This is a genomic window from Algoriphagus sp., assembly GCF_039969895.1.
In the GTDB taxonomy this organism is placed as follows: domain Bacteria; phylum Bacteroidota; class Bacteroidia; order Cytophagales; family Cyclobacteriaceae; genus Algoriphagus.
Map to the genome: position 1 here is coordinate 346,030 of NZ_JBDVMZ010000021.1, position 57,671 is coordinate 403,700.

General features: G+C 42.3%; 48 protein-coding genes (2 of these 48 only partly in view). 21 read left to right on the forward strand and 27 right to left on the reverse strand.

From position 1 onward, the window contains the following. From ychF to ABJH64_RS16190, 4 genes are all read right to left on the reverse strand, one after another. Positions 1 to 350: the 5' end (the start) of a redox-regulated ATPase YchF gene (gene ychF / locus ABJH64_RS16175; protein WP_348277248.1), read on the reverse strand. The gene continues 748 nt to the left of window position 1, outside the view; 350 of the gene's 1,098 nt are visible here — the first part of the coding sequence; its start codon is at positions 348 to 350; the stop codon falls past the left edge of the window. A 7-nt stretch (positions 351 to 357) separates the two neighbouring features. After that, positions 358 to 1,443: an AI-2E family transporter gene (locus tag ABJH64_RS16180; protein WP_348277247.1), complete on the reverse strand. Its 1,086-nt coding sequence runs from the start codon at positions 1,441 to 1,443 to the stop codon at positions 358 to 360. 90 nt (positions 1,444 to 1,533) lie between these two features. Further along, complete coding sequence (locus ABJH64_RS16185; RefSeq protein WP_348277246.1) at positions 1,534 to 1,863, reverse strand: DUF3276 family protein; 330 nt, start codon at positions 1,861 to 1,863, stop codon at positions 1,534 to 1,536. A 162-nt stretch (positions 1,864 to 2,025) separates the two neighbouring features. Beyond that, entirely contained in the window at positions 2,026 to 2,373 is a 348-nt protein-coding gene (locus ABJH64_RS16190; RefSeq protein ID WP_348277245.1) for a 4Fe-4S binding protein, read from the reverse strand. A 139-nt stretch (positions 2,374 to 2,512) separates the two neighbouring features. Here ABJH64_RS16190 and ABJH64_RS16195 point away from each other — a divergent pair, with 139 nt between their 5' ends. Then, entirely contained in the window at positions 2,513 to 3,520 is a 1,008-nt protein-coding gene (locus ABJH64_RS16195; protein WP_348277244.1) for an acyl-CoA reductase, read from the forward strand. Here the strand turns inward: ABJH64_RS16195 and ABJH64_RS16200 are convergent. Further along, positions 3,512 to 5,296: a histidine kinase N-terminal 7TM domain-containing protein gene (locus tag ABJH64_RS16200; protein WP_348277243.1), complete on the reverse strand. Its 1,785-nt coding sequence runs from the start codon at positions 5,294 to 5,296 to the stop codon at positions 3,512 to 3,514. The two genes, ABJH64_RS16195 and ABJH64_RS16200, sit on opposite strands and share 9 nt — an antisense overlap. A 328-nt stretch (positions 5,297 to 5,624) precedes the next feature. Here ABJH64_RS16200 and ABJH64_RS16205 point away from each other — a divergent pair, with 328 nt between their 5' ends. The 3 genes from ABJH64_RS16205 (at position 5,625) to ABJH64_RS16215 (ending at position 11,546) form a co-directional block, all read left to right on the forward strand. Continuing rightward, positions 5,625 to 7,886 (forward strand): aconitate hydratase, encoded by a 2,262-nt coding sequence (locus tag ABJH64_RS16205; protein ID WP_348277242.1) that lies wholly within the window; start codon positions 5,625 to 5,627, stop codon positions 7,884 to 7,886. 63 nt (positions 7,887 to 7,949) lie between these two features. Continuing rightward, entirely contained in the window at positions 7,950 to 9,164 is a 1,215-nt protein-coding gene (locus ABJH64_RS16210; RefSeq protein ID WP_348299534.1) for a porin, read from the forward strand. Between the two features lie 141 nt (positions 9,165 to 9,305). Beyond that, positions 9,306 to 11,546, forward strand: a complete 2,241-nt coding sequence (locus ABJH64_RS16215) for an ATP-binding protein (protein WP_348277240.1) — start codon at positions 9,306 to 9,308, stop codon at positions 11,544 to 11,546. On the opposite strand, the gene ABJH64_RS16220 is transcribed toward ABJH64_RS16215, so the two are convergent. The 8 genes from ABJH64_RS16220 to ABJH64_RS16255 all read right to left on the reverse strand — a co-directional run bounded on the left by ABJH64_RS16220 (position 11,534) and on the right by ABJH64_RS16255 (position 24,135). Beyond that, on the reverse strand, positions 11,534 to 12,469 hold the full coding sequence (locus ABJH64_RS16220) for a tetratricopeptide repeat protein (RefSeq protein WP_348277239.1): 936 nt from the start codon (positions 12,467 to 12,469) through the stop codon (positions 11,534 to 11,536). The genes ABJH64_RS16215 and ABJH64_RS16220 overlap by 13 nt on opposite strands. Then, positions 12,453 to 13,571, reverse strand: a complete 1,119-nt coding sequence (locus tag ABJH64_RS16225; protein ID WP_348277238.1) for an AI-2E family transporter — start codon at positions 13,569 to 13,571, stop codon at positions 12,453 to 12,455. The genes ABJH64_RS16220 and ABJH64_RS16225 overlap by 17 nt, the downstream gene beginning before the upstream one ends. A 59-nt stretch (positions 13,572 to 13,630) precedes the next feature. After that, positions 13,631 to 15,667 carry a M3 family metallopeptidase gene (locus ABJH64_RS16230; protein ID WP_348299120.1) on the reverse strand — a complete coding sequence of 679 codons (2,037 nt, stop codon included), beginning with the start codon at positions 15,665 to 15,667 and terminating at the stop codon, positions 13,631 to 13,633. Positions 15,668 to 15,689: 22 nt separating this feature from the next. Then, positions 15,690 to 17,066: a tetratricopeptide repeat-containing protein gene (locus tag ABJH64_RS16235; RefSeq protein WP_348277237.1), complete on the reverse strand. Its 1,377-nt coding sequence runs from the start codon at positions 17,064 to 17,066 to the stop codon at positions 15,690 to 15,692. A gap of 114 nt (positions 17,067 to 17,180) precedes the next feature. After that, a complete protein-coding gene (locus tag ABJH64_RS16240) occupies positions 17,181 to 19,610 on the reverse strand; it encodes a zinc-dependent metalloprotease (RefSeq protein ID WP_348277236.1) in 2,430 nt (809 codons plus the stop codon). A 66-nt stretch (positions 19,611 to 19,676) separates the two neighbouring features. Further along, positions 19,677 to 21,773, reverse strand: a complete 2,097-nt coding sequence (locus ABJH64_RS16245; RefSeq protein ID WP_348277235.1) for a helix-hairpin-helix domain-containing protein — start codon at positions 21,771 to 21,773, stop codon at positions 19,677 to 19,679. Beyond that, complete coding sequence (locus tag ABJH64_RS16250; protein WP_348277234.1) at positions 21,770 to 22,591, reverse strand: hypothetical protein; 822 nt, start codon at positions 22,589 to 22,591, stop codon at positions 21,770 to 21,772. The genes ABJH64_RS16245 and ABJH64_RS16250 overlap by 4 nt, the downstream gene beginning before the upstream one ends. 83 nt (positions 22,592 to 22,674) lie before the next feature. Next, a complete protein-coding gene (locus ABJH64_RS16255; RefSeq protein ID WP_348277233.1) occupies positions 22,675 to 24,135 on the reverse strand; it encodes a POTRA domain-containing protein in 1,461 nt (486 codons plus the stop codon). Positions 24,136 to 24,198: 63 nt separating this feature from the next. Here ABJH64_RS16255 and yidD point away from each other — a divergent pair, with 63 nt between their 5' ends. Continuing rightward, positions 24,199 to 24,423: a membrane protein insertion efficiency factor YidD gene (yidD, locus tag ABJH64_RS16260; protein WP_348277232.1), complete on the forward strand. Its 225-nt coding sequence runs from the start codon at positions 24,199 to 24,201 to the stop codon at positions 24,421 to 24,423. Here yidD and ABJH64_RS16265 read toward each other — a convergent pair. From ABJH64_RS16265 to ABJH64_RS16285, 5 genes are read right to left on the reverse strand one after another with little or no spacing between them, the layout of a single operon-like run. Beyond that, positions 24,420 to 25,523: a prolipoprotein diacylglyceryl transferase gene (locus ABJH64_RS16265; RefSeq protein WP_348277231.1), complete on the reverse strand. Its 1,104-nt coding sequence runs from the start codon at positions 25,521 to 25,523 to the stop codon at positions 24,420 to 24,422. The genes yidD and ABJH64_RS16265 overlap by 4 nt on opposite strands. 10 nt (positions 25,524 to 25,533) lie before the next feature. After that, entirely contained in the window at positions 25,534 to 27,372 is a 1,839-nt protein-coding gene (gene nadE / locus ABJH64_RS16270; protein WP_348277230.1) for an NAD(+) synthase, read from the reverse strand. A 32-nt stretch (positions 27,373 to 27,404) separates the two neighbouring features. Beyond that, a complete protein-coding gene (gene rnc, locus ABJH64_RS16275) occupies positions 27,405 to 28,145 on the reverse strand; it encodes a ribonuclease III (RefSeq protein WP_348277229.1) in 741 nt (246 codons plus the stop codon). An 8-nt stretch (positions 28,146 to 28,153) separates the two neighbouring features. Continuing rightward, positions 28,154 to 29,404: a beta-ketoacyl-ACP synthase II gene (gene fabF, locus ABJH64_RS16280; RefSeq protein ID WP_348277228.1), complete on the reverse strand. Its 1,251-nt coding sequence runs from the start codon at positions 29,402 to 29,404 to the stop codon at positions 28,154 to 28,156. Between the two features lie 19 nt (positions 29,405 to 29,423). After that, positions 29,424 to 29,660: an acyl carrier protein gene (locus tag ABJH64_RS16285; RefSeq protein ID WP_057940051.1), complete on the reverse strand. Its 237-nt coding sequence runs from the start codon at positions 29,658 to 29,660 to the stop codon at positions 29,424 to 29,426. 152 nt (positions 29,661 to 29,812) lie between these two features. On the opposite strand from ABJH64_RS16285, the gene ABJH64_RS16290 reads away from it, so the two are divergent. Together ABJH64_RS16290 and pyk are read left to right on the forward strand one after the other, a co-directional pair. Beyond that, positions 29,813 to 30,241, forward strand: coding sequence for an IPExxxVDY family protein (locus tag ABJH64_RS16290; RefSeq protein ID WP_348277227.1), 429 nt, complete (start codon positions 29,813 to 29,815; stop codon positions 30,239 to 30,241). Between the two features lie 7 nt (positions 30,242 to 30,248). Continuing rightward, a complete protein-coding gene (gene pyk / locus ABJH64_RS16295) occupies positions 30,249 to 31,673 on the forward strand; it encodes a pyruvate kinase (protein ID WP_348277226.1) in 1,425 nt (474 codons plus the stop codon). A gap of 195 nt (positions 31,674 to 31,868) precedes the next feature. On the opposite strand, the gene ABJH64_RS16300 is transcribed toward pyk, so the two are convergent. From ABJH64_RS16300 to ABJH64_RS16320, 5 genes are read right to left on the reverse strand one after another with little or no spacing between them, the layout of a single operon-like run. Further along, positions 31,869 to 33,449, reverse strand: a complete 1,581-nt coding sequence (locus ABJH64_RS16300) for an NFACT RNA binding domain-containing protein (RefSeq protein ID WP_348277225.1) — start codon at positions 33,447 to 33,449, stop codon at positions 31,869 to 31,871. Continuing rightward, a complete protein-coding gene (locus tag ABJH64_RS16305; RefSeq protein ID WP_348277224.1) occupies positions 33,449 to 34,213 on the reverse strand; it encodes an MBL fold metallo-hydrolase in 765 nt (254 codons plus the stop codon). Before ABJH64_RS16305 ends, ABJH64_RS16300 begins: the two co-directional genes overlap by 1 nt. Beyond that, positions 34,210 to 34,488 carry a hypothetical protein gene (locus tag ABJH64_RS16310; protein ID WP_348277223.1) on the reverse strand — a complete coding sequence of 93 codons (279 nt, stop codon included), beginning with the start codon at positions 34,486 to 34,488 and terminating at the stop codon, positions 34,210 to 34,212. Before ABJH64_RS16310 ends, ABJH64_RS16305 begins: the two co-directional genes overlap by 4 nt. Before the next feature lies 1 nt (position 34,489). Next, positions 34,490 to 34,867 (reverse strand): response regulator, encoded by a 378-nt coding sequence (locus tag ABJH64_RS16315; RefSeq protein WP_348277222.1) that lies wholly within the window; start codon positions 34,865 to 34,867, stop codon positions 34,490 to 34,492. Next, positions 34,864 to 35,610, reverse strand: coding sequence for a response regulator (locus ABJH64_RS16320; RefSeq protein WP_348277221.1), 747 nt, complete (start codon positions 35,608 to 35,610; stop codon positions 34,864 to 34,866). Before ABJH64_RS16320 ends, ABJH64_RS16315 begins: the two co-directional genes overlap by 4 nt. Before the next feature lie 41 nt (positions 35,611 to 35,651). On the opposite strand from ABJH64_RS16320, the gene miaA reads away from it, so the two are divergent. Beyond that, a complete protein-coding gene (gene miaA / locus ABJH64_RS16325) occupies positions 35,652 to 36,560 on the forward strand; it encodes a tRNA (adenosine(37)-N6)-dimethylallyltransferase MiaA (protein WP_348277220.1) in 909 nt (302 codons plus the stop codon). Here miaA and ABJH64_RS16330 read toward each other — a convergent pair. Continuing rightward, the gene (locus ABJH64_RS16330) at positions 36,548 to 36,883 is read right to left on the reverse strand and encodes a hypothetical protein (protein WP_348277219.1); all 336 of its coding nucleotides are present in this window, start codon (positions 36,881 to 36,883) and stop codon (positions 36,548 to 36,550) included. The genes miaA and ABJH64_RS16330 overlap by 13 nt on opposite strands. A 1-nt stretch (position 36,884) precedes the next feature. After that, positions 36,885 to 37,859: a 6-phosphofructokinase gene (gene pfkA, locus ABJH64_RS16335; RefSeq protein ID WP_348277218.1), complete on the reverse strand. Its 975-nt coding sequence runs from the start codon at positions 37,857 to 37,859 to the stop codon at positions 36,885 to 36,887. 405 nt (positions 37,860 to 38,264) lie between these two features. On the opposite strand from pfkA, the gene ABJH64_RS16340 reads away from it, so the two are divergent. The 5 genes from ABJH64_RS16340 to ABJH64_RS16360 all read left to right on the forward strand — a co-directional run bounded on the left by ABJH64_RS16340 (position 38,265) and on the right by ABJH64_RS16360 (position 45,490). After that, complete coding sequence (locus ABJH64_RS16340) at positions 38,265 to 39,155, forward strand: aldo/keto reductase (RefSeq protein ID WP_348277217.1); 891 nt, start codon at positions 38,265 to 38,267, stop codon at positions 39,153 to 39,155. A gap of 91 nt (positions 39,156 to 39,246) precedes the next feature. Continuing rightward, positions 39,247 to 41,433, forward strand: coding sequence for an acylase (locus ABJH64_RS16345; RefSeq protein ID WP_348299122.1), 2,187 nt, complete (start codon positions 39,247 to 39,249; stop codon positions 41,431 to 41,433). Positions 41,434 to 41,612: 179 nt separating this feature from the next. Then, complete coding sequence (locus ABJH64_RS16350; protein ID WP_348275534.1) at positions 41,613 to 43,592, forward strand: M1 family metallopeptidase; 1,980 nt, start codon at positions 41,613 to 41,615, stop codon at positions 43,590 to 43,592. Positions 43,593 to 44,025: 433 nt separating this feature from the next. Next, positions 44,026 to 44,880 carry a bifunctional helix-turn-helix domain-containing protein/methylated-DNA--[protein]-cysteine S-methyltransferase gene (locus tag ABJH64_RS16355; protein WP_348275535.1) on the forward strand — a complete coding sequence of 285 codons (855 nt, stop codon included), beginning with the start codon at positions 44,026 to 44,028 and terminating at the stop codon, positions 44,878 to 44,880. 1 nt (position 44,881) lies between these two features. After that, on the forward strand, positions 44,882 to 45,490 hold the full coding sequence (locus tag ABJH64_RS16360; protein ID WP_348275536.1) for an alpha-ketoglutarate-dependent dioxygenase AlkB: 609 nt from the start codon (positions 44,882 to 44,884) through the stop codon (positions 45,488 to 45,490). Between the two features lie 22 nt (positions 45,491 to 45,512). On the opposite strand, the gene ABJH64_RS16365 is transcribed toward ABJH64_RS16360, so the two are convergent. After that, positions 45,513 to 46,226 (reverse strand): hypothetical protein, encoded by a 714-nt coding sequence (locus tag ABJH64_RS16365; protein WP_348275537.1) that lies wholly within the window; start codon positions 46,224 to 46,226, stop codon positions 45,513 to 45,515. 245 nt (positions 46,227 to 46,471) lie between these two features. Here ABJH64_RS16365 and ABJH64_RS16370 point away from each other — a divergent pair, with 245 nt between their 5' ends. The 8 genes from ABJH64_RS16370 (at position 46,472) to ABJH64_RS16405 (ending at position 57,126) form a co-directional block, all read left to right on the forward strand. Further along, complete coding sequence (locus ABJH64_RS16370; RefSeq protein WP_348275538.1) at positions 46,472 to 48,115, forward strand: TldD/PmbA family protein; 1,644 nt, start codon at positions 46,472 to 46,474, stop codon at positions 48,113 to 48,115. Positions 48,116 to 48,131: 16 nt separating this feature from the next. Beyond that, a complete protein-coding gene (locus ABJH64_RS16375) occupies positions 48,132 to 49,448 on the forward strand; it encodes a TldD/PmbA family protein (protein ID WP_348275539.1) in 1,317 nt (438 codons plus the stop codon). A gap of 232 nt (positions 49,449 to 49,680) precedes the next feature. After that, positions 49,681 to 50,298 carry a DUF4159 domain-containing protein gene (locus ABJH64_RS16380; protein ID WP_348275540.1) on the forward strand — a complete coding sequence of 206 codons (618 nt, stop codon included), beginning with the start codon at positions 49,681 to 49,683 and terminating at the stop codon, positions 50,296 to 50,298. Between the two features lie 2 nt (positions 50,299 to 50,300). Then, the gene (locus tag ABJH64_RS16385; protein WP_348275541.1) at positions 50,301 to 51,299 is read left to right on the forward strand and encodes a MoxR family ATPase; all 999 of its coding nucleotides are present in this window, start codon (positions 50,301 to 50,303) and stop codon (positions 51,297 to 51,299) included. Continuing rightward, on the forward strand, positions 51,286 to 52,155 hold the full coding sequence (locus tag ABJH64_RS16390; RefSeq protein WP_348275542.1) for a DUF58 domain-containing protein: 870 nt from the start codon (positions 51,286 to 51,288) through the stop codon (positions 52,153 to 52,155). The genes ABJH64_RS16385 and ABJH64_RS16390 overlap by 14 nt, the downstream gene beginning before the upstream one ends. After that, entirely contained in the window at positions 52,155 to 53,327 is a 1,173-nt protein-coding gene (locus ABJH64_RS16395) for a BatA domain-containing protein (RefSeq protein ID WP_348275543.1), read from the forward strand. Before ABJH64_RS16390 ends, ABJH64_RS16395 begins: the two co-directional genes overlap by 1 nt. Next, positions 53,324 to 55,507: a Yip1 family protein gene (locus ABJH64_RS16400; RefSeq protein WP_348275544.1), complete on the forward strand. Its 2,184-nt coding sequence runs from the start codon at positions 53,324 to 53,326 to the stop codon at positions 55,505 to 55,507. The genes ABJH64_RS16395 and ABJH64_RS16400 overlap by 4 nt, the downstream gene beginning before the upstream one ends. Next, positions 55,504 to 57,126, forward strand: coding sequence for a hypothetical protein (locus tag ABJH64_RS16405; RefSeq protein WP_348275545.1), 1,623 nt, complete (start codon positions 55,504 to 55,506; stop codon positions 57,124 to 57,126). The genes ABJH64_RS16400 and ABJH64_RS16405 overlap by 4 nt, the downstream gene beginning before the upstream one ends. A 378-nt stretch (positions 57,127 to 57,504) precedes the next feature. Here the strand turns inward: ABJH64_RS16405 and ABJH64_RS16410 are convergent, their stop codons facing one another. Beyond that, positions 57,505 to 57,671, reverse strand: partial view of a sulfite exporter TauE/SafE family protein gene (locus ABJH64_RS16410; RefSeq protein ID WP_348274001.1) — the 3' end only. Its footprint extends 592 nt past the window's final position; 167 of the gene's 759 nt are visible here — the last part of the coding sequence; the start codon falls outside the window, past its right edge; its stop codon occupies positions 57,505 to 57,507.

Here is a 57,671-nt window from a genome sequence, read left to right on the forward strand (position 1 = left end):
CCAGCTACGTGAACGATATTTTCATCATCAAAACATCTGATTACGTGTATAACCGCATCTACTTCACGAATGTTTGCAAGAAATTTGTTTCCGAGACCTTCGCCTTTGCTAGCGCCTTTTACCAAGCCTGCAATATCAACGAATTCAATCACTGTTGGCAAAACCCGTTGAGGATTGACAAGTTCTTCTAAGATTTGCAGTCTTTTGTCTGGAACGGTGACTACACCTACGTTAGGCTCGATAGTACAAAAAGGAAAATTAGCTGCTTCAGCTTTCGCACTCGATAGGGCGTTAAACAGAGTGGATTTACCTACGTTAGGAAGTCCTACAATGCCACATTGTAATGCCATTAATTCTTTATTTTATTTGAAATATTCTATATGATTTATAGCCTTTGTAGAATTCCAGAATGAAAACTCTAAATATGGTATAAACTGGTATAGCAAAGATCATCCCTACGACTCCGGCGATTTTTGCCCCGGCAAAGATAACAACAAATATTTCAAGGGGATGTGCTTTTACAGATTTAGAAAAGATCATAGGCTGAAGAAATATGTTGTCCGTAATCTGAACTATACCAAAAACTGAAAGAATTTTAAAAATGAGGTAGTTTAATTCAGCATTTGTATCAAAAGTCCCGGAGGAAATTCCGACGATAATTCCAAACGTAGCTCCTAGCAAAGGACCGGCATAGGGAATAAGATTTGCCACAGCAGCAAAAAGTGCTATAGTCAAAGCGTATTCTACTCCCATCAGCGTCAATCCAAAACTCGCAAGGGAAAAAATCGCTAGCATCTGTAGCAATAAACCTGAAAGGTAATTTGATAATAACTTTTCTACTTTGGTGAAGGTAGCGACAGATAATTCGAAGTAGGGATTGGGAATGAGATTCAGCAAATTTCTCCGTAAAAGACCATTTTCTAACAGTAAAAAAAAGCTGATAAATCCTATGGCCATAGTTCCTATAAATAGACTACTCGTAATGTTGATGACTCCACCTATGAACGATGTGAAATCAAACCCTTTGATCATTTCGATCATGGTGAATTTGAATCTTCCAAATAGGTAACCAGGTTCGCTTTCTAATAACTCATGGCGAAATAGGAAGCCTTCTATTCTAGTGACAGGAATTTGAATTTGCTCATAGATTCCATTCAGGTCTAATTCACTTAGAATGATTATTTGGTTGTTGATCAATGGAAAGAAGAGGAAACTGAGCAAAACCAACAGCAGCACAATTGCCGAGTAGGACAGGAGTATAGCCGCCCATCTTGGGATATGCTGTCCTAGTAGATGAAAGTCATTGAGCTGGTTAGTAAGTGGGCGTAGCAGCGCAGCTAAAATGAGCGAAATGACCAAATACAAGGTGATATTGGAAAAATACCAGCCAAATAGCAGAAAAGCTAAGGTGAATAAAATAAGATATACGAAGAATCGCTGCATATTCTAAAATGAGAAAAGGAGACATGTCTGTCTCCTCTAATATACTATTTCTCTATTTTGAAACTAGAAATCCCGCCACCTGTAAGCTGATTATTCCCACTTCAATTCGTCGTTGTATTCTGATTCGGACTCTTCTTTTTCGTATTGCTCAAAGTCAACATCAGGAAGTAGTTCGTTTTTCACATAATCAACAGACTCATTCAATGCTTCCACAAACTTGAAAAAGTCTTCCTTGTAAAGGAATATTTTATGCTTCTCGTAAGTGAAATTATCACCGTTAGTCTTGCGTTTACTTTCTGTTATGGTCAGATAGTAGTCATTGGAACGGGTTGATTTTACATCGAAAAAATAAGTTCTCTTACCTGCTTTTACCTTTTTAGAGAAAATCTCATCTCTATCATAGCCTCTTTGATCTTCCACAATTCGTATTGTTATTAGTATAGGGTTGGTTTAAAATACGACCGAATATAAAACATTTCGTTTCTAGAATTCAAATCCAAACCCGAATATTTTGATCTAAAGGCATCAAGATCACAATTTAAGCGTATGAGGAGTTTTGAGAACCTTAGCTCTAAAGTCAGATTACTCCCCGTGCATCAAAGCTTTCTTAGCAAGAAGTTCTTCTTCCGTTTCTCTATGGTCTGGGTCATCCACACAGCAATCCACAGGGCAAACTGCCGCACACTGAGGCTCTTCGTGAAAGCCATTGCACTCCGTGCATTTATCCGTCACTATATAATAGAACTCATCCGATACAGGTTCCTGCTTATCATTAGCATCTACGACCGTACCGTCCTCCAAAGTAACTTCTTTCAAACTAGTACCGCCACCCCAAGTCCACTCTACGCCACCTTCATAAATGGCAGTGTTTGGGCATTCTGGTTCGCATGCACCGCAATTGATACATTCGTCGGTAATCATTATAGCCATAACTTCAATTATTTTAAGCTCAAAAGTACTAACCTTAAAACTGAGAGGCAATAAAAAAGTTGTCATACTAACTAATTTAATTCAATTCTAAGTTTCCTTCTTTTCAAAAGAGCTAAATTTGCCTCCTCAATTCTAAATTATGAAGCCAGCTGAACGTATATCCGCATTTGTCAACTTTGGTAGAACCCTTTCCGAGCTTACTCTCGAAGAACTTGAGGACATAAGCTGGAGAGCAGAGAATAACAATAATTGGTTTACCAAGGAATCAGTGGAGCAGGCGCTAAAGGGTCTTGCAATGATGCTTGATTCTGACAAATTGGAAGCTTGGTTGTCCAGCTATGAATTGAAGGTAGTGGAAAAACCTCTGTCAGTGGGTATAATGATGGCAGGAAATATTCCAGCGGTTGGTTTCCACGATTTGATGTGTGTACTATTGTCTGGACATGTGGCGGTGATTAAAGTAAGTTCTTCCGATGAAATATTGCTAAAGTGGATTATAAAAAAACTGGTAGAACTAGAGCCTCGTTTCGAAAAGCAGATTCGAATAGAAGAGATGCTGAAAGGCATGGATGCGTATATCGCCACGGGAAGCGATAATTCTTCTAGGTATTTCAATTATTATTTTGGAAAATACCCTCATGTGATTCGTCAAAATAGAACTTCAGTTGCAGTTCTTTCGGGCAATGAGACTACCGAAGATTATATTTCTTTAGGGCGGGATATATTCCAATACTATGGGCTGGGCTGTAGAAATGTTTCCAAAATCTATATTAAATCACGAGCTCAACTTCAGGATCTACTTGGAGCTTTGGAGGTATATTCTCCGATTGCATCACATCATAAATACCATAATAATTACGATTACAATAAATCTATTTACCTGGTAAACCTCGAGGATCACTTAGATAATGGGTTCTTATTGGTAAAAGAAAGCGATGAATTGGTCTCACCTATTTCGGTGCTTTTTTACCAGCTGTACGAGAGTGAGTCAGAATTGACTGCTGAACTCCAGAGGTTGAAGGATAAAATTCAATGTGTAGTTGGATCGGGGAAAAAACAAGTTCCTTTTGGGTCTGCCCAGAATCCAGAGCCATGGGAGTATGCTGATGAGGTAGATACTTTGGCTTTTCTGTTGAAGTTAACTTAAAGAGGATTCCTTCGTCTTGACTGATATAGGTAGTCTAATGCAGAATTTGGTGCCTTTTCCTTCTTCGGAACTCACTTCCAAATGTCCCTTGTTTTTTTGAATGTAATCATTTACCAAGATTAGGCCAAGGCCTGTTCCAGATTCTTTGTTTTGCCCTGTGGTGGTGAAAGATATGCCATTTTGAATTTTGAGGAGATTCTCTGGAGAAATACCTTTACCATTATCCTCAATACAAATTTTTACATAATCCTGCTCATCTACCGTGGTAAGGGAGATGATGCTCCCATTCGAAGAGAATTTGATGGCATTGTTGATAAGGTTTCGTATGACCAATTCAATCATGTTTTTGTCTCCATTTACTAGAGATTTAGCTTGATCATCTATGGTGATATCTAGTTGCTTTTCTGCAGCTACGCGTTCCAAAATCCCCTTTTGCTGGATTAGTACTTTATGAATATCAAATTCCTGAGTATTAACAGTTTCTCCACCTTTAAGCTGAGAGCTGGACCAAGCGAGAAGGTTATCTAATAACATCGCTACCTGCTCCATATTTCTAGAGACTTCTGGCAGCATTTCCATAAATTCCTCTTGAGATACCAGACCGGTGTTGGTAAGATGAATCAGCTCTTTGATCCCATAGACTGGGCCTTTCAGATCATGGGAAATAATGCTGAAATATTTGTCTTTGAGGTTGTTTAGGCTTTGAAGTTCTTCCGCCTGGAACTTTAGCTTCTTGTTTATTTCGATTTGTTCAGTGGTGTCCTCAAATAGAAAAATCGTTCCTATCGTTCGTTGTTCTTCCTTTAAATCTATTTTTTCTACCTGAATATTTTTCTTTTTACCTATTGTTTCCAGTTCATATCCAATGTTTTTTTCACCACTGCTAAGCATCAATTTCTGTATCTCACTATGATTTGAAAACAGATCTGGTCCAAACGCTCCTGTAATCATCTGGGTGGAATCATCTAGGAATGACTTCATTTCAGAATTATAATCGACTATTTCAGATTTTGCATTTAGAACTAATACGCCCCGGGTAAGTGCTTCAATTATTTTGTTTTGAGCGATGGGCTTAATATTAAATAGATTGTGCCGGGCGATAGAAAGTCCCACTATTCCAAAAGAAAGCAAAAATGAGAAGGGCGTTAGATCAATGGTATCAAATGGTCTGTAAATACCAGATTGATAGAGCATATTGAAAACAATCGGAATAGATCCCGCTAAGATTATTTGCTTTGTTTGAGTTTTATAAAGTGGGTTAGAATGCCGAAATCTTCGCCATAGAATGATCAAGCCCAACATAAAGGAAGCATAGGAATAGGCTACCTGCACATAATACCATGGGGCTTTCACTAACACAAGGTTTGTGAAATTATCCTCTTGTACGATAGAAATACTTTCGTAAAAAAAATGCTGATATGGACTTGTCAGCACCAATATCAAGGTTACGACAGGTATAGTGAAAAGTGCAACTAATATGAGGTTGAATTTCTTGGATTTATAGCTCGTATAATGAATCGCAAAAAGCACCCAAAAAGAGGAAATAAATGAGATCCCAATGTATTGAAGATCTAGGAAAAGAATCTTGAGTGGGAGCGTGTGGGAGATCAGTTCAAGTCCATAGAAAAATCCCCATATCGTCGCGCACCACATCGTTAATACTACAGATTTCGTTAGCTCTCTAATGGTTGTACCTATATAAATCGATAGCATCCCGACTAATAAAGCCGAAACTAGGAGTGTAAACGAAAACAAGTAGGTGGGGAATTCCATCATTCTATGAACTCAACTCACAAGTCAATGACCATCTAAAAGTTGAGAGTTAAAACTACTAGGAATCCGCTACCTAAAAAAGTAAAAAAGTAGAAATAGTTACAATTTTTTCAGGTTATCAGAACTTTAAATTCAACCTTCTTTTTTGTGTATTCAAAAGTTTTAGTTTTGACCTTAACGGCCCTCTACAAATTTGCGAGAAGCGTAAATTGGTTTTAAATAAGGAGAAAGGGCTGTTTACTGGGGCTAAATGGTTACCTATTATTGGGCTAACTTCCTATATTTGCAGTCGTTAAAATCGAAACTTTTACCAAACAAAAATCCCTATACAATGGCTTTTGATATTGAAATGATCAAGAAAGTGTATGCCCAATACCCGGAGCGTATCGAAGCGGCTCGTAAGGCTGTGGGAAGACCACTTACTTTGACTGAAAAGATTCTTTATTCGCACTTATCTGAAGGCGCTGCTACTCAGGCATACAGCAGAGGTGTTTCCTACGTTGATTTTCAACCAGATCGTGTTGCGATGCAAGATGCCACTGCTCAGATGGCTTTGCTACAGTTTATGCAAGCTGGCAAAAGTCAAGTAGCTGTACCTTCTACGGTGCACTGCGATCACTTGATCCAAGCTGAAGTAGGTGCTGTTCAGGATTTGACTAAAGCAAAAGATAAAAACAAAGAAGTCTATGATTTCTTAGCTTCTGTTTCTAATAAATATGGACTTGGCTTTTGGAAGCCAGGAGCAGGTATTATTCACCAAGTAGTTTTGGAAAACTATGCGTTTCCAGGCGGAATGATGATCGGTACAGATTCGCATACCCCTAATGCTGGCGGACTAGGAATGGTAGCTATCGGCGTAGGTGGAGCAGATGCATGTGATGTGATGGCTGGACTTCCTTGGGAACTGAAGTTTCCTAAATTAATCGGAGTGAAGCTTACCGGCAAGCTTTCCGGCTGGACTTCCGCCAAAGATGTAATCTTGAAGGTGGCTGGAATTCTAACAGTGAAAGGTGGTACAGGTGCTATCGTGGAGTATTTTGGCGATGGAGCTAGATCTCTTTCCGCTACCGGAAAAGGTACGATCTGTAACATGGGAGCTGAGATAGGAGCTACGACGTCGATTTTTGGATATGATGAAAAATCCGCGGCATACCTTGCCTCTACTGAAAGGGCAGATATTGCTGAGCTAGCCAATGAGATCGCTGAGCACTTGACTGGTGACGATGAGGTGTATGCTAATCCAGCTACTTACTTTGACGAAGTGATTGAAATCAATCTTTCTGAATTAGAGCCGCACGTGAACGGACCATTTACGCCAGATTTGGCATGGCCTATTTCCAAATTCGCTGCTGCTGTCAAAGAGAACAATTGGCCTGCAAAATTGGAAGTGGGATTAATTGGATCTTGTACTAACTCTTCTTACGAAGATATTTCCAGAGCAGCCTCCCTTGCACAACAAGCAGTAGATAAAAAGCTGGTAGCAAAATCAGAATATACAATCACTCCAGGTTCTGAGCAAGTTAGATTCACGGTGGAAAGAGACGGTTTCTTGGATACCTTCGGTCAAATGGGTGGGGTGGTTCTTGCCAATGCCTGTGGGCCATGTATCGGTCAGTGGGCACGTCATGGTGCAGAGAAGCAGGAGAAAAACTCTATCATCACCTCTTTCAACAGAAACTTTGCAAAGCGAGCAGATGGAAATCCAAACACTCACTCATTCGTAGCATCCCCTGAAATCGTGACAGCAATGGCCATTGCAGGTGATCTGACATTCAATCCGCTGACAGATAGTCTTGTGAACGAAGATGGAGTCTCTGTGAAGTTAGACGAGCCAAGTGGATTGGAGCTTCCTACTAAAGGTTTTGCGGTAGAAGATGCCGGATATCAGCAGCCAGCTGAAGATGGATCTAATGTGAGTGTTATCGTAAGCCCAAATTCAGATCGCCTTCAATTACTCGATTCATTTAAGCCTTGGGAAGGGACTGATTTGAAAGGTCTCAAACTCCTGATCAAAGCCAAAGGAAAGTGTACTACGGATCATATTTCTATGGCGGGACCATGGTTGAGATACAGAGGTCACTTGGACAATATATCCAACAACATGCTAATCGGTGCTGTGAATGCATACACGGACGCTACTAACTCAGTCAAAAACCAGTTGACAGGTGAGTATGGAGAAGTTCCAGCTACACAGCGTGACTATAAAGCTAATGGAATAGGTTCTATCGTAGTAGGTGACGAAAATTACGGAGAAGGTTCATCCAGAGAGCATGCAGCTATGGAGCCTCGATTCCTAGGAGTAAGAGCGATTTTGGTGAAGTCTTTCGCTAGGATCCACGAGACTAACCTGAAGAAGCAAGGAATGCTTGGATTGACTTTTGCAAATCCAGCTGATTATGATCTGGTGCAGGAGGATGATTCTATTGACATCGTTGGGCTGACATCATTTGCTCCAGGCAAACAGTTGCAAGTGGTTCTGAATCACGCAGATGGATCTGTTGATACTATTCAGGTGAATCATACCTACAATGAAGGTCAAATAGAATGGTTTAAAGCTGGATCAGCACTTAACTTGATCAAAGCGAAAGCCTAATAATACTAAACCTATTACAAGCCGTAGCGAATTTCGCTACGGCTTTTTTCTTTGCCAATAGTTATGAAAAAGCAGTTTCAATACCCTATTTTCTTAAGTCTATTTTTTGCACTCGGGATCCTAAGTATGCAAAGTTCTTTTGCCCAGAATGAGTCAGATGAGCGTGCACTTATCAATGTGAAAAATGGAATAAGTATCTCCAAGGATTCCTTATTTCTTCTGAATCTGAGGTTTAGGATGCAGAACCGTTTCGGTTTGAATTCTGCCAGCGGAGAAGATTTAGATATTGATCGTGTCGATTTTAGAATTCGAAGGCTTAGGCTACGCTTGGACGGTTATGTATTGAGCCCTAAAATTCAGTATTACATTCAATTGGGATTCTCAAAAGCTGACTTGGATCTAGAGTCGGGAGGATTTGCTCAGCCTATTCGAGATGCTATTGTGTATTATTATTTCAAGCCTAATTTTTACATGGGTTTTGGACAGTCGAAGCTTCCCGGCAATAGAGAGCGAGTAGTGAGTTCAGGAAATCTTCAGTTTGCAGACCGGTCTATCGCAAACGGTTTCTTCACTTTGGATCGTGATTTTGGGTTTTTTAGCTATTATACCTACCAGACTAGCGGGCTTTCCCAATTTCAAATCAAAGCTGCTATAAATACAGGTGAAGGTAGAAATCCTTCAGTGGGTGATAAGGGTTTGAGTTATACTGGCAGAATAGAATATTTGCCTTTCGGTAAATTCAAAAACAATGGGGATTATTCAGAGGGTGATTTGGAGTTCGAAGATCGGCCCAAGCTTTCTCTGGGTGTGACTTACAACTGGAACGAGAATGCTCACCGCACTAGAGGTCAACTTGGCTCCCTTCTGTATGAGGGCAGAGATTTGAATGTTTTCATAGCTGATGCCATGTTCAAGTATGCTGGATGGGGAGCTATGGCGGAGTTTTTTAAGCGAGGTTCGAAAGACCCCATTACGATGAATGAAGCAGGGGATGTAAAAGCAGTTGTGGTGGGGATAGGTACTAATATGCACCTGAGTAAAATGATATCCAGAAAGGATGAACTTGCGTTCCGATATGCCTCAGTTCGGCCAGACGAGATAATTAACCAATATCAAAATAGACTAGAAGAAACTGCTGTTGGCTATACACGGTACCTCAATGGGCATAGAATAAAATTACAAGGAAATCTGGGCTATGTCTGGAATGATGGACAAATTGAAATTCAGAACCTAGACAACTATTGGTTTGCGACCTTTCAAGTAGAATTTGGAATTTAATTTTCAGAAAGAAAAGTGTATTTATAACTCAAAAAATTTGTCACGAAATACAAATTGCTGTATGTTTACGTCATACATGACAGCTTTGCGGATTTATGAATTCTTCAAGACCGGAAGCCGCGCAAAGCTAGTAGTATTTCAATGCAAGAGAGAGGCATCAACAGCACATTTAAGAAGCTTATAAATGAATCATCAGAGATGGTGTTTCTGGCAGATGATACCTATCCACATCCTATTTTTTACACCAATAATGTTTTTGAAGAACAGATTGGATCCAGCCTGAAGGAGAAAAGCCTAGTTGGCCTAGGATTGGATATTAGTAGTTTATTATTCAAGGATGAAGTCGTATTTTCTCATGACGGGAATGATTTTGAATTTCTTTTAGAACTGCCACAAGACTCCTCTTCAAACTACTTTTTGTTTTATAAAGGCAAAAGGATTAGAAGCCAAGGGATGCCTACCAAAGAAGAATTTCAGCAGTTCTTGTTTGAATCACCTCATGCACAAATTATCGTTAAGACAGGAGGTGAGGTATTTCATGCCAACAATGAGTCTTTAAGGTTATTTGGTTTTACTCAAGAAAATAAGCTAAAGCATATAAGAGACTTGGGCGAAGTTTTCTCAGGCCCCCTAGAGTGGAATGAATGGATTAGCTCCGCTATCTCTGATTCCAACACCCATCATTTCTCATCTACTCTTAATCGATCGAGTGGCGATCAGCTAAGCGTTCAAGTTTCGTCAAAGCAACTTCAAGTCAAAGAGAATCAGTATATCATCCTCTCTTTTCAAAATATTTCCGAAAAGGTCACCTTAGAGAAAAATCTGGAAGATAGCAATACCTTCCTGAGGAACCTCACTGAACAAGTTCCTGGTGGATTATATCAACTGGTAATGACTACCGAAGGGAAAATGAGTTTCTCATTTCTTTCCAAAGGTGTCGCGCAAGTTCTAGGTCTAACGGCTGAAGAGATTGCGGATTTTTCTGATATTTCTATGGCTATTTCAAGGGTTCATCCTGTAGATTTGCCTCAGGTGATCATGAGTTCCATCGCATCAGCCAAAAAGATGGAAGCTTGGCAATGTCAATTCAGGATCAGGCTCAATTCAGATTCTGAGGATTTTAGATGGATCATGGGAGCAGCCAGGCCACAAGAACTCGAAAATGGAGACGTGGTATGGTATGGGTATCTCACTGATATTAGTCTGCAAAAGGAGTTTGAGGCGACGCTAGATGAATCTAGAAAGGTGGCAGAGAAAGCCAATCAGATCAAATCAGATTTCCTTTCTATGATTAGCCACGAGTTGCGAACCCCACTCAATGCAATTTCTGGTTCTACCTATTCCTTGCTTCAAGATGAACCTCAACTTCACCAAAAGGCGGAATTAGAAACCATCAATTTTGCAGTGGACAATTTGATCATAATGATTAATGATCTATTGGACTTTCAGAAAATCGAGGCTGGTAAGTTAATCATCGAAAAGACACCGTTTCATCTAAGCTCTTCTATAAGCCAAATCGTAAAAGGTCTTTCGTTTCATGCTAGAGACAGTAAAAATAAGCTAGAACTTGTTATTTCTGAGGGGCTAGATTTTGCCGTAGCAGGGGATAAAACCAGACTTTCCCAAGTACTCAATAATCTGATCACCAATGCTCTTAAGTTTACGAAGGAAGGCGAAGTAAAAGTGATAGTGAAGTTGATTGAAAATAAGGAGGGTAAGGCACGAGTCTATTTCGAAGTAAAAGACAATGGTATAGGTATAGCACCTGAGCATCAAAAAATGATTTTCAATGACTTCGATCAAGTAAGGCCTACCTTCAGTAGCAAGTATGGAGGTACAGGCCTTGGTCTATCCATTACCAGAAAGTTATTGCGTTTGATGGGAGGGGAGATTAGTATTCAGTCCAAACTAGATGAAGGAAGTAGCTTCTTTTTTGAATTGTCATTTGATATAGCAGAAATGCAGGTGGAAAAACCACTTTATACGAATGGCTATTCCAAGGTAAGTTCTGGACTCCACCTTCTCATGGCTGAAGATAATGATGTGAATGCCTTAGTATTAGGTAAAATCATCTCGAAGTGGGGATTTACCTATGAGCGAGTGCTTAATGGTGTCGAAGCTGTAAGTGCAGCGAAGCGAACCAACTTCGATTGTATTTTGATGGATATACAAATGCCCGAGATGGATGGATTTGATGCAACTCTAGCCATCAAAAAAATCACGGATGCACCCGTGATAGCTCTGACAGCTGCGGCCAGGTTAGAGATTAAGGATAGAATCGAAGAATGTGATTTTAATGGATTTGTGGCAAAACCAATAGACGCCTCGGAGCTTCAAAAAATTATCCAAGAAGTTACTTTCGAAAGAAATCAGAGTGCTTGAGCTTTTTCTAAGTATTCCTTCACCAAATCCATATCAGGGTAATTTTGATTCAATTCCACCAGATACTGAAGTGCCGAAACCCGATCGCCCTGCATCACATAATATATTCCCTTATTCCTTAGCGCAAAAGGATTCTTTTCATCCATCTGAATGCTCTGATTGATCAAGGCAAGCCCTTCTTCTTGCTGATCTAAAAACAGTAAATACAGGCCCTTATTATTATAGAAATAGGCTTGGCTGTTGTTGAGTGAAATTGCTTTCTCCACAGAGCTTAATGCCTCGACGTAGTTTCCCTCATCGAAATAAATCATAGACCGAAGGTTGTGAAGATTGGGCTCCATTGGATTTACTTCCATGGCGTTGGTCAATAGTTCTTTGGCTTTTTCCAGATCCTTCTGATAGTAATAAATAGTTGCTTGGTTTACCAATAGATCTGAGTTTTCTGGATTTAGAAGAGAAGCTTGTTCAAACGCCTCTAATGCAGTTGAAAAGTTGGTCAGCTTTTCTTCAACGAGCCCTACCAGAAAATAACTCTTCCAGTTCTGACCATCAATCTTCACTAACGCTTGAGCATCTTCTCTGGCATTGTAAAATTCACCATTATCAAGGTAGTTTAATCCCCGGGTAAACCGGGCATCGAAATAATCTGGACGGTATTTGATAGCGAGACTGAGATCTAAGATGCTTTCGGAAAGTTGATTCAATTCCAAGTGAGCCAGAGCTTTATTGTAATACGCGTCCGCATAGGTGGAATCGAGTTCAATAGCCTCTGCATAGAATTCCAAAGCGCCCTTGGGATCGTTTTCTTCCAGTTTTTCATTGCCTTTTAGGAGAAATCTACCTTTTTTGCTTTCGTCTGAATCACAGGACATTATGAATGCCGATGCAGCTGCTACTGTAAGAATTTTAATCGTTTTTTTCATCATCAATTACTTCAGCATCATTTTCTGGTGCTACTAAATTAGAATCTTCTTTTTCCTCACCTAAAAGCAACGCAAATGGCCTGGTGGAATCACTCAGCTCGAATATTTCACGTAAAATCGCCATCATAGGTATAATTAGGATCATTCCTGCCACTCCCCAGATTGTGCCACCTACGATCAATCCAAGAAATGTGATGAATGCATTAAGATTTACATTTCCTCCCACAATCTTCGGAGTCAAGAAGTTCCCTTCTATCATCTGTATTATTTGGTAACTAACGAGCACTCCTGCAGGATAAAATAAGCTATCCTTGGTCAAGAATGAGTAAATCATCGGAAGCATGGCGCCGAAGAAAGGACCTACATAAGGGATGATATTTAATAACGCGCCTAATGTCCCGAAGAAAACGGCGTGTTTGATGCCGAGAAGTGAAAAGGCGGTAATATTTAAAATTGCTAGAATTCCCATCACCTTCACTACCCCTACTATATAGTTCAAAATAACTTTTCGCAGGCTCACGATCCGGATTTTTACCAACTCAGGATCTTTATCCTTATAGATGTGAATGATCACCTTGGTCAGATGATCTCTATACAGAAGGAAGAAAAACATAAAGACAGGGATCAAAACCAGGCCAGTTAGCGAACCGACTGTTTTAAGCGCAAAATCACCTATACTTGAGCTATTCTCTGTAAGTAGAGCTTTGAGATAATCTGTATTTGCTTTTTCAGCGATTCCTGAGTCAATAGCGAAGGTGCTCATGATCCAGCTGTCAATATTCTTTGCATACGCTATCAGCTTTCCTGATACATCATCGAAGTCCTGAGTGAAACTTGCAACATTCCCGATTACGAATGTTAAAAACGCACCAACTATGGCGGTCATGACTAAGAGTGAAATGATGCTGGAGAGTGTTCTTGGGATTTTTTTTGTCTCCAGCCATATCGCTAGCGGAGTCAGCAAAATCGCGAAAAAACCTCCCATAAACAGAGGCACCAACAGACTTTTTCCTACAATGAGAAAGAACACCAACACGATTATGAAAATCATCACAGCCAGAGCGTTCAGATAAGTTGGAAGTTTAAAAGATGTATTTTCCATGTAGGGAAGCTGGGGTAAGTAGGTTGTCTGGAAGGATTCGTGTAGGTAAATAAAGTGAATTATTCTGAAATCAAACCCGCGCGCTTCAGTAGCGCATCCTGCTTTGGTTCTCTTCCTCTGAATCTTTTATATAGAATCGCTGGATGCTCGCTTCCTCCTGCCGATAGTATATTCTTGACAAATGAAGCTGCTGTATCTTGGTCAAATATCCCCTTCTCCTGGAAAAGTTCAAACGCATCCGCATCCAAGACCTCAGCCCACTTGTAGCTGTAATATCCAGAGGAATATCCACCTTGGAAAATATGTGAAAATGAGGTACTCATCAGCGTTCCAGGAACTCTAGGCATTAATTCTATAGGCTTCATCACCTCTAGCTCAAAATCGAAAATGCTCTGAATTTCTTTCGGGTTCTGGCTATGATAGGCCATATCCAAAAGTCCAAAACTAAGTTGTCTTAGTGTCTGATATCCTTGTTGGAAATTGGATGCTTTTTTAATTTTTTCAATTAAATCTTCAGGGATTTTTTCACCCGTTTCATAGTGCTTCGCAAAGAGATCAAGGCACTCTTTTTCGTAGCACCAATTTTCAAAGATCTGACTTGGAAGCTCCACAAAGTCCCAAAATACACTTGTTCCTGAAAGTGACTCATAGGTTCCTTTGGCCATCATCCCATGAAGGGCATGACCAAACTCATGAAATAACGTCGTTACTTCGTTGAATGTCAGTAGGCTAGGCTTGGACTTGCTCGGCTTGGTGAAATTACAAACTATCGATACATGCGGGCGATTATCCACTGCGGCGCTCATGCTTTGTCCTTTGTAGCTCGTCATCCAAGCCCCATTTCTTTTACCAGGACGAGGAAAAAAGTCTGCATAAAAAACGGAGAGGTATTTCCCATCCCGGTCTTTCACCTCATAGGCAGTGACATCTTTATGGTAAACAGGTATGGCTGCGCTTGGTGTAAAAGTGATACCAAATAACTTCTCTGCGGTTTGAAATACCCCGTCGATAACCTTTTCCAGTTGGAAATAAGGCCGAAGCAACTCATCGTCAAGCGCATATTTCTCTTTTTTTAGAAGTTCGGAATAGTAAGCAAAATCCCACTTTTTCAAAACTTCTATTCCGTCAAGGTCTTTAGCAAAAGCAGTTAACTCCTTCATTTCAGCGAGTGCTTTTGGCTTAGCCTTGGCTAGCAATTCATCGAGGAAAGTCATGACTTGGTCGGGACTTTTGGCCATGCGTTCTTCTAACACAAAATCAGCGTGGCTTTTGTAACCCAGCAGTACTGCTCGATCATGACGTAGCTTCAAAATCTTTTTGATGTTATCCTGATTGTCCAGTTCGTCTCCCTTAGCGCATTTGGTTCCGCTTGCCAGGAAAAGTGTTTCTCGAAGTGCCCTGTTTTTGGCATAGGTCATCGCAGGAATATAGCTAGGATAGTCTAAGGTAAAAGCCCATTTTCCCGGTTCGCCTTTTTCTTCTGCGATTTGCGCAGCGGCTTCCTTGATCCCTTCAGGTAGTCCTTCCAGATCAGCCTCATCCGTTACATAATGCACGTACTTATTGGTCTCTGCCAACACATTTTCTCCAAACTGTAAGGATACCTGCGCTAATTCCTGATCTATTTTCCTTAATTGATCCGTCTTGTCAGCCGATAGCTTGGCTCCATTTCTTACAAATGATTTGTAGGTTTTCTCTAGCAAAGTGGCTTGCTCAGCCGATAAATTTAGCTGGTCTTTCTGCTCAAAAACCTGTGCTACTCTCTGGAAAAGGATTTGGTCTAGCAAGATGTCATTTCCATGCTCAGTCAATAGCGGAGAAATCTCACGAGCTAAAGCCTGGATTTCGTCAGTGGTCTCAGCAGAATTCAAGTTGAAAAAAATTCCTGCTACTACCCCAAGACGCTTGCCTGCCACATCTAATGCTTCGATGGTGTTTTGAAAAGTTGGTTGATTTTCGGCTTTAATCTTGGCTATATCATCTTTGGCTTCGACTATGGCTGCCTGTATAGCAGGGAGAAAATGAGTTGGGGTGATTTGATCAAATGGTGCGGTTTCAAATGGCGTGGTAAAATCCACTAACAATGGGTTATTCATAAATCTAAAATCGTTTGGCTAATTAAACAGGAGCCTTCCAGATAGGTTCCATCAAATGACCTGCTTTGGTCAATTCAACTGCTAATTTACCCATTTGTCCTGTAAAGCTTTCCCACATCCAGAGTGGATGCGGATTATTTTTGGCTAGTTCCAGGTAGTTGTTGTATTCTTCAAAGCGTCCTAGTCCAAAATAAGCTTCTGCTCTATTGGCAGAAATCCAGAATTTCTGAGCGTCGTAATACTCTTTGAGTTCTTTTCCATCCGTTGTGCCGTCCGCCAATCTTGCTTGGTCTTTTTTTTCCTTTTCCAAAATCACTGGATAGTCTCGTTCGCATAGAAACAAAACTCTTTCCCATGTTCTTTTGGCGATGACCAGATCTGCCACTTTATCATGGTGCGTAGTAGAAAGACTGGAATTTGACCGATAGACGTAGGCCAATGCAAGGTTGATCCCATTGTATCGATTGTTTAGGGTGTAGTAGCTACGAAGAAAATAAAGTAGTGCCTCCTCCAAGTGCTGATCGCCCTGTCCACATTCAAAGAGTTTTTTCTCAATTGCGCCAGCCATGGACACTGTTTCAGGGTCGTTGGTGTGGGCGAGGTTGATCGATTGCAGCAATTTCATGGATTCGTACAGCGCACTGACGAGATCTGGTTTGGCACTTTTGTAAGTGGTGAAAGCCAACCTATGTATCAAATAGGTGTCGGGTTGGGCGGAATTCATTTTAGCTAAGATTACCGCCGTTTGAAAAAGTTGTTTAGCCTTTTCAAATTCTTTTTGCTCCACAAAGTCTTCGGCATCCTGGATTATTTTAGACAATACCTCGCCTGTATCTGGGGCTGCCTTATGTGTTTCTGCTTCTTTTTCCACAGCGGCTTCCAGCACATCCTGGATCTTGGGAGGGATCAGGGAATTCAGATAAGTATATACTGGACTGTCCGATTCACCCTTATTGATTACAGCTTCGATTTGCTGTCCCAAACGTTCTTTGAATCGCTCTGCTTCTTCTATATCTATTGCTTCCCCTAGATGATTGTATTGGCTGATGACTATGTGGTTGAGATCAAATGGATAAACAAGTTTGTCTTCAGAAACCACTATCGTAGTGTAAGGTCTTAAAGCATGTCTGATCCCAAGTTCATAGATGGCATTGCTGTTCGAAGTAGATAGATCCGCGATCACTAAATCTGCCGTGAGTAACTCTTTATACATTTGTACATCAATGGAACCTGAGTGGAGGATTTCATCTGCACGCACACACTCAATTCCTTTAGACTCTACTACCGGCTTGATTAGGTATTTATAGGATTTGTTCAGATCGAGTTTTCGACCATTTACATAGTCTGTTTTGGTACCAAATCCCATTACTACAAAACAGCGCTTTTTAGGATTTCCCATAAAAATGTTAGGTTTAAAAATTCAATATAAGCGTTATACCATTCGGGTTCAATGGTTTAAAACAATAAAATCGGGTGTTTCTACCCGATTTTATTGTTTAGAATTGAAATTGCTTCAATACTCAAAATCACAACTCATCTCCGACATACCTATAGGTGAGCCGTCTGGTGCTTTTAGAGTTTCTTGAATGATCAGCTCTTCAGGCAAAGTTAAGAACGTGTTTATCTTCTCGCTTAAATAGGTGAAGTGCTGGCTTGATGCCTTATCGGTGAAGGTTGAGCTTAGTTGGAAAGCTGCAATATTTCTCAATCTCCCTCTAGCAATTGCTCTTATGGTATTGGAGACATCTGCATTTCTGGCTAAGGCAATCAGATGATCTACATATTTTGACTGAGTCATCAGGGATATTTCTAACGTAATGTCCTCTGTTTTTAAATTTGTGAATACCTGTTTTTCTATACTTGTCAACATCTCATTTAAGCCAAAAAGGTTGTTTTGCTGTAAATGCTGCAAGTAGATTCTATTTGCTCTAGCTCCATCTAGTAGAAAGTCAAAGGTCAGATCAACAATTGTTTCTGCTGGTGCGATTGGATCAAACATTGGACTTACCCTCGAAACGAATGTTTCTCTGTTTCTGCCGTAGCCGAATGGTCGTGGTGGGATTAGCTTTAAGATATGGTCTGGCACCTGTAGTTGATCTGGAGAAATGGTTTTCAACAAGGCTTGCAAAGCCGCTTCTTGCTCCTCAGAATGTACCCACCCGTGATTTGGCTGATTGTCGCCTTTTATTTTATATCGATAATCTACTCCACCCAGTAGCTTACTTGTAGCTTCTATCTGGAATCTATGCATCAAGTAAAGAGGTACAAAAACTTCCTCCAAAAGCGCAGTTGGCTGACCTTCAGGAATCGCATTCAAACCAAAAGTTTTCATACGGTTTGCTCTCAATTTTAACATTCTCTCGAGTTCTTCTGGTGCCGAGGAGCCATTGTCCCAAAGGTGTGAAGTTGGATGTGCTCCGCTAGGATCTCGCGAATCTGAATCTGTAATGAATTGATGACCCGCAGTGTAGGTGTCTTCTAGTGTTTTCTTTAAAAATTCTTCTTCATTCTGTCCAGCTGGAGTAGTGGCATAGCCATATTTGATAGCCCATTTGTCCCAATCACCGATTTTGTCGTCGTAGGCATTGCTGAGATCTAGTTCTCCATTGACAGTTTCTGTGATCATGGGATAGGGATAGTCCATCACCGAAGAGCGGTTATCGGCTGAAGTAGCGTAGCTGTGTGCCAAGCCTATGGTGTGACCGATCTCATGTGCAGAAAGCTGTTTTAGTCTGGCCACTGCCAATTCAAGCATTTTTGGATTTTCGGGTGCTCCATCTTCGAAGGGCTGCAAAAGTCCTTGGGCTATCAGGTAATCCTGTCTGACACGAAGTGAACCCAGCGAAACATGGCCTTTCATAATCTCTCCCGTTCTTGGGTCGCGCACACTTGCTCCATAAGACCAACCACGGGTGGATCGGTGAACCCATTGAATCACATTGTACCGTACGTCCATCAGGTCCATGCCTTCTGGAGCAAGCTCCACACGGAAGGCGTTAATGAATCCTGCGGCTTCAAACGCTTGATTCCACCAGTTACCACCCTCGATCAAAGCCGAAGCCACAGGCTCTGGGGTTCCTCGATCTAGGTAATACACAATTGGTTCGACTGCTTCTGACATTGCTGCGTTCGGGTCTTTTTTCTCCAGTCGATGCCGCGCGATGAATCGCTTCATGATCGGTTCCGATATTGGAGTGGTGAAGTCCATATAGGAAATACTTCCAAAGCCTGCTCTTGGATCAAATTCCCTTGGCTGGTATTGATCATCCGGAAGTTGGATGAAGGAATGGCGTTGGCGAACGGTGACTGCGTCTGGACTCGGTGTGACCGACCGTAGATTTCCCCCAGTTGCTTGCCCAGTCAGGGTAATCGTCATTTCCACTTCAGTGTTTTGAGGGAAATTTTTGGTCATTGGGAAATACAATCCTGAACGGCTCGCATCTGGTCTGAATGATCCTTGACGGCTTCTAGTCAACGTTTCTCCCACGCCATGAACATCCTGAAGGTAAAAAGAAGTAGCATCAACGATCAACTTGTCTCCGTCTTTTTCAGCGATTTCAAAACCCCACAAGATCGATTCTGCAAATGCATCTTGGATTGATTGAACTTCTGCAGGATTATCTGAATAGGCGCGGAAATCATAGTTTTTATGCACTAGGAAAAGCTTATTGCCTGATCTTCTGAATTCCACAATCCTAGTATCTCCCAATTGTCCTCGATCCAAACCTATATCATTGGAACCTACTCCGGCAGTGAGGGAATTCACATAAAGAAATTCCCATTCAAGTTTGTCAATTTCCAAATAGATTTTTCCTTTTTCTTCATCTAGATAAAAAGGTATGAATCCATCTTTCTTGCTCATTTTACTCAAGTCGAGATTCTGAGCAAAACTTAGATTAAGAGAAAAAAGGAAAATAATGGTGAGTTGTAAGGTTCTTTTCATAGAGTAAAGAGGTTTGGCTACAAATTATCAAAAAACGAAGCGTCGGCTAATACCATTGATGGAAATTTACCTATGAAGCATGTATCGTAGCAGTAAGGCGGTCTCCGTTTGGTTGGGCCCATCGATCTCCTGAAGGCCAGAACTGATCACTTCCCGGTCGGTGTAGGAAGTCCTGGAATATCGGAAATAAGAGGTGAGTTGGGGCGTGATCTGATACTGTGCAAGTATGTAATAACGCATTCCCTGACCAGAAAATGCTGGTAGAGAGAATGTCCAGAGTACGTTGTTTTCAAAAGCATATAGCCGTGTGTCGTAATCATCTGTGTCAAAAAGAGCGATTCTGCCTGTCACTCTGAATTTGCTGAAATTGTACTGCGCATCCTGCAGGATCATAAAGCCTGAGGTTTTTTGACTGTTATAGTTTACTCGACTAAAAAGTATTCTGGATCTGAAAAAGAAGGCTTTGCTCACCTGATATTCCAGACTGAGCAAGCCATTGATCTTGTTCAAAGGTTGGATTTGATAGGGAAGGCTAGGAGCTCCTGAGTCGGAGAGATTTCGGTCCTTTTGTTCCTCTCGAATCTGAATAAAAGCGGTAAGGTTTCTAGTAGGTTGGAAACTAACTCTAGCCAGCCATTCATAGCCATTGGAAGGCGCATACACGCGATACCTGAGCCATGGGAAGTTGAAAAAATCATAATATGCATTGATTTTCCAGCGCGGAATAGGTTTGATTTGAATTCCCAGATATACGCCTTGCTCATTGATTGGTCTGGTGCTTTCCGCGAAGGAATTTGCATAGAAGCTGTGGAAGTCCTTGTCGTATTTTCTCCAAAGCACCGAAAAATCGATCTCTTTGCTCAAACTTGAAATAAAACCTAGCACATTGCCTTTACCACCGGATTGAGAAATGGCCGATTCCCCGAACAGAAAGAAGTTTTTCCAGTTATAGCTCAAGTACAAGCTACCCACCTGGTTGGTTTGCCCGGCAAATTCGTAGCGATTATAGAGGGTAGGTTCCCTTTCCCAGGAGCGATCAAATTTTGTGAATAGGTAGTTGGAACCAGCTTGTAGTTTGCCAGAAGTGAACTGCACATTTCCACCTAAGCTTATTTCTCTAAATTGATTTTTAGTGGCGAGTTCACTCGACGTACGGTGCAAGCCGCTTTGGTTGAAAGAACTGATCGTCAGATTGCCGGTGTCCAATGTGTCTAGGCTGGCTGCTGCCCGGCCATCGCGTGGGGCGTAAGATGCGATCAAGGTGCTTTGCCATTTTCCACTTTCATAAGTAAGACCCGCTCCGCGGAAAAAGCCAAACTCTAGCGCGGCTGTGTAGGGTAGAATCCCCACACTGCTTCTCCGGACTGTGGGAACAGTCTCTGCCCCTTTTCCCAAAGAATATCCAGCTCCAAAGACTAATCCTTGACCAAATTGAGCTTGATAATCTCCCAAAGCGATGGTTTTCCATTTGCCTACAAAGTACTTCGTGAAGTGAAAAGAGAAAAAATTGAAACCATATCGGGCTGTTGTGGCGTCCCATGTGAACGGTTCTCCTGGATCTTTATCTAAAGTAAATCCCAGACTGAAATCCCGGGTGTGTTGGATGCGGAATCGTAAATAGAGTTCGTTGGGATCGCCTAGGTATCTGCTTGAGATTTTTCCGGTGGAGCTGGTGTCGGGAGGAGTGAAGCCTTTTCTAGTCTCCCAGGTACGTCGATGGCGAAGTATGAAATAGGCTTGCTCTTCGAATATCACTCGCTTCCAAAAGGACTGAGTTTGGCTGGAATATCCGGATCCTAATGTTAGAAAAGGAAGAATTTGATCGATTGTTTTCAAGTCAAAACCTGGAACGGCCTGAAGTTCATAGAGAGAGATCAACGAGCCATAGGTAGTTCTATAATCGATTAAATTGCTGATTTGGCTAGGGTCAAGAAGGTAGCTGGCGGCGAGCCTTTCAGCGTTTGCTCTATTGATATCGATGGGGTTCAGATACAATTGGAGAAGGACTTCGTAGATTGCTTCATAATCTATATCCTCGTCCTGAACAGGAAAAAGCCTCTCGATGAAGGACTCCAGGTCGATTTCTAGGACAGGAGGTTGCTGCGCCATCACAGTGAAGCGGGTGAAAAGTAAGGCAATCACTAGGAGGAAGTACGTTTTCATTTTTTCGAAAATGAAAGGCCTAGGCTGAGGTGATGGGTGCTCCCGAGTGCTTGATTTTGACCGTAGGCATAATCCAAGTTTAATCGACTTGATTTCAGCCCAATTCCAAAAAATATCCTGCTCGGATTGCTATTAATTCCCGTTCGTAGGAATATCCAATCCCTGATTGCGTATTCCAATCCTGCCTTTACGATTGGTTTAATCGAAATGTCTTTTTCTACTTCAAGGTGAAGCTGAAGCTCGGAGATGGGAGTATAGCGTAAACCTAGGCTTACGCCAGTAGGGAGTCTTGATTCTGAATCTTTGGAAATTTTGGAGCGATTGAGATTGGAAATACTTGCGCCGATGGAGAACTTAGGGCTAAGTTCTGCCATACCACCGAGGCTGAAAATCGCACTGTGACCTGATCCAAAACCTTCAATCTGTGTCTGAAACCATTCCAATTTGGCACCTATACTTACTATTCCGAGCTGATTGGCGAAGGCAACCCCTAAAGCTTGCTGATTGAAAAGTTTTCCCCCATAATGAGAAACTCCAAATCCCCATGTCCCGGCATCTACCTTCCAGGCACCTACTAGATCTACAGTACTTAGTTCTTTGAGGCCGAAGCGATTGTCATATCCGGCCGCAATCGCAGATTCTTCCAATTTTGCCAAACCTCCGGGATTGTTAAAATAACTCCAGGTATCTAAGCCATGTACACGCAGATTGCCCATCCCTTGACTTCTAGCACCATGAACTTGGGTGAGGGGATCTGTCTGTCCATGAACTTCGAAAAGTAGAAGAAGCAGGAAGCACAAAAAAGTTAATTGCCTCATAATGAATTGATAAAAAGTGTTAACTAATTTAGTTAAAAACTTGTCATTCAATTCAAATACTTAAAAATTTTTCGGCAAAGAGACTAGAAAGGCGCAGAAAAGTTAAAGAAGAAATTCCCCTCTTTGCTATTGTTCAATGAGTATTCAAAGCGGAAAACCATGTCATAGAATCCTACCATATCTATCCCTGTTCCATATCCCATCAGGTACTTGTTAGTAAGACGAGCGTTTTCAGGGATGTGGTTTCTGTCCTTCACATAGCCACTGTCGAAATTAGCACTCAAGTAGAGGCGAATAGGAATGGTGCTGAATTGCTCTAGCTTGACCAGGTTGGAAATATCAATTTCCCAATCCACAAATTTCCATCGAAAACTATTTTTCAGTACGTAGAGCTGCTGACCTTCTACCACATTCAGCTCATAACCTCTTATGAAATTAGGACTGTATCCAATTCCCCGGACTAGTGTGTAAGGTTGACTCTGGCTCAAAAACCAGTTGGCTGTCAGGCCGGTATTAAAATGGAATTTATCCGAGAGCTTAAAGTATTTGTTTGCCGTGAGATTCACTTCTACTTCATCTAGCTCTTCGGTAAATATGATTCCGTATTTGGTAACGGAGACTTGGAGAAGTTCACCATCTGTAGCATAAGAGACATTATCTCTTCTGTCATGTCTGAAAGTGTAGGTTGCAAAGGCATACCGAAGGTTGTTGCCCCCATGTTGGAAATATTCAGGATTTTCCATCAACACATCATCCGCTACCCAAGTAGAGCTATAGCCTAGCGTAAGGAAATGGTAGTTGTAGTAACTTCTTCGGTAGGTGTATTTCAGAGCGCCAACAAAACTTCTTCGTATGATGTCTTCATTTTCGTCAGTATAAAATACCTGCTTATTGTTTTCTGATCTGATCGCAATTGTCTTGTTTTCTCGGTAGGATAACTGCGCACCAAGTCCGTGTTTCTGCTTTTTATCTATGTAAGGTTTACTGTATTGAAGGTCCAGTGCTTTGGTAAACCCCAGCTGCCCAGCAAACCTTAACTTGTCATTTCTGCCCCCAACATTGCTATGGCTTAATCTGAGGCCATAGTTTACTCTGGAGAAGTCCCGGTTTTGATTGGTCCACCATTCGGAAAAATTCCTGTCAGCAAGTTCAAAAATTATTTGAGGTAGAATGTACCAACGTTCTTTCACCGTAATCAGAATTTCTACTTCGTTGTCACCGGTGATCAGGGGGGTGATTTCTACAGAGGTGAACAGCCTGAGGTTGTAAATCTTCTTTTGATCAGCGATAAGTATCTCTAAAAAGGTATTCCAATCGTAGTAGAACCCTGTAGAAAAATCCAACTCTCTCAGTATGACACTCTTCTTTGTCTTGACATTACCTATGATAAAGATATTATTGACTTTGACACTATCAGGAGAACTAGCTACTGCCGGCGCCAGAGAGGTGTCATCCTGCGCATAGGAAATACTTTCTCCCGCCTTAAAAAAAAGAACTAGGAAGAGTAGAAAGAAATAAAGGATATTTGAAGTCTTGATAATCAAGAGGGAATTCAGAAGGTTTATTATTGGTTACTTACGCAGTCACCACAATTTTAGGACTTAGTCATGGTAAAATCCATACTCCGAAAGATAGCTATATTTCCAGTATTGGTGTACCAATACACCATTTCTCCTTTGTTTCCTTCAAGCTGTAGATTTACACCTACCTGTAGCCAATACATGAAGGAATCCATCCTGAAGCATGGAGTGTTCAGCGGAGGTTGGATGGGGTTAAAACGAATAGCCCGTTGCCATCCCTGGGGAGGCCACGGGCATGATCCGATTCCTTAATTTTTAACAGGTTTCAAGCCTTTTTGCAAAGCTCGAATCACTAATATCACCCCGGCTATCACCAACGGAACACTCAATAATTGTCCCATATTAAAGGACATAGCATCTTCGAAGTCCACCTGGCTTTCTTTGAAGAATTCCCAGATAAACCGCATTCCAAATACTGAAATGAGGAAAAGACCAAGCAGGATACCCTCCGGTAGTCTTTCTTTATACTTGTTCCAAAGGCCATAAAGTATCAGAAATATCACGAAATAAGATAGTGATTCGTAGATCTGAGTAGGGTGTTTGGTTCTGCCAAAGGTTTGTATTGTCACTAAGTAGTGATCTCCCTTGTCAGCTATTTCCATCGCCAATGGATTTTCTTTTGACTCCGCCATATACTCCTGACTTGAGCCGAATTGAGTCAACGCGTACTTGATATCTCGCCGCAGCGTAGTCTCCAACTCTTCCAAGGAATAGGCTCCCTTATTGATTTTTAAGTCAATATTTACCGGGACAATTCCATTTCCAACCAATTCATTTTGGCGATCGGCTGGCTTGTATGGGTCAATTGATTCAATTGGCACTTTCAGGGTGGAGAGTAGATCTTCGGTGTCCCAAGCGTAAACTATCCCATAATCTGTACCGGTATCTTTTCCGCCGATTTCAGAATTCATCAAATTCCCAAATCGAATCAGTGCTCCAGTCAGTGCAGTTACGATTACGATACGATCTACCACCCAGAGATAGCTTTGCCCTGGAGTTTTTCTAGCATACAGCCAAAGCGCAAATAAAATAGCAATAGCCGCTCCGTGACTCGCAAGGCCACCTTCCCATACTTTAAGGATTTCGATGGGATTACTCAAATACTTGGCAGGCTCATAGAAAAGCACATGACCAAGTCTAGCACCTACAATGGTGGCTACTACCATATAGATGGTTAGTTTGTCCACCAATTCTGGGTTTTGACCTTCTTTCTTGAAGAAATGAACCATGAACTGCTGCGAGATAACAAATCCTGCAGCAAAAAGAATACTATACCAAGGTGGTCTGTCCCAGCCGTGAATGACGGAAGGATTCGGATCCCAAACCATATAGTTCATGATTAATTCAAGCATAATTTCAAGTTTATAGTTGATCTAGTTGTGCCAGTTCTTCTGCAAATCCTCCTGATAAAATCGGAAATCTGTACCAGGTTTTTGGGTCCACATTGAACTCATCCAAATGGAAGGAAGGCGCGAGTCGTTCCCTTTTCCATTGATTGCGGGACCAAAGTTGGAAGAATTTTTTGATATAGCCTTTCAATGTGGCCGATTCCAGCTCAAGTTCCTCTGAAAGGATGAGATAAACATCCATGGGGGATCGGCGATCACGAATTGCAAGTTTTTCTATTTCTACGATCACAGAATAAGGCATCAGATCTTTTTCGTCTGTTTGGGTTCTTTCGATAGGCCGAAGCTCCGCACTAGGCTGTAAGGAATTCACTTTCGCCAATCCTGGACGATCCAAGTTTTTTTCAGCCCAACTGAGCCAGTTAAGGATAAAATATTTATCCACAGCCGCTATCGGTGAGATACTTCCTGAAGTGTCACCATCCATGGTCGCATAGCCCACATCACCTTCACTTCTGTTGGAAGTAGTGAGTAAAAGTGCATTATTGAGGTTGGCTAGCATCCAGATGATAGGGGAGCGGGTTCGCGCTTGGATATTTTGTAAGGTAATGTCGTCTTGCTCCCACGTAAGTTTTCTTCCGATAGCTTTTTCGATTTTTGTAGTGTAGGAATCTACTTCCTCATCGATGTCCCAGCGGTAGAACGTAGCTCCTATGCTTTCTGCCAGAGAATTGGCTGAAGCAAAGGTGTCTTCTGAAGAGTTTCGTGTCCCTTGATATGCCGTGGTGAGTAGCTTACTCATCAATTCTTTTTCAGGGTTACCTGACGTAGGAAGGTTTTGGATTCCAGCTTTTTTGCAAAAATCATCCAAGCCTAATTCGTCTATACCCCGCTTCACCATTTCTGCTACCAAAATGGCTATTGTGGATGAATCAGCTCCACCAGACAGTGAAAGTACAAAGCCTGAACTTCGGCTTTTTCTCATATAATCAAAGAGTGCCAAACTTGAAGCTTGGACGAATTCCTCGTTTTTTGAAGATATAGGTGCGATTTCCTGGACTTTTGGCTCTAGATAAAAACTGCAAACCTGAAAATCTTTAAAGGACAAAAGCTTGTTTTTTGCGAGTAGTTTTCCGGATTTAGCCAGCATCACTTCTCCATCGAAAATCATTCGACCCGATTCATTACCCAATAAATTTGCGTAGCAATAGAAGCAATCAAAGGTAGCAGAGCTTTCTTCCACCAGCTCTTTTCGAAGGTATGTTTTTCCCATCGCAAAATGACTGGCGCTTGGGTTGAATATCAAATCGACTTTTCGATCGCATAATCTATAGCCAGGCCTGAGTTTGCCCCTCCAGGCGTCCTCACAGATCTCAAAGCCATAGTGGATGTTTTTATGATGGAAAGTTAGATCCCCTAGCGGTACACGCTGCGCCAAAAATTCGAATTCAATAACTTCATTTGCAGGCCAAGGCGTAAACCATCGGAATTCATAATGAACTCCATCAATAGCCATGAATTGCTTGGCCACGAAACCTTTTACGACGGTGTTCTCAATCACTGCTACGCAGTTGAATACTTTGTCCTGAATTCTAACAGGCAGACCTACAGCTACCGTGATTTCTGAACAATGAGGAAGTATTAGCTCAAGCTGGGCGAGTGCTTTTTTGGGATACCAATAGCTCAAAAACAAGTCTTCAGATCCATATCCTGTGATTGCCAATTCTGGCAGACAGAGGATTTCGACTTCCTGCTTTTTTGCCTCCTCAATCGCCAGAATAATTCTACTCAGATTGCCTGACCAGTCCAGCGGTGTTTGGTTGACGGTTGCCCCGGCTATTTTTATTGAAGACATGTAATGGATTGATTAGACCTAAAGTTAGGACGCTAGGTTGCGATTTTTAAAGTTTCGCAGGCATTTTTGGAAGCTTCCTGTTCTGCTTTTTTTTTGGTGCTGCCTTTTCCCTGCGCTACTTCCTGATTTTCTACTTGCAAAGCCACCTTAAACTCTTTGAATCGTTGATTGCCAATGACACTAAGGACCACAAATTCGATTTCTTTGTTTTCTTTTTGTGACCACTCTATGATTTTACTCTTATAGTTCGTCGTGGTTGCGATCATGTTTTCCACATCAAAGTGAAGAAGGATGCGATGGATGATGAATTTTTTGGTAAAATGATAGCCCTTATCTAGGTAGATTGCGCCTAGAAATGCTTCGAGCATATCTCCATAAAGTGATTTATTGCCGGTGAAATGACGTTCACCTATTTCCTCATCCAGCGCTTTCCGAAGTCCGATTTTTATTCCGGTTTCGTTGAGAGTTTCTCTATTGACCAATTTAGACCTGGTTTCGGTCAGAAATCCTTCATCTCGGAAGGGGTATTTTTGAAAAAGGAACTCGGCGATGACTGCTCCTAAAATAGCATCACCCAGGAATTCCAAGCGCTCATTGGAAAGTCGAAACCCTTGAGAAGTTTCTTGTCCAAGACCCGAAGGAGTGAGTGCTAATTTGTAAAGAGATAAATTAAAAGGCCTGCTCCCCGTCATCAGTCTGATGGAGGAAGCAAGCCTTTTGTCTTTTTCACTTAAGAAGAGATAATTAAATCCGAGTCTTTGAAATAATTTCAAAATTCAGATTAGTTATATTTTTTGAAAATTACTGAACAGTTATGTCCACCAAATCCAAACGTATTACTCAACGCATAATTAACTTCTCTCTTCTGCGCTGTATTGAAAGTCAAATTTAATCTCGGATCAAAAGCTTCATCATCTTCGAAGTGGTTGATCGTAGGAGGTACTATGCCTTTATTGATGGCAAAAATACAAGCAATGGCTTCAATAGCCCCAGCTGCCCCGAGTAGGTGACCAGTCATAGACTTGGTACTACTGATATTTAACTTGTAAGCATGCTCTCCAAAAACCTCCTGAATGGCTTTGATTTCGCCTACATCACCCAGAGGGGTAGAGGTACCGTGGACATTGATGTAATCGATGTCTTCCGGCTTAAGGCCAGCATCTTCCAGTGCTATTTTCATCACGCTGCTTGCTCCTAGTCCCTCAGGATGAGGAGCTGTAATGTGATGAGCATCAGCGGTCATGCCCCCGCCTACCAGTTCAGCGTAGATTTTGGCACCACGAGCTTTAGCATGTTCTAATTCTTCTAGGATCAACGTTCCTGCGCCTTCGCCTAAAACAAAACCATCACGATTCTTATCGAAAGGCCTTGAGGCTGTTTCGGGGGATTCGTTTCGTTGGGAAAGTGCTTTCATTGCGTTAAACCCACCAACTCCAGCTTCGGTGACTGCTGCTTCGGAACCACCGCTGATGAATATATCAGCTTTACCCATCCTGATGTAAGTAAAAGCATCAATGAGGGCATTGGTACCAGAGGCGCAAGCAGAAACTGTTACGAAATTTGGACCGCGAAAACCATATTTAATAGAAAGGAAACCTGCGCTGATATCAGCGATCATTTTTGGGATAAAGAATGGATTAAAGCGTGGTGTGCCATCTCCCGTAGAAAATGCAGTCACCTCATCTTGGAAAGTTCTCAACCCTCCGATTCCAGACCCAAAGATTACTCCGGCTCTTGATTTATCAATTTTTTCAAGATCCAATCCCGAATCAAGCATGGCTTCTTCAGCAGAAATCATGGCATATTGGGTGAAAGGATCCATTTTCCGAGCTTCTTTTCTATCCATAAATTGCTCTACATCGAGGTTTTTGACCTCGCAGGCAAATTGTGTCTTGAAAAGGGACGCATCGAATTTGGTGATCGGCGCAGCACCGCTCACACCCGCAGATAATCCATTCCAGAAATCTTCTGTGGAATTACCTATGGGTGTGAGAGCACCTATACCTGTTACAACAACTCTTTTTAAATTCATGGAATGAATTTAGGAATTATTATTTTACGTTAGCCTCCAAGTAGGTCACTGCTTGTCCAACAGTACCGATCTGCTCTGCCTGATCATCTGGAATAGAGATGTTAAACTCTTTTTCGAATTCCATAATCAATTCTACAGTATCAAGAGAATCAGCACCAAGATCATTGGTAAAGCTGGCCTCAAGAGTAACTTCAGACTCTTCTACGCCTAGTTTGTCAACTATAATGGCTTTTACTTTTTGTGCAATTTCAGACATTTTGTGATCAGTTTAGTTATTAACACTTCGCAAAGAAATATATTTAATGCCTAATTGACAAAGAAAAGATTCAAGTAAATTTTTAAGCAATTCCTCGGTCGTAGAAGTTGAATTATATTTTCTAACTTTGTTTTGATCGATTTTTTCACTGCATGAAGAAGGCCAAATTACTACTAGAGCATACATATGATTTCGAACTTTTGGGGCTTGTATCACCTGTAAGGGACTATAAAATGGCTTGGCATATTAATAGAGATTTAGATATGAACCTCGTCAAATGCGATGACTTGATTTTGGAATTTATGACCCCTCCAACCCTCATAATTTCTCAATATTTCCTTTCTTTACCTCATGGATTTGTTCAGCTTTTAAAAAATAAAGCCCTAAACTCGACAAATCAAGTTTCCTATCTGATTCCAGAATTGAAAACCATGGATTATTTCCTTTTGGTGCAAGACGAGACCTTTCAAATAAGTATTAATACATTTGCCAACCAGCTGGCTAAAAATCCCGACGTGCAAAATGTGATGAAGCTGGACGTCACTAAACTTAAATCAAAAGAAAACCTATTAACTTATTAAATCCCTAATGAGCCAATTCAATAAAACAAAAATCCTAGCAACAATAGGCCCTGCTTCTAACAATTACGAAACAATCAAAAGCCTTGCAGCCGCAGGAGCCAATGTGTTTCGTTTGAATTTTTCTCATGGTACCCATGATATCCATGCTGAGGTAGCGAATATAATCCGACAACTGAACAAAGACGAAGGACTCAACCTAGGGATTCTTCAGGACTTGCAAGGACCTAAAATCCGTGTAGGTGAAGTGGAAAATAACGGAGTTGAGATCAAATCAGGTGAATTAATCACGATCACTAACGACCCTGTACTTGGTACAAGTAGCTTGGTAAGCACCGTCTATCAAAACCTACCTAATGACGTGCAAAGTGGAGACCGCATCCTAATAGATGATGGTAACCTAGAAGTGAGAGTGAACGACACGGACGGCAAGAATGTCAACTGTACCGTGATTCATGGTGGTATTCTTAAGTCTAGAAAAGGTATAAACCTTCCTAACACCAAAGTGAGTGCCCCGTCTCTAACTGAGAAGGATATTGAAGATCTCGCTTTTGGTTTGGAGCAAGAGGTAGATTGGATCGCTCTTTCATTTGTTAGATCCGCTGATGATATTGTTGACTTACGCGAAAGAATTCAAGCAAAAGGCAAGGTTTGCAAAATCGTAGCGAAAATCGAAAAACCTGAAGCCTTAGAAAATATTGATGCGATCATTGAAGCTACTGATGCCATCATGGTAGCTCGGGGTGATTTGGGAGTGGAAGTTCCAATGGAAATTGTTCCGCTTTGGCAGAAAAGAATTGTAGAAAAATGCAAGTTGGCTTGCAAGCCGGTAATTATTGCGACTCAAATGATGGAGAGCATGATCGTCAATCCTCGTCCTACCCGTGCTGAAACAAATGACGTAGCGACAGCAGTGCTTGATGGTGCAGATGCAGTAATGCTTTCTGCTGAAACAGCCTCCGGAAAATATCCCGTAAATGCTGTAAAAGCGATGAGCAGCATCATCAGCTATCTGGAAAAAAATGCAGATATCTACCACAACCTATACAAAATTCCTGAGGACGACGAGACCTTCCTTAGCAACAATCTAGTTTTAATGGCTTCCAGACTTTCTAGAAATGTTAAAGCTAAGGCGATTGTTGGGATTACTTCATCCGGGTTCACAGGGTTTAGAATAGCTTCCCACAGACCGTCCGCCGGTGTTTTTGTGTTTACACGCAACAGGGCATTGATTACTCAGATGAGCTTGGTTTGGGGTGTTAGAGCCTATTTCTATGAGAATCAAGTTTCTACTGATGCTACATTCTTGGATATCCAGGACACCTTGAAGGAAGACGGTCATGTCAATACGGGGGATATCATCATAAATACCGGAAGCATGCCACTCAAATCAAATGGAAGAACTAATATGCTGAAGGTGCATATAGTTGAATAGACAGTTTTAATACTAAATGCTAAGAGACTTCAGAATTGAGGTCTCTTTTTTTTTGCAATTTGATCAACCATGTGAAACGAACAGCAGTAGGAAGACAAAAGCAACCAACAACCAACAACCAACAACCAACAACCAACAACTAACAACCAACAACTAACAACCAACAACCAACAACTAACAACCATTACCTAATCCCTATTCTCCCTTCCCAAAAATCTCCTCGGGTCCCTTTGGAATCACCATCAGTACTTTCTCTTTTTCGACCATCACTGAACCTGCCGGAGAACCTTTTACTTTTCTTACATATTTGGCTTCGGTGTGGATTACCGGTGCTAGGGATTCATTTTTGTTTTTGGAGTAAAAAGCGGCTAATGATGCAGCAGCCTCGAGAACGGACGTAGGGATGCTTTTGAGCCCTGAAGTTTTGATAAGCACGTGAGAACCGGGAACCATTCTTGCGTGCAGCCAGATGTCGTCTTTCTTCGTGTAGCCCCGAAGCATCTCATCGTTAGCAGTCGCGGATTTGCCTACCCAGATAGGGAAGCCATCAAACTCGAAGGTTTTGAAGGGTAAAACCAACGCGTCTTTTTGAAGCACCTTATCTTCACCGTGAGATTTCTTGTAATTTTTCAAAGCTCTGAAATCATCAATGGCATTGAGTTCTTCGATTTTGGCTTCGATGCTGATCGCCTGGGTGACTTTTGCCGCAATAGTTTTCTCCAGCTGCTCCCATTCGAGTTTCCTATTCTTGCTTTTGCGATAGAAGGAAGCGGCGAGATCCTGTGGCTTTTGATTGGGTTTGAGTTTGACTAAGACCTTTTCTCCTGTGTAGAAATCCATCAATTCTACCTCTAATTTCCCTCCATGAAACTCATGTAAATTGGCCATAATCACATCTGCAAGCTGAGAGGGGGGCGGGGAATTACGAAGTTCTTCCAGCTTCTGAGACGATTTCTCGATGTAGGAATTGGTTCGCTTGAGTTGCTCCTGGTATTTTTTGAGTAGTGTGGTTTTTTCCTTTTCAAAACTTCCTCTGACAAGTGCCAAATAAAATAATTCATTGACGGCTTGAATGGGATTTGAGTACGTGCGGATAGGGCTTGCTTCAGGCAAAAGGCTTAAGTGGACTTCTTCGTTTTTTTCTACCAAAGAAAAAAGTGGGGTGTCCAACATGTCTAGAAGCTCTTGCATAAGCTCCCATTTGACAGCTAAATTAGCGTCGATATAGCCTTTATCTTTGAGCCAATTCCTGGGAATAGCGCCCAGAGTTGGAAGATAACGAGAAGCATTTCCGTCCAATTCCTCAAATTTTTCCCAGGTCAAGGGATAGCTTTTAGCTAAGGTTTTCCAGACTAATTCCCGATCTTCTTTGATTCCATTTCGAAAAAGTTTGATCGGAAAATCCCCCTCTGGCTCGTAGAGCAGCACATTACTTCTGTTTGCATGTAGTTTGAAAAGCAGAATTTTGCTAGAAGTAAGGCTAAAATAAAACGCACGCTCAAAATTCAGTACCTCACAGCCAGTGATTTCTTCACCGATTATTTCTTTGAAAAGATCGATGCTATTTCGCTTGGCTCGCTGAAAATTCTCTGGGAAAGACAAATAAATCTGAGGTGGGTGAAAATGCGCCCGAATAAAACGTGACTCTTCCGAGTCGTTTGTTTCTATGATCAGTTCATCTTTGTTCTGTGAAAAACAAGAAGTGATTTTTTTGCCTAAGAACGCTTTTTCCAGTTCAGGACAGAGGAATTTCAGGAAGTGATAATTGAGGTGCATTAGCCCAAAGTTAGCTGAAGACCGTCATAGGCCAAGGCTATTCCTTCAGGTAATTCTAGGTCAACGTCGTGGTGAGACCCCAGCTTATGCGAAATATGCGTGAAATAGGTTTGTTTTGCGCCGATTTTCTTAGCCATTTCTATGGCCTCTTGCAGCGTAAAATGTGAAATATGAGACTCTCGTTGCAATGCATTCAGTACCAGGATTTCGGTGCCTTCAATCAATTTTAGCGAGTCGTCAGGAATGTGATTTGCATCAGTAATATAGGTGAAATCTCCAATCCGAAATCCCAAAATTGGGAGTTTGTAATGCATCACTGGGATGGGTGTAATGGTAGTTCCTTGGATAGTGAACTGGTGTTGATCGATCTCAATCGTTTCTACCTGTGGCACTCCTGGATATTTTTTTCCTGTAAAAATGTAAGCAAATTCTCGTTGTATTTGATCCAAAACCTGACGCTTGCCGAATACCGGCATGTCCCTTTGTTGTTTGAAATTAAAGGGGCGGATGTCATCTAGTCCAGCGGTGTGATCCTTATGCTCATGCGTAAAAATCACCGCGTCGAGAGCTGTTATTCCCGCTCGGAGAATCTGACTGCGGAAATCTGGGCCGGTATCGATGACGATACTCAACTCCCCAACTTGAACATGGACAGAAGAACGGAATCTCTTGTCTCTGAAATCCAGTGACTTGCAGACTGTGCAAGTACAGCCTATCACCGGTACGCCTTGGGAAGTGCCGGTTCCTAAAAAAGTTACTTTCAAAACTTTAATTGGGTTTGTCTCAGTTCCGTGAGGAAGTCATGATTTGCTTTGTCTTTGAATTCTTCCGGATCGAGGTTTAGTTCGATAAGTATGTCTATCAGCGCATTTATTTTTCCTTCCATGGGGAAATATTTATTTACGATCACGATTTTCGAGTCATTCAACACGCAATAGCCAGATTTGAAATTCCCCTTTTCGTACCTCAGCGTGTAATCCGAGGATGCAAACAGGTTTTCAAGTTTATCCAAAAAGTGCTTGGTGTATTTTATGACCATCTCAGCCTAAAATTTTCTTTACAGTTGCTAATAATTTGTCGTAGTTCAGGGGTTTTTGAATGAAGTCATCAAAGCCCATTTTTCTGAATTCATCCATGGTATAATTATTCATATTTCCAGAGATAGCGATGATTGGAAGTTTTGATTTGACGGGATCTTCCATTTCCCGAATCATTTTAGTGCAGGAAGCACCATCTAATATAGGCATGTTGAGATCCATCAGAATAAGGTCAAATTCTTCTTTTTCCAACAATTCCAACACTTGCTTGCCATTTTTGGCTGCTTTCATTTGATAGTTCTCAAAAGAAAGAATACTCTTAGTCAAGTTGATAATCACTGAACTGTCTTCCCCTACAAGAATTTTTTTTGGGTCATTCATAGTTTAAAAGTAGTTTCTTCTTTAAGATAATTTTCAAATATAATACGCTCATTTTTTAGAATTCTTAGTGCTTCACCTAAAGAATCCCAATCCTGTGATCGGGTAAATGAATCAGCCTGTTCGGAATGAAAATAGATGGCATTGGCGCCCAAGGATCCCGAATTACCTTTGAGCGTATGCAGATTTTCAAGAATGATTTGGTCGCTTTTTTCTAGAAAAGCTTTGTCAATCCCTTGGATCAAGTGATCAAATTCTACCAAAAAATCATCGTAAATAGATTTGATCATAGGGATTGCATTGTACTTCAGGAGGTGTTCTACTACTGTTTGATCCAAAATTTCCAGTTTTGGCACGGTTGCCCTTTTCGGATTTTTGCTTTCCTCTTTTAAATGATTAAAGATGGTGGCCAAAAATTCCTTAGGTCGAATAGGTTTGGTGATCAAGTCAACGAATCCCAGCTCTTGAAAGCAGCTTTTGGCAGACTCTCCTGTATAGCTGCTCACTGCCAGGATGGGACAATGATTTGTTGACTGACGCCTTATTGTCTTAAAAGTAGTAATGCCATCCACTTCAGGCATCTGCACGTCCATGAGGATCAGGTCAAACTTTTCGTGAGAAGCTTTGCTCACAGCTTCCCTACCACTTTTCACAGCTTCAAAACTGTATAATTGACCGATCAAAGTTTCAAATAACTTGCGATTCAAGTCATTACTTTCTACGATCAATACCTTTTTGCTTTTCATTCCTTTACTTTGGATTTTTGCATCAGCCAACTAATATCATTTTGTCCATTCCATCTTACTTAGTTCTAGTCGTGGGACCCACAGCCGTCGGCAAGACTGATCTTTGTCTAAAACTAGCCAAAAAATTCAAGACTGAAATTGTCTCTTGCGACAGCAGGCAGTTTTATCGTGAGATGAATCTGGGGACCGCTAAGCCTTCTCAGGAGGAATTGGAACAGGTCCCACATCACTTCATCAACTCACTTTCTATAGCGCAAGATTATGATGTGCGGAGGTACGAACGGGAGAGTTTGGCTTTACTGGAGAGATTGTTCTCCTCTCACCAAGTGGTGATCATGACGGGTGGGTCGGGCTTATTTGCTGATGCCGTGGTGCATGGTTTGGATGAGATGCCGGAAGTTTCCCCAGAAATCAGACAGCAGATTATTCAGGAATATGAGGAAAAGGGCTTGGCCTTTTTGCAAAATGAGGTAAAAAAAAATGATCCTGAATACTTTGCGAAAGTAGATCAAAAGAATCCGCAGCGACTGATGAGAGCCTTGGAAATCTGGCGCGGCACTGGTAAGAAATTCAGCACTTTTCGAGTGAAGTCTCACCGGGAAAGGCCTTTCAAGGTGATAAAAATCGGTTTAGAGAGAGAACGCCAGGAACTGTATGCGAGGATAGATCAGCGAATGGATCAGATGATTGCCGCTGGCTTATTTGATGAGGCTGATGCGCTTTTTGGGAAAAGAAAGCTCAATGCACTACAGACAGTCGGTTATTCGGAGATCTTCGGATTTTTGGAAGGGAAGTATGACAAAGAGGAAGCGATTCGTTTGCTCAAAAGAAATTCCAGACGCTACGCCAAAAGACAAATGACTTGGTTCAAGCGGGACGAATCGATTCGTTGGTTTGCGCCAGATGATCAGGCGGGAGTTTTAGCCTACATTCTAACTCAGATTTCTTGAAAGCGGGCAATATTTCCTACCCAATTGTATGGTGGTTTTTTCAAGAGGGAATTGTATTGAATACGATTGACTTTCAGGTCGCGCAGGATGGCAAGTGCTTTTTCAGCAGTCTTTTTTTCTAGCTTCTTGCTCTTTAGTTCCTGAGTCAATAAGTCAGGATCAGATAAATCACCAACCAAAAACCCGAGCTCTGGATTAAGCGCGTTCAATTCAAAGAGCAATTCTTTCTGAAGGTTTAGTTTGCGTAGCAGCGCATTTTTCACAGTAAGGAAAAATAGGAGCCCCCCGGCTCCCAGCATGATAAATAGAGGTATGAATCCCATCTTATATACTTAAGATTTTCATTAATTTCAGGTGATCGTCGATAAGCGGTTTGGTTCTGCCGATGCAATCTTCAAAGCTGGTATAAACCACCTGCTGATTTACAACTCCAGCCATGTGAAATTGTTGACCGGCTAGAAGGCCTTCTACAGCTGCCATGCCACAACGACTAGCTAATACTCTGTCTCTGGCTGTTGGATTTCCTCCACGCTGTATGTGTCCGAGGGTCGTTACTTTAAAGTCTTTTGTTGGATCATTCAGTTTGGTTTTTACCTTTTCCATGATAGTCTGAGCATTCCCTGCGTCGTCACCCTCTGCTACCACGATTATACTGGAAGATTTACTTTTCCTGAGATTCTTCAGAGATTTTACCACTACGTCTAGATCGGTTTGGGTCTCGGGTACCATCACAAATTCAGCTCCACCACCGATTCCTGACTCTACCGCGATAAATCCAGCATCCCTTCCCATCACTTCTATGAAGAAAATCCTGTCGTGAGCTGCCGCTGTGTCTCGGATTTTATCGATGGCTTCCAGCGCCGTATTCACAGCCGTATCAAAACCAATCGTATAGTCCGTGCCGTAGAGGTCATTGTCTATCGTACCTGGACAGCCTACTGTAGGAATTCCGTATTCTTCAAAAAAAACTTTTGCCCCAGTGAAGGTGCCATCCCCGCCGATCGCCACCAGTCCCTCTATGCCATGCTCCTTTAGATTTTCGTAAGCTTTTTTTCTGCCTTCGGTTGTTTTGAATTCCATAGAGCGTGCAGACTTCAGAATCGTTCCTCCGCGCTGCACGATATTACTGACGGAGTGCGATTGCAAGCGCTTGATGTTTCCATCTATCATGCCTTCATAGCCGTGATAGATACCATATACTTCCAATCCTCTGAAGATGGCCGTGCGCACTACGGCTCGCACGCATGCATTCATGCCTGGACTATCTCCTCCAGAGGTAAAAACTGCTATTTTTTTCATAGGTCTAATTACTGTTGTCCTGCATTCTGATCGAAAGCAATTACTCCGTCGGTAGCATATACAACAACTTTTTAGCTGAATGTTCTCCCACTTCGAGCTTTGCTTGATTTCCTGCCTATAGGTTTAGAATGTCAAAAATAGGGATTATAGAAAGAATGCTTTACGTTTCTTAGATTATTAAACTTTTATGATTCTCCGAAATCTTGCCAGTATCTAAAATTCCCTTGCTCAATCGGACAGAAGTCCGAGGTCCAGTGACCGAAGTGGAGAACCCTTAAGTTGACCTAATCTTATTTTACATTAAGCTCTTCACTGGTGTCAAAGCAGATATACACGTAAACTTTTAATAGAGGGAGAATTTGACAAGAATTTGAATTCCTCCTTCAATAATGTGAATTTGGGCAAATGGAAAAATTAAAAACACCAGCATTAGATTTTGAAATTAGCCGTATTGCCTTGGGTTGCATGTCACTGAAAGGCAGTTTGAAAGAAGATCGAAGAATTATTGACGCGGCTCTTTCCGGAGGTATAAATTTTCTAGATACGGCGGATTTGTACCAAAAAGGCTTAAATGAAGAAATAGTGGGGGCTGTGATTAAGGGCAAGAGAAGGGAGGTGGTTTTGGCTTCCAAAGTTGGGAATCAGTGGAGGGAAGATGGAAGTGGCTGGGACTGGAATCCGAGAAAATCGTACATTCTCAAAGCCGCAGAAGATAGCCTGAGTAGATTGCAGACGGACTACCTTGATCTCTACCAGCTGCACGGAGGCACGCTCGAGGATCCATGGGAAGAGACGCTCGAGGCATTTGAAATTCTGAAAAGCCAAGGTAAAATCCGGGCATTCGGAATTTCTTCTATTCGTCCGAACGTAATTCGTAAAGTCCTGGAAATGTATCCGCCTGCCACCATTATGATGCAATACAGTCCTCTGGATCGCAGACCAGAGGAGACGGCTTTTCCTCTAATTGCCGAAACTGATACGCGTGTTTTGGTTCGTGGAACCTTTGCAAAAGGCCTTTTGATCAACAAGTCAGCTGAACCTTATTTGGATTTTACTGTAGAAGAAGTGAAGAAAGTCCGTGAGTTAATAGCAGATACAGGATTGCTTCCTGAAGCTTTTTTGATCCGATTTGGCCTGAGACAGAAGGCTGTGGGATCACTGGTGATCGGTGCAAGCTCGGTGGAACAGGTAGAGAAAATGACCTTTGCTTATCAGCAACATGAGATGATTTCGGAAGAGACTATGAAAGAAATCATTGCACAATTACCGTTGAACCAATACAAACAACACCGATAAAATTCCAATTGTCAGGACGCTTCAAATAGCCTATTTTGGCTCAGTTTATTTTACCCTATCTTAATTTACCCAATCTTTAAAAAACCCAAGTATGAAGTACAGACTGTTACTTTTAGTATTGCCCATTCTTATTTGGTCTTGTGAACCTAGGGAACTTACTGAGGCGGAACGCTGGGAAGATACAGCCAGCCGAGTGGAGATTCTTCGAGATGACTACGGTATTCCACATATTTATGGAAAAAGCGATGCCGATGCAGTCTTCGGATTGCTGTATGCTCAGTGCGAAGATGACTTCAGACGAGTAGAGCGGAATTACATTTGGGCGACGGGTCGATTGGCTGAGTTGGAAGGGGTAGAGGCGATTTATTCTGATCTTCGCGCTAATCTCTACATGACTGAATCGGAAGCTAAAGCAGCCTACGAGTCAGCACCGGATTGGCTGAAGGAACTTTGTGTAGCATTTGCCGACGGAGTGAATTATTATTTGGCTACCCACCCAGAGGTAACGCCACAGGTGATCACGAGGTATGAGCCTTGGATGCCGATGTTCTTTAGCGAAGGTTCTATTGGGGGCGATATTGAGCAGATTCCTACGCGAGGGATTAGAGCTTTTTATTCTGCCAATGAGCCTGATGTCATGGCTTTGAATTCATTAGAAATGGAAAAAGAAGCCCTACTTGATGAACCAAAAGGCTCGAATGGAATCGCTATCAATGGTAAAATGACCGCTTCTGGCAATGCCATGCTACTTATCAATCCACATACCTCATTCTATTTCAGACCAGAAGTTCATGTGGTGAGCGAAGAAGGGTTGAATGCTTATGGAGCGGTGACTTGGGGGCAGTTTTTCGTTTATCAGGGATTCAATGAGAAAACAGGCTGGATGCACACTTCCACGCAGGTGGACTTTATTGATGAATTTGTAGAAGAGGTGACTGAAAAAAATGGGAAGTATGAATACCAGTATGGTGATGAAAGCCGGGCGGTGGAGGAATTTCAGGTTTCGATTAAATACAAAGAAGGCTCTGATCTGAAAGAGAGACCTTTTACTCTCTATAGAACTCATCATGGTCCGATCACACATAAAAAAGACGATAAATGGGTGGCTACCAAAATTAATTGGGATCCAGTTAATGCCTTAATACAGAGTTTCACCCGCACCAAACTGAACAATCACGACGAGTTCAAAAAGATGATGGATATCCGTACCAACTCTTCCAACAATACGGTTTTCGCAGATTCGGAAGGAAACATTGCATACTACCACGGGAATTTTATTCCCAAAAGAAACGAGGGATTTGACTTTTCCGAACCAGTGGATGGCTCCGATCCCAACTCAGACTGGCAGGGATTGCATACGGTAGATGAATCCATCCTGATCCTGAATCCTGGTACAGGCTGGATTCAAAACTGTAATTCCACGCCGTTCACTGCCGCTGGGGAATTTAGCCCAAAGAAGGAAGATTTTCCGTTTTACATGGCGCCAGACCAGGAGAATTACCGAGGGATTCATGCCATGAAAGTGTTGAATGCAACGTCTGGATTGAGCTTGGATGGGTTGATAGAATTAGCGTATGATCCCTATTTGCCAGCTTTCGAGGTCATTGTCCCTATGCTGCTCAAAGCTTACGAGCAAAAAGGTATAGGGGATCCTCAGTTGACGGAGGCAATTAAAGTTTTGGAAAACTGGGATTATCGTACTTCCAAAGAGTCAGTGGCGATGTCTTTGGCGCATTTTTTTGGATTGAATTTCATGCGGAATCACGGGAATATCAACAACCTGCTGGCTTTCAATCAAGATGAAAACACGCGAATTCCTAACCCTTCGTCTTCTGAACTCCTAGCTACTTTTGCCAAAACACTGGAGGAAATGAACGCTGACTTTGGTACTTGGAATACTCCTTGGTCTGAGATCAACCGTTTCCAGCGCTTGACTGGGGAAATTGATTTGCCATTTGATGATTCCAAAGATTATACGCCGGTGGGATTAGCCTCTGGTACTTGGGGAGCGTTGGCTGCTTTTGGTGCCAAAACCTTCCCCGGAACGAAGCGATTGTATGGGTACAGAGGAAATAGCTTTGTGGCTGCGGTAGAGTTTGGGGAGAAAGTGAAAGCCAAATCTATCCTCGCTGGTGGTCAGAGTTCTGATCCAAATTCTCCTCATTTCTACGACCAAACACAAGATTATGTGGATGGGAAGTTCAAAGACGTAGCATTTTACCGAGAAGATGTGGAAGCTAGGATGAAGGAGAAATATGTGCCGGGGAGAAGGGAGTAGGTAGTGATCAGTCGCAGCATTCAGTTTTTGACCTTTCTGAAACCTCGAAGGTCTTATTTATAAAGCGTAAATTGTAAGTATAACAAAAATCAACTCATCAACTGATCAAGTCCATAGAATAGTCTTTCTATAGTTTGATTAAATAAGTTTTTCAAATCGAATATTACCCACCAATACTTATGAGAAAAATACTCCTTTTCATGCTCCTGAGCACTTCTGTGGCTTTTGCACAGCAAGAAACTCTTAAACCACTTCGAACTACTGTAGAGACAGATACTCGGGTGATTCGTCAGGATGTTCCGATGACTAATTCCATCCGAAAGGCTTTTGAGGAAGGATCTAGAAATTTCACTGGAAAGCCAGGCCCTAATTATTGGCAGCTAGAGACGGATTTTACGATCAAAGCCACCTTAGATCCAAGCACCCAGACGATCACAGGGTCTGAGAAAATCCTTGTACATAATAATAGCAAAGAAGATATGACTTCCATCGTTCTTCGATTGGATCATAATGTGTTCCGGGGAGATGTGCCTCGAGGTACTTCTGTACCAGCGGAAAACACAGAAGGAATGGTTGTGACTGCGATCAAAGTTGCTGGGCAACAAGTGGACTTGAACCCGGCGCCTCGCCGAAGAAATGATCCACCAGCACTTAGCGTAAGAGGTTTGCAAAGTACGGTAGCGACTATCTCGCTAGTAGATCCTATCAAAGCGGGAACTACCGCCGAAGTGGAGATCGACTGGCATACCAAATTGCCAGGTGGAGACAATGGTAGAGGGCATAGAATGACGCAGCGATTTGACAGTACGTTGTTCCAGCCTACGCAGTGGTTCCCGAGATTGGCGAAGTTCGATGACCTTCGCGGTTGGGAGACGAGTTTGTACTTAGGTCCGGCTGAATTTCACAATAATTTCGGAAGCTATGATGTGTCTCTCACCGTACCGGCAGGGTGGATCGTGACCGGAACGGGTGTTTTGCAAAATCCCACCGAAGTGCTTACACCTGAAGTAGCGGAGAGATTTGCTAATGTATTGAAGGCTGAAGGAGAGGTGACGCTGGTGAGTGAAGCGGAAAAAGGTCCAGGTAAAGCGACCAAAGCTGGAGATCAATTGACTTGGAGGTTTAAGGCAGATAAAGTAAATGATTTTGCTTGGGCGACATCGGATAGGTTTATTTGGAAGGCTACCAAAGCAGCTATTCCGGGTAAAGGCCCTGTGCCGATTTACATGGTTTTTATTCCGGAGAGAGCTAAGCTTTTTGAAAAAGCTGGTGAAAACACCAAACATGCGTTGGAATTCTATTCCAAACTTTGGGCACCGTATCCTTTTCCCCAACTGACCCTACAAGACGGTCCCAGCGCCGGGATGGAATATCCGATGGTGATCAATTCCAATCAAGGAGCAGCGGATCATGAGGCGGCGCATCAATGGTGGCCGATGATGGTAGGAACTAACGAGACGCGCTACGGCTGGATGGATGAAGGATTCAACCAATACATGAATATCCTGTCTGCGGCTGATAGCAGAGGAGTGGATTATAATTTGGATGGTTTGGGACAAAGCTATGGCCGAATCAGCGGTATGGAAGACGAAGCCCCATTGATGTGGAGTGCCAACGATGCTGGAATGATGTACGGTTTCCAGACCTATCAAAAAACTCCTTTGATGCTATCCATGCTTGGTGGAATAGTGGGGGATGAGGCTGTGATCAATGCGATGAAAAAGTACACGGAGACATGGGCATTTAAGCATCCTTCACCGTGGGATTATATGTTCTTTATGAATCAGGAGTTGGGGCAAAATCTGGAGTGGTTTTGGTATTACTGGTTGTTCACCACAGAATCTGTTGAAGGATCTATTCAAAATGTAACCACTTCAAATGGAAAAACTACCGTGACTGTTCATCAGGCTGGAGAAATGCCGTCACCTGTGGTATTGCAAGTGGAGTTTGAAGGTGCAGCGGACATCAAAATACCAAATGCTAAAAAAGTCAACGATACGACAGTTGAGTTTACTTGGCCCGTTACGGTTTGGTTTGACGGTAGCCGAACTTTTGATGCGGTGATGGATTTAGGAGATGGGAAAATCAAAAAAATCACGTTGGATCCACATCGTCGTTTTCCTGATAAAGACACGGCTGACAATGTTTGGCCTAGATAAGTATTAAACAAAAAATGAGGCTCAAAATGGCCTCATTTTTTTTTACCTACAATAACTCGGAGTTTTTCGCGGAGAGTGCAACTGGTTTATGGTTAAGCAGAAGACAGATTTTGTCAGTAGAGGCCAAACATTTTTCGCCCCATTTCCAATTTAAGTTGTCCAGTATTTACCAAAACAGCTTCGGGATTTTTTTTACAACATTGGCACTTAGAAAGCCCAGTATGCAATTCTGAGTTCTTGATTAAAACAGTAACCAAAAGATGCCAACGGCACGATCAATTATCATATACCTCCTAAGCGAAAACTTTAGCGTCCACAGCGGTTCTGCGGCTATTTATTTTTCCTCTACTAACTTAATTTCTCCAACTCCGCAAGAATCGGGTTTGGCGATTTTCTCAATGACCTTACTTTTGGATAATCCTTTCTTCAGATCATGTCCGAAAGCCCATCCATCAATTACCAACGCATTGCCGAAGCTATTATTTACATTCAGGCTAACTTCAAGAATCAGCCTTCCTTGGAAGAAATCGCAGATCAAGTCCATCTGAGTCCTTATCATTTTCAGCGGATGTTTAGCGATTGGGCAGGTGTGAGCCCAAAGAAATTCATGCAATTCCTCAGCATCGAATATGCCAAAGAGCTTTTGCAAGGCAAAGAGGCCACGCTTTTCGAGGCAGCTCAGGAAACAGGACTTTCTGGCACAGGAAGACTTCATGATCTGTTTGTGAAAATAGAGGGGATGACTCCGGGCGAGTTTAAAAATGGGGGAGAAAGGCTTCAGATTAAGTACAGCCTCTCCGAAACTCCATTTGGACCAATCATCGTCGCTTCCACTCAAATAGGCATTTGTCATCTAGCTTTTTTTGAGAATGAAGCAGAGGCACTAATTAAGATGAAAGCCCGCTTTCCTAAGGCTAACTATTTCCACGAGCTGGACTTAGTTCAACAATCAGCAATTCAGTTTTTCCGCCAAGATTGGAACAAAGTAAATCTGATCAAGTTGCATCTCCATGGAAGCCCTTTTCAATTGAAAGTATGGGATGCTTTGCTAAAAATCCCCATGGGAAATCTAACAACATACGGTTCTATCGCGGCGGAATTGGATAACTCTAATGCTTCCCGAGCCGTTGGAACGGCGATTGGGAGTAATCCCGTGGCGTTCCTGATTCCCTGTCATCGCGTGATTCAGTCCGGCGGAAAACTCGGTGGATACATGTGGGGAATGACTCGTAAATCAGCCTTGATAGGTTGGGAAGCAGCACAAAGAATACAGGAAACAAAAAACTAGCATGGACTTATTCAATCAGATTTCTGACGAAATGCCAAACTTGTTACCTCGTGAGGGTACGGTGAATTATTATGGAAAAATCATGGCGCCGACCAGTGCAAATGGCTATCTAAATTATCTTTTGACTGAGATTCAGTGGGAGAATGATGTGGCTTATATTTTTGGGAAACGCATAGAAACCAAGCGAAAAGTGGCTTGGTATGGTGATAAGCCATATGAATACACCTATTCTAATAACACGAAGACAGCCTTGCCATGGACCTCCGAACTGCTCGCACTCAAAAAATTGATTGAGAAAAAGTCAGGCGAAACCTTTAATTCTTGTTTGCTGAATTTGTACCACAATGGGAGCGAAGGGATGGCTTGGCACAGCGATGGAGAGAAAGATCTGAAAAAGAATGGTGCAATAGCTTCGGTTAGTTTTGGGGCAGAGCGGAAATTTGCCTTCAAGCATAAGGAGTCGAAAGAAACTGTTTCGCAGGTTTTGGAAAATGGTAGTCTGCTAGTAATGAAAGGAACTACTCAAACTCATTGGCTTCACCGCTTGCCACCCACCAAGTTAGTCTCGAAGCCAAGGGTGAATTTGACCTTTCGGACGATTGTGAAGTAAGCGTTTATATTGGCCTCGGTTTTTAATTATGGGCCTTTTTGTATTCACCCTTTTCATAGTTCAAAACTTCAGTTTCTAGCCTTTTGACGATGTTTTTCCTTTCTCCATTTATTACTTGGTAATTGGATATCGAGTCCTTAACCACCAAATCAACAAACCTATTTGTTATAACTGAACTTGGTTCAATTCGCTTTTTATGTTCCTGAAACTCTCCACTTGACCTTCCGTCAGTCTCTCCATGTTGACTTTGGATGGCGTAATTCTCTAAAATCAGCTGTATTTTTTTTCCATTCCTCACATACAAACTTAGCTCCTCAATTTCTACTGGATTTAACCTACTGCTTCCAGTATAATGTAGCGTAATTCCAATGGTTTCAGAATTAGGATTTAGCTTAAAAGGTTGGTAACTGACTTTAAGTTTATTGATTTTCAATGCATCGGAATACCAGGCTTTTTGTTTATAAAAGCTTGATTTGATCACCCCATTCGCATTATTTACAATCAGAATATGACTGTTCAGTGCCATATATCCTTCTCCTGATTCTACTATTTCAGGTATAACCACGATTATTTCATCATTTGGGATTTCAAGAGAGCTGACTAGAGGTATGAAGCAGTTGACTTCTTCAATTTCTAATTGAGTGAGTACATTTTTCAGCAACGCAGAATCGATGCTTTGGCTAAATGAATTCTGGAATAGCAAAAAGAGAAAGAGAAATAAGAAAGGCTTTTTCATCAGCACTAACATACTAAAATTTTTAGTTCGTCGATCTAAGCACCAGGTAGGAAAAAAAATGCCTCGGTTAAATCTTTCGGATTTTGAATGCAGAGGTTCATAAATCAGAGAAACGCTAGTGGTCAACAGGTATTTTTCAATTTGCACCCTGATATTTTACCGAGTCTGTATTTTTATTTTTCTTAATCCGAGGATAGCAGTACTTTGAAAAGAATATAAACCATAAACTTTAACCAGAAGGTCAATTGAAAAGAAGAGATTTTATCCAACGATCCGGATTGGGGCTCGGTGCCCTAGCCACCTCCGGGCTATTCATGATGGGCAATCCTGTCTCAGCCGAGCAGCTGCTCGTGCCGGGCATGGACCCTGCCGCTAAAAAAGTGCTCGCCGATATCGCTTTAAATGCAGCAAGGGCAAAAGGAGCCACATACACCGATGTGAGAATCGGTAGATACCTTAGACAGAATGTTTTCACCCGTGACAAAAACGTCCAGGGAATTTCCAATGGAGAGACTTTTGGAGTTGGTATCCGAGTGATAGCCAATGGAACCTGGGGCTTCTCATCCACCTCAGATGTTTCCCCAGACGGTATCAAGCTATGCGCAGAAACTGCTGTGGCTATCGCAAAAGCTAATTCAAAACTTCAGAAAGAACCTGTTGAGCTTGCACCTGAGCCAGGACATGGGGAAGTGACATGGAACACACCAATTAAAAAGAATGCGTTGGAAGTTCCGGTGAAGGAGAAGATTGACTTGCTTCTCAAGGCCAATAATGCTGCAATCGACAACGGAGCAGCGTTTGTCAATTCTTCACTTTTCATGATCAATGAGCAAAAGTACTTTGCTTCCACCGATGGATCCTATATCGATCAGGACATCCATAGAATCTGGCCGACTTTCTCGGTGACAGCGGTGAATAAGGAATCTGGCGGATTCCGAACTCGTCAGGCACTCAGCGCGCCGATGGGAATGGGGTACGAGTACATGGACGGACTGGCAGAAGATAAACTAATGAATCCAGCGGGGTTCAATAGCTACAGAAATTCCTACGATATCGTAGAAGATGCTACTGATGCAGCTAAGCAAGCGAGGGAAAAGATCTCTGCCAAATCTGTGATCCCTGGCAAGTACGATTTGGTGCTGGATCCTGATCACTTGGGATTGACGATTCACGAATCAGTAGGACACCCGCTTGAGCTTGACCGTGTGCTTGGCTATGAGGCAAACTATGCCGGAACTAGCTTTGCCACTTTGGACAAATGGAAATCCGGTGATTTCAAATACGGTTCTGATAAAGTAAATATCGTCGCAGACAAGACGCAACCTTTCTCCTTGGGAAATACAGGCTATGATGACGAAGGTGTAAAAACCAAAGAATGGGATCTGATCAAAAATGGCGTTTTGGTGAATTACCAGGCAATCCGAGATCAGGTGAGTATTTTGGGAGAAAAGGAATCTCACGGCTGCTGCTTTGCAGACAACTGGAGTTCTGTACAATTCCAGCGCATGCCGAACGTATCATTACGTCCTGGCACTGAGAAACTAAGCCCTGCTGACATGATCAAAAATGTAGATAAAGGAATCTACATCCTCGGCCGTGGATCTTATTCAATCGATCAGCAGCGATACAACTTCCAGTTCGGAGGTCAATTATTCTACGAAATCAAAAATGGCGAAATCGTAGGTATGCTTGAGGACGTGGCCTACCAGTCCAATACTCAGGAATTCTGGAATTCTTGTTCACAGATTTGTGATCAGGATGACTACCGTTTCTTCGGATCTTTCTTTGATGGAAAAGGGCAGCCCTCCCAGTCATCTGCCGTCTCACATGGTAGTTCTACCACCCGTTTTGACGGGGTGAATGTGATCAATACAGGAAGAAATATTTAATCTCAACTCAAGCATTATGGCCATTTTGACTAAAGAAGAAGCAAAACAAATTATAGATAAAGTACTGTCCTACGCAAAAGCTGATGAGACCGAGGTGTCGATTTTCGGTGGAAGAACCGGGAATATTCGCTATGCGAGAAACTCTGTGAGTACCAGTGGAGAGACAAATGAAATAGGATTAAATGTCACATCCGTCTATGGGAAGAAATCGGGTTCATCGAGCATAAATGAACTAGACGACGAATCGCTCAAAAAAGCCGTAGCCAGAGCTGAGGAAATCGCGCAATTGGCGCCGGAGAACCCGGAATACATGCCGATGCTAGGTCCTCAGCAATATGCAGAAAGCAAGACTTTCGTGCCTGCTACCGATCAAATCACACCGGATACACGCGCACAAATCGCGGCGGATAGTATTGGACCAAGCAGTGAGAAGAATCTTGTCTCTGCCGGGTATTTAGAGGATTTCTCGGGTTTTGTGGCTCAAGGGAATAGCAAAGGCCTTTTTGGCTACAACAAGAGAACATCCGTAGATTTCTCTATTACAGTGCGTACGGAAGATGGCACCGGGTCTGGCTACGCCATCCGCGATTTCAATGATGTGAATCTTTTGAACTCCCGTGAGGTTACGAGCATTGCTATGCAGAAAGCTCAAGCCTCCCAGCAAGCTCAGGCAATTGAACCGGGGAAATACACCGTGATTTTGGAGCCCACTGCTGCTGGAGACCTATTGGGACTTTTGACAGGAAGTTTGGATGCAAGAAGTGCAGATGAAGGCAGAAGCTTCCTGAGCAAAAAAGGTGGAGGAACTCGTCTGGGTGAAAAGCTATTCGACGAGCGTGTGAATATCTACTCTGATCCAATGAACGCACTAATACCAGGTTCACCTTGGGATGGAGAAGGATTTCCTCAGAAGCCTATGAAATGGGTAGAAAACGGAGCAGTAACAAACATGTTTTATTCCCGCTACTGGGCAGAAAAGCAAGGAGTACAGCCTACTGGAAGACCAAGTGGCGTCATTATAGCTGGCGGTGATCAATCCATCGCTGATATGGTGAAAAGTACCGAGCGAGGAATTCTAGTAACAAGATTCTGGTACATCAGAGCGGTAGATCCTCAGACATTACTTTACACAGGGTTGACACGTGACGGTACTTTCTACATCGAGAATGGCCAGATCAAATTCCCGGTAAAGAACTTCCGCTTCAACGAAAGTCCGATCATTATGCTAAATAACATCGAAGCACTTGGACAACAGCAGCGAGTAGGAGGAGATCTGATCCCTGCGATGAAAATCCGGGACTTTACCTTCACCAGCTTATCTGACGCCGTTTAAAATTGATTAACCTTTGAGGTTTTTTTCAAACCTCGAAGGTTTCATTGTTTACTGAGTTTTCAGTTTGCGGTATTCAGGTCACAGAAGAATCACTCATTGGGAAAAGATTGCTTCGGATAGGGATCGGATATTTTAAAAGCGAACTTATAATTTATCCTCGCAATGACGCACGCTGCTGATTGATTACTTGAGACTGCACACTGATCCCCGTGAATGATAACAGCCAACTAAAATGCAACCCTTCTTTTTCACCAGAATTAAATACAACTCCGGAAATTGGGACACGGATCAGCGTATGCCGATCAATTTGCTGAACTCTCTGGTGGAGTACACCACTATACCGGTGGATGAAAAAGAAAAAGTCGTAGAGCTAAGCAGCAAGGAGATTTTCAAAAGCCCCTTTTGCTATATCTCAGGTCATAAGCTAGTGGAGTTCTCCAGCGAAGAGCGGCAAAACTTCAAGACTTATGTAGCAAACGGAGGCTTTGTATTTGCTGACGATTGCAATCACGACATCGATGGCCTATTCGCCAAGTCTTTCGAGGCTGAGATGGCCAAATGCTTTGGAGAAGATGCCCTCCAAAAAATTCCGAATAACCACCCAATTTATTCCGCCTTTTTTGAATTTGAAGATGGACCTCCCGCTACTTCCTTTGAGCTAAATGGATGGGGAGATGATCTGATTCATGATTACTTGAAAGCTATAGTCATAAATGGCAGAATAGGAGTTCTTTATAGTAATAAAGATTATGGATGTGAGTGGGATTATGATTTTAGAAACAAGCGCTTTTTGAAGGTTGACAACACCAAGTTTGGAGTCAACCTAGTGGTTTATGCATTAACACATTGATTTTGGAAAATATAGATTTATCAGCTTACAAAGCCCTAGTGGCGAAGATTCCCCAACTCAAAATTGAGATCGCAAAGGTTATTGTTGGTCAGGAAGCCGTCATCGAAGAAATTATCATCACCCTATTGGCAGGAGGGCATTGCTTGCTGGAAGGTGTGCCTGGCTTAGCAAAAACCCTGATGGTGAATTCTCTTTCTCAAGGGATGGAGCTGAACTTCAAAAGAATTCAATTTACACCGGATTTGATGCCTGGGGATATCCTGGGTACTGAAATCCTCGAAGAAGATCATGAGACAGGAAAGAAGTTTTTCCAGTTCAACCGTGGCCCTATCTTCGCCAACATGGTGCTGGCGGATGAGATCAACCGTACACCTCCCAAAACTCAAGCTGCGCTGCTAGAAGCGATGCAGGAGAAGGTGGTGACATACGGCGGACAGCAACATCCACTGCCGGTTCCTTTTCTGATTATAGCTACCCAAAATCCCATCGAACAAGCAGGAACCTATCCGCTGCCCGAAGCGCAGCTAGATCGTTTTCTTTTGTACATCAAACTGGGCTATCCCACCGAGCAGGAGGAACTGGCTGTATTGGATAGAACTACAGGAACTTACAAGGGTCAGCCTGAAGCGGTCTTTAGCGGAGCAGATATTCAGATCTTACAAAAGCTTACCCGCGAGGTTCATATAGATTCTCAATTGCTCGCTTACATCAATAAGTTAATTCGAGCTACTCGTCCTGAAAATTCAGAAATACAGTCAGTTATAGATTATGTTGAATGGGGAGCAGGCACACGCGCTGGACAGGCTTTGATTCTCTGTGCCAAAGCTAGAGCCTTGGTCAAAGGACGTTTTGCAGTCACTCCCGAGGATGTCAAGACGCTAGCTTATCCCGTATTGAGGCATAGACTTTCTTTGCATTTCCGTGCCGAAGCGGAAAATGTCCAGGCAGACGCAGTGATTGCCAAAATCCTCGAAGCGCTCCCAATCCATGCAAGCAAGTAACCTGGAAATAGTCAAACTCAATAACCTGAAGTTGGCCGCAAAGATCATCAGCGAACAACTCAAGAACGGTATTCATGCAGGAAAACGCGTGGGTGTAGGTTCAGAGTTTGAGCAATACCGATATTATGAGCCCGGCGATGACCCCAAAAGAATCGATTGGAAGTACTATTCCCGCTCGGGTAAGCACATGATCAAGGAATCACAGACGGAGAGCCATCTGCATATCCGTATGATGCTAGATCTGTCTGGATCGATGAACTATGCCGAAAATGGAATTAAACGTCTTGAATACGCTAAAAACCTCCTTGCCTCACTTTCTTATTTGGCCTATCAGCAGGGTGATTCTTTGAGCTATTTCACCTGTCAGGATGGAAGGGTAGAGCAGAAGGTCTCGCCTTCGCCCAAGGCTTTTCAGCGCATGCTCTATTTCCTTCAGGAAGAAAAGGCGTCAGGATCCTGGCCCGTGACCCAGCAGGATTTCCCAGTATTGAAAAGTAAACAGAAGGAATTGATCATTTTGGTTTCAGACTTTTTGCAAAGAGATAGGGAATGGATAGCTATCGTGGAGCAAATGCGCCATCCTAAAAAAGAGATTGTACTCTTTCAAATTTTGGGAAATCAGGAGGAAAAGTTTGATCTCAAAGGGAATTATAATTTCCATGATTTGGAGTCAGATCGGACCATTATTCTGGATGGTAAGCTCATAGAGAAAACCTATAACGAATCTATAAAGTCCTATTTATCAGATTTTAAACAAGCTTTACTTTTACCTGGAATTCACCTCATTCAAGCGCGATTGACAGATCCTATCGCGGTAACTATTAGTAAATTTTTAGCCGAAAGAACCCTCTCTTAATGCAGTTTCTTCAGCCTATAATTCTCTGGGGTCTGCTGGGAATCAGCATACCAATCCTCATCCACCTCTGGCGCGGAAAACAGGGAAAAGTGATCCAATGGGCTGCGATGCGTTGGCTGTCCGAGCAAGAAAGCTCCGTGGCAAAAGGGGTTCGATTGGAAAATATTTGGGTGCTTTTGCTCAGAATTCTAATGATCGTTTTACTTGTTTTATTGCTGAGTCAAGTGTTCATAGACAAGTTCAGTAGTCATAGCCAAGAGCAGATTATTCACCTGGTTCAACCGAATATTCCACTGACTGAAGAATATAAATTTGAGCTTCAGCAAGCAATCCAAAAAGGACAAGAAGTCTATTGGGCGAATGCAGATCTCAGTTCCATTCAGCGTACGGATGCGCTTGATCCCGACCCAACAAGCTTTGATCTTCAAGCCTCACTCTTCAAAATCCCGAAAACTGTGACTGCTCTTCATCTGTATTTGAACAATTCGCAGCATGAGCTTCAAGATGATTACTACCTTAGTCCGATCAAACCTTTGCTTTTTTTGGGGAATACTGAGCTTTCTAAGGATCAGGGGCAGGTGGTGCACATTGAGGATGGTAGAGTGTTTCAGGTTGACGAAAATGGTTTATTGGATACTACTTCAATTGACAAGGCAGGAAGGGGATCTGTATCCTTGAAGAAGCAAGATTTCACTTACTTTTTTGGACAACTATCTGATTCGGAGCGCGTGTTCATTCAGGCTTCATTGGATGCGATAGCAGAAGTTTACGGGTTTGATTTCAGCGAAAAAACGACTGTTGAAGAAGCAACCTTGATCTTTGATAGTGACCTTCCGGCTGATGTTTCTCGGAAAAAGCTTTACTTTATTTCGGATAGCTTTTTACTGGAAGAAGCCACCAACGTAGTTTTTTTTACGGACCCATTGGACTTTGAGCATGCAGAACTTGTCCAGTCTGGCCAGCTTCCTGAGGTGATTCTGGAGAAGTTCCTGGAGTTTTCAGGGGTGAAAAAACTGGATGTGCCACTTAGCTACACCCAACTCCAGCACAAGTTTCTGGTTGATACTAGCAAGTCAGCAGGAAAGACAGCGAACGCTTATTTGCTGCTTTTATCGCTTTTCCTGCTTTGCTTTGCGGCGGAGAGGTACTTCGCAAACCGTCAAGGAATATGAGTTCGATCGAGCGCTATATCGCCAGAGTTGAGAGGCAGCTGCAGGTACAAGCTGTCCTGAAGGCTTTGTTAGTCGCTTTTGCTCTGGCTGTGATTTCCGCAATATTCACTTCTTCTTGGGTCATCATTGCGTTGATAGGATTCATTGGATTTTTCCTTTGCGCTTACCTACTAGGTTTGTTCCAAAGTAAAAAACCACAGGCTATACAAGCATTGCATCAGCAATTCTCAGATCTGGAATTCAGTCTGGAACTTTTGCAAAAAAACTCAAAGAATGTAGCTGAACAGCTTCAATGGGAGCGTGTGAATACGAGTTTCAAAGGTGGAGAAATTCATCTTTGGTACAAAAGTCTAGGTCCGTTTGCGCTGGTGCTAGTCCTGGCTACAGGTATTTTTTCCTTGACTTTCTTTAATCTATCAGAAGACAAAGCATCAAATGTATTCACTCAACGGGGCGATAAAACGAAGGTGTTTGCTGCGTCGGTTTCGCCTGTAGAGATGATTTCGGCCAGTATCATTATTACTCCTCCGCCTTATACCGCCTTACAAAAAGTGAGTCAATCAGAACTTGAAATAAAAGCTATTCAAGGTTCTGAAATAGAATGGGTTATTTCTCTTTCATCGGATGAAAATCTAGTTTTGGAATTGATCAATTCTAATGGAGATGGGTTGGAATTCACGAAGGAGAAAGATCGTTTTAGCTTGCGTGATCGGGTTAGGAATTCTGGGATTTATGCCTTGCGCGGAAGTCGAAAAGGCGAGGTCGTTTATGAGTCGGATTATTTTCCTTTGGAGGCAGTTCCGGATTTGGCACCGGTGATTCAACCAGAGGAATCGGAATTCTATCAATACCATTTTGTGAAGGATCCCAAGCTTATGAATGTCTCCGCCAAGGTATCGGATGACTTCAGAGTCAAAGAGGTTTTTTTGGTGGCGACTTTAGCACGAGGATCTGGGGAAAATGTCAAGTTTCGTGAGAATAGAATTTCCATTCCTAAGCAGAATTTTCAATCGGAAGACCTGACAGTGAAACTGGACTTGAATACGTTGGATTTCAAACCTGGTGATGAACTGTACTACTACTGGGCGGCTATAGATAACAAATTGCCGGAACCTAATTTTTCACGATCTGACACGTATTTCTTGAATTATGTGGACTCTGCAGGGATGTCAGAGGAGGAATTGATCGGGATGGCGATTCATGTGATGCCGGACTATTTCCGTAGTCAACGGCAGATCATCATCGACACGCAGAAGCTTTTGGCAGCTAAAAACAAGCTGACCGAACGGGAATTTAACGTCATTTCCAATGAAATTGGCTACGACCAAAAGATGCTTCGATTACGGTATGGACAGTATTTGGGTGAGGAGTTTGAGGAAACTGCTGGAGGTGGAGCGGTTCAGTCTTTTGACTCCGAAAATCCACTGGAGGGTTTTGAGCATAGGCACGATGAGGAGCACGAGGCTGGCGTCACAGCTCATGTGCTTTTGCCTGAAAAGACTCATGAAGCTCACGAGGAGACCGCTCACAGTTCAGACGACAGTGGTCTGGGCGGATTGCTGGATTCTTATCTGCACAACCACGAGGACGAGGAAACCAATACTTATTTTCAAGAATCAACCAAAACCACACTGAAACTTGCACTGGAACAAATGTGGCAATCTGAGCTTTATTTGCGGCTTTTTGAACCCGATCAGGCATTGCCCTTTCAAGAAAAAGCCCTAGAATATCTCAAGACTGTTCAGCAAAAATCTCGGGTGTATGTGAAGCGAACTGGCTTTGATCCGCCTCCGATCAAGCAGGCGGAAAAACGCCTGACGGGCGATTTGGAGGAATTGAAAAAGCAATTGGAGAAGGAGCAACGTGAGTTATCCTCTCGTTTGGCGCCTCTGGCGGCGGAAATCCTCGGATTGCTGTCCAAGGAAGTGCTTTCCAGTTCAGAAAAGGCTACGATTCAGAGATTCGGTGAACTGTGGACAGAGCGGATGAATTACTCGGGATTGGAGGATTGGTCGGTGCTGTTGCAGCTGCAGGAGTTGAATTCGGGGAAAATAACTGAAGAAGGGAAGAAGGATTTGTTCCAAAAACTCTATCCGCTGCTTGCTCAGAATAAGGGAACAAACGCTGCTGCGCTCACTCAAAAAGAATTGGAAAGGGCCTTTTGGAATAAATTACAATGATACAATTCGAGCCATTGATATCGTGGAATTGGGCTGGAGTATTCGCAGCTGTTATTGCTGTAATCTTAGGTTTTCAGTTGGTTTGGATAATTAGATCGGCTTGCTCGCCTGCCCGAAAAGTCCTCCGAATTGTCTTGAATGGCTTATTATCTCTCATTCTGATTGCCTATGTTATTCAACCAGTTTGGAAATCCTCCAAGCCCGATCAAGCAGTTATCGTTTTTTCTTCAGAGATAGAAAAAAGTAGCCTGAACTTTTGGAAGGATAGTCTTCAAGTGAAGAAAACAATTGGAATAGAGAACTATACAGGCGATGGTAACCCTGTCTATTTGCTTGGATCGAACTTTTCAAGAATTGATTTGCTGAAAATAGGCAATCAGGAAGTTCAATGGATTCAAGAAGCTGAACCTGGTTCAATTACCTTCTTGGAATGGAAAGGAATCCTGCGGCTGAATGAAATGCAGGCAGTGAAAGGAACATTTGTCAGCCAGGATTCTTTGCGAATTTCCCTGCTTCAGCAAGGCGAACTTGTCGCAGAAACTATGCTTTTACCTAATTCAGGTTCCTTTCGTCTGGATTTTCCGACTCGGATTCTGGGAAGAAATAAGCTGGATTTGCTGGTGAATGATAGCCTTTACGGTCAGGTTAACTTTTTTGCGAGAGCTCGCAAACCTATTCATTACAGAATGAAATTTGCTTTTCCGGATCCTGAAATACGATTCTTAACCCAGTTTCTCATTAATTCTGGCGAGGTTGTTTCTGAAGAAATTAATATTTCAAAAAGTACTTCAATTCAATCGGGGCGATATGCCCAGGATTCACTTCAGTTTTTGATAATTGACCCTGCACAGCTTTCTAATGAATCCACCCGGAGTGCTATTGCGTCTGGCGCATCGGTTTTGCTGATTAATCTAGTTGATGTGGAGAAGGATGTTGCAGCAGTTAATACTGCAATGGAGACTGATTTCAGTGTGAAACGGAGTACCACTGAGAATTTCAGAGTAGTGCGAGATGAGTTGGAAGCTTTGCCTTTTGAGTTTGAGGCCTCCATCGCTCAGCGTTTATTGATCCAGAATGGGCTGGCAGTTCAGCAAGTTGGAACTGCAAAAATTGGCCTGAGCTTATTGGACAATACCTTTCCGATCAAATTGTCAGGAGACAGCTTGAGTTATGAAGCCATTTGGAAAGAAATACTTGGGGCGATGCTTCCTGTTGAATCTAGTTCAGTATCATTTGATCAACCTGTTTTCCAAGGATTTATTTCTGATTTTACGATCAATAGAACTGCTTTTGAGGAGAATTTTGTAGGCTATGGGTCGGACTCTCTTTTTCTTCAACCATCGTTGGTTAATGCCTATTCCAGGGGAGGGCAACTTGTCAGTGCAGATACGGGATGGATTTCGCTAGGAGATAGTTTGGAGATGTATTCTTACCCTTCTGGCGCATTTCCCAGCGTTTATTTCTCTAAGCAAAAAGCTGATTTTTTAATCAATCAATCAATTCATGAGTTCCATTCTAGTGTTGAGAAAGTAAATAGTAATATTCCAGATTGGCTTTGGTATGCGCTATTTATGATCTTGTTGACTATCCTCTGGCTAGAGCCTAAAGTATTGAAGTAGCAGAATCTATACTTACCATGACAAATAATAACTACTTGTTTTCAATACATAAAGCCAAAAAGCCACAGCGGAATATTATTTCCGCCTCCAATTTTGATTCCGTCTGCAACTGCATAGGAATTGGGAACTCCGTGAATTTGTTGGCTGGGTGAATGGAGGGGTTGGGGATTGAAGTTTTCTGTCAGAAAGTTTAATCAGTCGTTCCATATTGTTTTATGAGAAAAACAATTAGGGAGACCTTAAGGATATGCGATTAAATTGCGCTTAGAATTATAGGCTAGGTCAAACTTTAGATTGAGCTGACATCAGTCACCCGTCATCGGCCTTTTGGCCCAGTGAGGAAATATAATGAGGTGTTTTATGAATTTAGACCAACAGTTAAATATTTATCCCATACCCATGCATCAGCACCAGCCTCAATCCCACATAAATCACCAGAATCGCAGTCAGCCCTCCGAGGATTCTGAGGTTTAGTTTTTTGCTGGATAGATAGGAGCCAACTCCTCCGCCAATGACTACCGCCAGGATAAGCTTCCAAAGTAAGC

Bases quoted from the DNA above. Each gene is read 5' to 3' on its own strand.
- ABJH64_RS16180 (WP_348277247.1), bottom strand. From the start codon at position 1,443: ATGCAGCGATTCTTCGTATATCTTATTTTATTCACCTTAGCTTTTCTG.
- ABJH64_RS16190 (WP_348277245.1), bottom strand. From the start codon at position 2,373: ATGGCTATAATGATTACCGACGAATGTATCAATTGCGGTGCATGCGAA.
- ABJH64_RS16195 (WP_348277244.1), top strand. From the start codon at position 2,513: ATGAAGCCAGCTGAACGTATATCCGCATTTGTCAACTTTGGTAGAACC.
- ABJH64_RS16200 (WP_348277243.1), bottom strand. From the start codon at position 5,296: ATGATGGAATTCCCCACCTACTTGTTTTCGTTTACACTCCTAGTTTCG.
- ABJH64_RS16205 (WP_348277242.1), top strand. From the start codon at position 5,625: ATGGCTTTTGATATTGAAATGATCAAGAAAGTGTATGCCCAATACCCG.
- ABJH64_RS16210 (WP_348299534.1), top strand. From the start codon at position 7,950: ATGAAAAAGCAGTTTCAATACCCTATTTTCTTAAGTCTATTTTTTGCA.
- ABJH64_RS16215 (WP_348277240.1), top strand. From the start codon at position 9,306: ATGCAAGAGAGAGGCATCAACAGCACATTTAAGAAGCTTATAAATGAA.
- ABJH64_RS16220 (WP_348277239.1), bottom strand. From the start codon at position 12,469: ATGAAAAAAACGATTAAAATTCTTACAGTAGCAGCTGCATCGGCATTC.
- ABJH64_RS16225 (WP_348277238.1), bottom strand. From the start codon at position 13,571: ATGGAAAATACATCTTTTAAACTTCCAACTTATCTGAACGCTCTGGCT.
- ABJH64_RS16230 (WP_348299120.1), bottom strand. From the start codon at position 15,667: ATGAATAACCCATTGTTAGTGGATTTTACCACGCCATTTGAAACCGCA.
- ABJH64_RS16235 (WP_348277237.1), bottom strand. From the start codon at position 17,066: ATGGGAAATCCTAAAAAGCGCTGTTTTGTAGTAATGGGATTTGGTACC.
- ABJH64_RS16240 (WP_348277236.1), bottom strand. From the start codon at position 19,610: ATGAAAAGAACCTTACAACTCACCATTATTTTCCTTTTTTCTCTTAAT.
- ABJH64_RS16245 (WP_348277235.1), bottom strand. From the start codon at position 21,773: ATGAAAACGTACTTCCTCCTAGTGATTGCCTTACTTTTCACCCGCTTC.
- ABJH64_RS16250 (WP_348277234.1), bottom strand. From the start codon at position 22,591: ATGAGGCAATTAACTTTTTTGTGCTTCCTGCTTCTTCTACTTTTCGAA.
- yidD (WP_348277232.1), top strand. From the start codon at position 24,199: ATGGTAAAATCCATACTCCGAAAGATAGCTATATTTCCAGTATTGGTG.
- ABJH64_RS16265 (WP_348277231.1), bottom strand. From the start codon at position 25,523: ATGCTTGAATTAATCATGAACTATATGGTTTGGGATCCGAATCCTTCC.
- nadE (WP_348277230.1), bottom strand. From the start codon at position 27,372: ATGTCTTCAATAAAAATAGCCGGGGCAACCGTCAACCAAACACCGCTG.
- fabF (WP_348277228.1), bottom strand. From the start codon at position 29,404: ATGAATTTAAAAAGAGTTGTTGTAACAGGTATAGGTGCTCTCACACCC.
- ABJH64_RS16285 (WP_057940051.1), bottom strand. From the start codon at position 29,660: ATGTCTGAAATTGCACAAAAAGTAAAAGCCATTATAGTTGACAAACTA.
- ABJH64_RS16290 (WP_348277227.1), top strand. From the start codon at position 29,813: ATGAAGAAGGCCAAATTACTACTAGAGCATACATATGATTTCGAACTT.
- pyk (WP_348277226.1), top strand. From the start codon at position 30,249: ATGAGCCAATTCAATAAAACAAAAATCCTAGCAACAATAGGCCCTGCT.
- ABJH64_RS16300 (WP_348277225.1), bottom strand. From the start codon at position 33,449: ATGCACCTCAATTATCACTTCCTGAAATTCCTCTGTCCTGAACTGGAA.
- ABJH64_RS16310 (WP_348277223.1), bottom strand. From the start codon at position 34,488: ATGGTCATAAAATACACCAAGCACTTTTTGGATAAACTTGAAAACCTG.
- ABJH64_RS16315 (WP_348277222.1), bottom strand. From the start codon at position 34,867: ATGAATGACCCAAAAAAAATTCTTGTAGGGGAAGACAGTTCAGTGATT.
- ABJH64_RS16320 (WP_348277221.1), bottom strand. From the start codon at position 35,610: ATGAAAAGCAAAAAGGTATTGATCGTAGAAAGTAATGACTTGAATCGC.
- ABJH64_RS16330 (WP_348277219.1), bottom strand. From the start codon at position 36,883: ATGGGATTCATACCTCTATTTATCATGCTGGGAGCCGGGGGGCTCCTA.
- pfkA (WP_348277218.1), bottom strand. From the start codon at position 37,859: ATGAAAAAAATAGCAGTTTTTACCTCTGGAGGAGATAGTCCAGGCATG.
- ABJH64_RS16340 (WP_348277217.1), top strand. From the start codon at position 38,265: ATGGAAAAATTAAAAACACCAGCATTAGATTTTGAAATTAGCCGTATT.
- ABJH64_RS16345 (WP_348299122.1), top strand. From the start codon at position 39,247: ATGAAGTACAGACTGTTACTTTTAGTATTGCCCATTCTTATTTGGTCT.
- ABJH64_RS16350 (WP_348275534.1), top strand. From the start codon at position 41,613: ATGAGAAAAATACTCCTTTTCATGCTCCTGAGCACTTCTGTGGCTTTT.
- ABJH64_RS16355 (WP_348275535.1), top strand. From the start codon at position 44,026: ATGTCCGAAAGCCCATCCATCAATTACCAACGCATTGCCGAAGCTATT.
- ABJH64_RS16360 (WP_348275536.1), top strand. From the start codon at position 44,882: ATGGACTTATTCAATCAGATTTCTGACGAAATGCCAAACTTGTTACCT.
- ABJH64_RS16365 (WP_348275537.1), bottom strand. From the start codon at position 46,226: ATGAAAAAGCCTTTCTTATTTCTCTTTCTCTTTTTGCTATTCCAGAAT.
- ABJH64_RS16375 (WP_348275539.1), top strand. From the start codon at position 48,132: ATGGCCATTTTGACTAAAGAAGAAGCAAAACAAATTATAGATAAAGTA.
- ABJH64_RS16380 (WP_348275540.1), top strand. From the start codon at position 49,681: ATGCAACCCTTCTTTTTCACCAGAATTAAATACAACTCCGGAAATTGG.
- ABJH64_RS16390 (WP_348275542.1), top strand. From the start codon at position 51,286: ATGCAAGCAAGTAACCTGGAAATAGTCAAACTCAATAACCTGAAGTTG.
- ABJH64_RS16395 (WP_348275543.1), top strand. From the start codon at position 52,155: ATGCAGTTTCTTCAGCCTATAATTCTCTGGGGTCTGCTGGGAATCAGC.
- ABJH64_RS16400 (WP_348275544.1), top strand. From the start codon at position 53,324: ATGAGTTCGATCGAGCGCTATATCGCCAGAGTTGAGAGGCAGCTGCAG.
- ABJH64_RS16405 (WP_348275545.1), top strand. From the start codon at position 55,504: ATGATACAATTCGAGCCATTGATATCGTGGAATTGGGCTGGAGTATTC.